General features: G+C 74.6%; 57 protein-coding genes (2 of these 57 running past the window's edge). 33 read left to right on the forward strand and 24 right to left on the reverse strand.

What is annotated here, in order from left to right:
* Both C8D89_RS20090 and C8D89_RS20095 read right to left on the reverse strand, forming a co-directional pair.
* A protein-coding gene (locus C8D89_RS20090) for a glycoside hydrolase family 15 protein (protein WP_243418261.1) crosses the window boundary here: on the reverse strand, positions 1-906 show its 5' portion. The gene continues 876 nt to the left of window position 1, outside the view; the window shows 906 of its 1,782 coding nt (coding positions 1-906); it begins with the start codon at positions 904-906; the stop codon falls past the left edge of the window.
* A 12-nt stretch (positions 907-918) separates the two neighbouring features.
* Positions 919-2,052, reverse strand: coding sequence for an enolase C-terminal domain-like protein (locus tag C8D89_RS20095; RefSeq protein ID WP_243418262.1), 1,134 nt, complete (start codon positions 2,050-2,052; stop codon positions 919-921).
* Between the two features lie 399 nt (positions 2,053-2,451).
* Between C8D89_RS20095 and C8D89_RS20100 the strand changes: the two genes are divergently transcribed.
* From C8D89_RS20100 to C8D89_RS20110, 3 genes are all read left to right on the forward strand, one after another.
* Positions 2,452-3,186: an ANTAR domain-containing protein gene (locus tag C8D89_RS20100; protein WP_165825824.1), complete on the forward strand. Its 735-nt coding sequence runs from the start codon at positions 2,452-2,454 to the stop codon at positions 3,184-3,186.
* Positions 3,187-3,249: 63 nt separating this feature from the next.
* Positions 3,250-5,061: a thiamine pyrophosphate-requiring protein gene (locus tag C8D89_RS20105; protein ID WP_116709906.1), complete on the forward strand. Its 1,812-nt coding sequence runs from the start codon at positions 3,250-3,252 to the stop codon at positions 5,059-5,061.
* Between the two features lie 28 nt (positions 5,062-5,089).
* Entirely contained in the window at positions 5,090-8,200 is a 3,111-nt protein-coding gene (locus tag C8D89_RS20110) for an FAD-binding and (Fe-S)-binding domain-containing protein (RefSeq protein WP_116709907.1), read from the forward strand.
* A gap of 46 nt (positions 8,201-8,246) precedes the next feature.
* Here C8D89_RS20110 and C8D89_RS30815 read toward each other — a convergent pair whose 3' ends face one another.
* Both C8D89_RS30815 and C8D89_RS30820 read right to left on the reverse strand, forming a co-directional pair.
* Complete coding sequence (locus C8D89_RS30815) at positions 8,247-8,714, reverse strand: DMT family transporter (protein WP_116709908.1); 468 nt, start codon at positions 8,712-8,714, stop codon at positions 8,247-8,249.
* Positions 8,642-9,160, reverse strand: coding sequence for a DMT family transporter (locus C8D89_RS30820; protein ID WP_116709909.1), 519 nt, complete (start codon positions 9,158-9,160; stop codon positions 8,642-8,644). The genes C8D89_RS30815 and C8D89_RS30820 overlap by 73 nt, the downstream gene beginning before the upstream one ends.
* A 622-nt stretch (positions 9,161-9,782) precedes the next feature.
* Between C8D89_RS30820 and C8D89_RS20130 the strand changes: the two genes are divergently transcribed.
* The gene (locus C8D89_RS20130; protein WP_116709911.1) at positions 9,783-10,520 is read left to right on the forward strand and encodes a DUF1990 family protein; all 738 of its coding nucleotides are present in this window, start codon (positions 9,783-9,785) and stop codon (positions 10,518-10,520) included.
* Positions 10,521-10,601: 81 nt separating this feature from the next.
* A complete protein-coding gene (locus C8D89_RS20135; protein ID WP_207787332.1) occupies positions 10,602-11,393 on the forward strand; it encodes a hypothetical protein in 792 nt (263 codons plus the stop codon).
* Here the strand turns inward: C8D89_RS20135 and C8D89_RS20140 are convergent.
* Positions 11,374-13,737: an MMPL family transporter gene (locus tag C8D89_RS20140; protein ID WP_116709912.1), complete on the reverse strand. Its 2,364-nt coding sequence runs from the start codon at positions 13,735-13,737 to the stop codon at positions 11,374-11,376. The two genes, C8D89_RS20135 and C8D89_RS20140, sit on opposite strands and share 20 nt — an antisense overlap.
* A 78-nt stretch (positions 13,738-13,815) precedes the next feature.
* Here C8D89_RS20140 and C8D89_RS20145 point away from each other — a divergent pair, with 78 nt between their 5' ends.
* From C8D89_RS20145 to C8D89_RS20155, 3 genes are all read left to right on the forward strand, one after another.
* Complete coding sequence (locus C8D89_RS20145) at positions 13,816-14,250, forward strand: hypothetical protein (protein WP_133251986.1); 435 nt, start codon at positions 13,816-13,818, stop codon at positions 14,248-14,250.
* Between the two features lie 113 nt (positions 14,251-14,363).
* Positions 14,364-14,675: a YrhK family protein gene (locus tag C8D89_RS20150; protein ID WP_116709914.1), complete on the forward strand. Its 312-nt coding sequence runs from the start codon at positions 14,364-14,366 to the stop codon at positions 14,673-14,675.
* 223 nt (positions 14,676-14,898) lie between these two features.
* The gene (locus C8D89_RS20155; RefSeq protein WP_116709915.1) at positions 14,899-15,525 is read left to right on the forward strand and encodes a permease; all 627 of its coding nucleotides are present in this window, start codon (positions 14,899-14,901) and stop codon (positions 15,523-15,525) included.
* A gap of 107 nt (positions 15,526-15,632) precedes the next feature.
* Here the strand turns inward: C8D89_RS20155 and C8D89_RS20160 are convergent, their stop codons facing one another.
* On the reverse strand, positions 15,633-16,475 hold the full coding sequence (locus C8D89_RS20160; protein WP_116709916.1) for a YhjD/YihY/BrkB family envelope integrity protein: 843 nt from the start codon (positions 16,473-16,475) through the stop codon (positions 15,633-15,635).
* Between the two features lie 29 nt (positions 16,476-16,504).
* Positions 16,505-18,577: a transglycosylase domain-containing protein gene (locus tag C8D89_RS20165; protein WP_116709917.1), complete on the reverse strand. Its 2,073-nt coding sequence runs from the start codon at positions 18,575-18,577 to the stop codon at positions 16,505-16,507.
* 70 nt (positions 18,578-18,647) lie between these two features.
* On the opposite strand from C8D89_RS20165, the gene C8D89_RS20170 reads away from it, so the two are divergent.
* The gene (locus tag C8D89_RS20170; protein ID WP_116709918.1) at positions 18,648-19,271 is read left to right on the forward strand and encodes a hypothetical protein; all 624 of its coding nucleotides are present in this window, start codon (positions 18,648-18,650) and stop codon (positions 19,269-19,271) included.
* 206 nt (positions 19,272-19,477) lie between these two features.
* On the opposite strand, the gene C8D89_RS20175 is transcribed toward C8D89_RS20170, so the two are convergent.
* The 5 genes from C8D89_RS20175 to C8D89_RS20195 form a co-directional block, all read right to left on the reverse strand.
* The gene (locus C8D89_RS20175; RefSeq protein ID WP_243418263.1) at positions 19,478-20,848 is read right to left on the reverse strand and encodes a HAMP domain-containing sensor histidine kinase; all 1,371 of its coding nucleotides are present in this window, start codon (positions 20,846-20,848) and stop codon (positions 19,478-19,480) included.
* Entirely contained in the window at positions 20,845-21,534 is a 690-nt protein-coding gene (locus tag C8D89_RS20180; protein WP_116709919.1) for a winged helix-turn-helix domain-containing protein, read from the reverse strand. Before C8D89_RS20180 ends, C8D89_RS20175 begins: the two co-directional genes overlap by 4 nt.
* Before the next feature lie 112 nt (positions 21,535-21,646).
* The gene (locus C8D89_RS20185; protein ID WP_116709920.1) at positions 21,647-21,982 is read right to left on the reverse strand and encodes a hypothetical protein; all 336 of its coding nucleotides are present in this window, start codon (positions 21,980-21,982) and stop codon (positions 21,647-21,649) included.
* 8 nt (positions 21,983-21,990) lie between these two features.
* Positions 21,991-22,200, reverse strand: coding sequence for a hypothetical protein (locus tag C8D89_RS20190; RefSeq protein WP_133251987.1), 210 nt, complete (start codon positions 22,198-22,200; stop codon positions 21,991-21,993).
* An 82-nt stretch (positions 22,201-22,282) separates the two neighbouring features.
* The gene (locus C8D89_RS20195; protein ID WP_133251988.1) at positions 22,283-22,705 is read right to left on the reverse strand and encodes a hypothetical protein; all 423 of its coding nucleotides are present in this window, start codon (positions 22,703-22,705) and stop codon (positions 22,283-22,285) included.
* Positions 22,706-23,058: 353 nt separating this feature from the next.
* On the opposite strand from C8D89_RS20195, the gene nhaA reads away from it, so the two are divergent.
* The gene (gene nhaA / locus C8D89_RS20200) at positions 23,059-24,255 is read left to right on the forward strand and encodes a Na+/H+ antiporter NhaA (RefSeq protein WP_423717229.1); all 1,197 of its coding nucleotides are present in this window, start codon (positions 23,059-23,061) and stop codon (positions 24,253-24,255) included.
* Here nhaA and betT read toward each other — a convergent pair.
* A complete protein-coding gene (gene betT / locus C8D89_RS20205) occupies positions 24,236-26,272 on the reverse strand; it encodes a choline BCCT transporter BetT (RefSeq protein ID WP_243418264.1) in 2,037 nt (678 codons plus the stop codon). The two genes, nhaA and betT, sit on opposite strands and share 20 nt — an antisense overlap.
* A gap of 177 nt (positions 26,273-26,449) precedes the next feature.
* Between betT and C8D89_RS20210 the strand changes: the two genes are divergently transcribed.
* Together C8D89_RS20210 and C8D89_RS20215 are read left to right on the forward strand one after the other, a co-directional pair.
* Positions 26,450-26,980, forward strand: coding sequence for a GNAT family N-acetyltransferase (locus C8D89_RS20210; protein WP_116709924.1), 531 nt, complete (start codon positions 26,450-26,452; stop codon positions 26,978-26,980).
* 88 nt (positions 26,981-27,068) lie between these two features.
* Entirely contained in the window at positions 27,069-28,322 is a 1,254-nt protein-coding gene (locus C8D89_RS20215) for a glycosyltransferase (protein WP_116709925.1), read from the forward strand.
* Between the two features lie 36 nt (positions 28,323-28,358).
* Here the strand turns inward: C8D89_RS20215 and C8D89_RS20220 are convergent, their stop codons facing one another.
* The 4 genes from C8D89_RS20220 to C8D89_RS20235 form a co-directional block, all read right to left on the reverse strand.
* Entirely contained in the window at positions 28,359-28,667 is a 309-nt protein-coding gene (locus tag C8D89_RS20220) for a hypothetical protein (protein ID WP_116709926.1), read from the reverse strand.
* 162 nt (positions 28,668-28,829) lie between these two features.
* Positions 28,830-29,033: a hypothetical protein gene (locus C8D89_RS20225; protein WP_116709927.1), complete on the reverse strand. Its 204-nt coding sequence runs from the start codon at positions 29,031-29,033 to the stop codon at positions 28,830-28,832.
* Between the two features lie 51 nt (positions 29,034-29,084).
* Positions 29,085-29,522 carry a phage holin family protein gene (locus C8D89_RS20230; RefSeq protein WP_116709928.1) on the reverse strand — a complete coding sequence of 146 codons (438 nt, stop codon included), beginning with the start codon at positions 29,520-29,522 and terminating at the stop codon, positions 29,085-29,087.
* 57 nt (positions 29,523-29,579) lie between these two features.
* The gene (locus C8D89_RS20235) at positions 29,580-29,777 is read right to left on the reverse strand and encodes a hypothetical protein (RefSeq protein WP_116709929.1); all 198 of its coding nucleotides are present in this window, start codon (positions 29,775-29,777) and stop codon (positions 29,580-29,582) included.
* 192 nt (positions 29,778-29,969) lie between these two features.
* On the opposite strand from C8D89_RS20235, the gene C8D89_RS20240 reads away from it, so the two are divergent.
* From C8D89_RS20240 to larC, 4 genes are all read left to right on the forward strand, one after another.
* Positions 29,970-31,526 (forward strand): acetolactate synthase large subunit, encoded by a 1,557-nt coding sequence (locus C8D89_RS20240; RefSeq protein WP_116710010.1) that lies wholly within the window; start codon positions 29,970-29,972, stop codon positions 31,524-31,526.
* Between the two features lie 73 nt (positions 31,527-31,599).
* The gene (gene larE, locus C8D89_RS20245; RefSeq protein ID WP_116709930.1) at positions 31,600-32,457 is read left to right on the forward strand and encodes an ATP-dependent sacrificial sulfur transferase LarE; all 858 of its coding nucleotides are present in this window, start codon (positions 31,600-31,602) and stop codon (positions 32,455-32,457) included.
* On the forward strand, positions 32,454-33,116 hold the full coding sequence (gene larB, locus C8D89_RS20250; RefSeq protein WP_116709931.1) for a nickel pincer cofactor biosynthesis protein LarB: 663 nt from the start codon (positions 32,454-32,456) through the stop codon (positions 33,114-33,116). The genes larE and larB overlap by 4 nt, the downstream gene beginning before the upstream one ends.
* Positions 33,109-34,329 carry a nickel pincer cofactor biosynthesis protein LarC gene (gene larC, locus C8D89_RS20255; protein WP_207787334.1) on the forward strand — a complete coding sequence of 407 codons (1,221 nt, stop codon included), beginning with the start codon at positions 33,109-33,111 and terminating at the stop codon, positions 34,327-34,329. The genes larB and larC overlap by 8 nt, the downstream gene beginning before the upstream one ends.
* Here the strand turns inward: larC and C8D89_RS20260 are convergent.
* The gene (locus C8D89_RS20260; RefSeq protein WP_165825825.1) at positions 34,326-34,718 is read right to left on the reverse strand and encodes an OsmC family protein; all 393 of its coding nucleotides are present in this window, start codon (positions 34,716-34,718) and stop codon (positions 34,326-34,328) included. The genes larC and C8D89_RS20260 overlap by 4 nt on opposite strands.
* Positions 34,719-34,803: 85 nt before the next feature.
* Here C8D89_RS20260 and C8D89_RS20265 point away from each other — a divergent pair, with 85 nt between their 5' ends.
* The gene (locus tag C8D89_RS20265; protein WP_116709933.1) at positions 34,804-35,220 is read left to right on the forward strand and encodes a hypothetical protein; all 417 of its coding nucleotides are present in this window, start codon (positions 34,804-34,806) and stop codon (positions 35,218-35,220) included.
* 5 nt (positions 35,221-35,225) lie between these two features.
* On the opposite strand, the gene C8D89_RS20270 is transcribed toward C8D89_RS20265, so the two are convergent.
* The gene (locus C8D89_RS20270; protein ID WP_165825826.1) at positions 35,226-36,206 is read right to left on the reverse strand and encodes an AIR synthase related protein; all 981 of its coding nucleotides are present in this window, start codon (positions 36,204-36,206) and stop codon (positions 35,226-35,228) included.
* Between the two features lie 83 nt (positions 36,207-36,289).
* Here C8D89_RS20270 and C8D89_RS20275 point away from each other — a divergent pair, with 83 nt between their 5' ends.
* Genes C8D89_RS20275 through C8D89_RS20305 form a run of 7 tightly spaced genes read left to right on the forward strand, consistent with a single transcriptional unit; the run spans position 36,290 to position 44,056 of the window.
* Positions 36,290-37,078 carry a phosphosulfolactate synthase gene (locus C8D89_RS20275; protein ID WP_116709935.1) on the forward strand — a complete coding sequence of 263 codons (789 nt, stop codon included), beginning with the start codon at positions 36,290-36,292 and terminating at the stop codon, positions 37,076-37,078.
* The gene (locus C8D89_RS20280) at positions 37,075-38,001 is read left to right on the forward strand and encodes a DUF7714 family protein (protein WP_116709936.1); all 927 of its coding nucleotides are present in this window, start codon (positions 37,075-37,077) and stop codon (positions 37,999-38,001) included. Before C8D89_RS20275 ends, C8D89_RS20280 begins: the two co-directional genes overlap by 4 nt.
* On the forward strand, positions 37,986-39,329 hold the full coding sequence (locus tag C8D89_RS20285; RefSeq protein WP_116709937.1) for a class-II fumarase/aspartase family protein: 1,344 nt from the start codon (positions 37,986-37,988) through the stop codon (positions 39,327-39,329). The genes C8D89_RS20280 and C8D89_RS20285 overlap by 16 nt, the downstream gene beginning before the upstream one ends.
* Entirely contained in the window at positions 39,326-40,294 is a 969-nt protein-coding gene (locus tag C8D89_RS20290) for a 1-aminocyclopropane-1-carboxylate deaminase/D-cysteine desulfhydrase (protein ID WP_165825827.1), read from the forward strand. The genes C8D89_RS20285 and C8D89_RS20290 overlap by 4 nt, the downstream gene beginning before the upstream one ends.
* Complete coding sequence (gene argH / locus C8D89_RS20295) at positions 40,291-41,838, forward strand: argininosuccinate lyase (protein WP_116709939.1); 1,548 nt, start codon at positions 40,291-40,293, stop codon at positions 41,836-41,838. The genes C8D89_RS20290 and argH overlap by 4 nt, the downstream gene beginning before the upstream one ends.
* The gene (locus tag C8D89_RS20300) at positions 41,835-43,259 is read left to right on the forward strand and encodes a YlbE family protein (RefSeq protein WP_243418265.1); all 1,425 of its coding nucleotides are present in this window, start codon (positions 41,835-41,837) and stop codon (positions 43,257-43,259) included. The genes argH and C8D89_RS20300 overlap by 4 nt, the downstream gene beginning before the upstream one ends.
* A 2-nt stretch (positions 43,260-43,261) precedes the next feature.
* On the forward strand, positions 43,262-44,056 hold the full coding sequence (locus C8D89_RS20305) for an oxamate carbamoyltransferase subunit AllH family protein (RefSeq protein WP_165825828.1): 795 nt from the start codon (positions 43,262-43,264) through the stop codon (positions 44,054-44,056).
* On the opposite strand, the gene C8D89_RS20310 is transcribed toward C8D89_RS20305, so the two are convergent.
* Positions 43,972-44,568 (reverse strand): helix-turn-helix domain-containing protein, encoded by a 597-nt coding sequence (locus C8D89_RS20310; protein ID WP_116709940.1) that lies wholly within the window; start codon positions 44,566-44,568, stop codon positions 43,972-43,974. The genes C8D89_RS20305 and C8D89_RS20310 overlap by 85 nt on opposite strands.
* A gap of 55 nt (positions 44,569-44,623) precedes the next feature.
* Here C8D89_RS20310 and C8D89_RS20315 point away from each other — a divergent pair, with 55 nt between their 5' ends.
* From C8D89_RS20315 to C8D89_RS20340, 6 genes are all read left to right on the forward strand, one after another.
* Positions 44,624-46,054 carry an FAD-dependent oxidoreductase gene (locus tag C8D89_RS20315; RefSeq protein WP_243418266.1) on the forward strand — a complete coding sequence of 477 codons (1,431 nt, stop codon included), beginning with the start codon at positions 44,624-44,626 and terminating at the stop codon, positions 46,052-46,054.
* Between the two features lies 1 nt (position 46,055).
* Entirely contained in the window at positions 46,056-46,334 is a 279-nt protein-coding gene (locus C8D89_RS20320; protein ID WP_116709941.1) for a hypothetical protein, read from the forward strand.
* Between the two features lie 68 nt (positions 46,335-46,402).
* On the forward strand, positions 46,403-46,888 hold the full coding sequence (locus tag C8D89_RS20325; protein ID WP_116709942.1) for an MSMEG_0572/Sll0783 family nitrogen starvation response protein: 486 nt from the start codon (positions 46,403-46,405) through the stop codon (positions 46,886-46,888).
* Between the two features lie 73 nt (positions 46,889-46,961).
* The gene (locus C8D89_RS20330; protein ID WP_116709943.1) at positions 46,962-47,645 is read left to right on the forward strand and encodes an SH3-like domain-containing protein; all 684 of its coding nucleotides are present in this window, start codon (positions 46,962-46,964) and stop codon (positions 47,643-47,645) included.
* Entirely contained in the window at positions 47,642-48,238 is a 597-nt protein-coding gene (gene nthA, locus C8D89_RS20335; RefSeq protein ID WP_116709944.1) for a nitrile hydratase subunit alpha, read from the forward strand. The genes C8D89_RS20330 and nthA overlap by 4 nt, the downstream gene beginning before the upstream one ends.
* Positions 48,235-48,630 carry a nitrile hydratase accessory protein gene (locus tag C8D89_RS20340; protein ID WP_116709945.1) on the forward strand — a complete coding sequence of 132 codons (396 nt, stop codon included), beginning with the start codon at positions 48,235-48,237 and terminating at the stop codon, positions 48,628-48,630. Before nthA ends, C8D89_RS20340 begins: the two co-directional genes overlap by 4 nt.
* Here C8D89_RS20340 and C8D89_RS20345 read toward each other — a convergent pair.
* From C8D89_RS20345 to C8D89_RS20355, 3 genes are read right to left on the reverse strand one after another with little or no spacing between them, the layout of a single operon-like run.
* Positions 48,624-49,808, reverse strand: coding sequence for an MSMEG_0565 family glycosyltransferase (locus C8D89_RS20345; RefSeq protein ID WP_165825829.1), 1,185 nt, complete (start codon positions 49,806-49,808; stop codon positions 48,624-48,626). The two genes, C8D89_RS20340 and C8D89_RS20345, sit on opposite strands and share 7 nt — an antisense overlap.
* On the reverse strand, positions 49,805-51,346 hold the full coding sequence (locus tag C8D89_RS20350; protein ID WP_243418267.1) for a protein FdrA: 1,542 nt from the start codon (positions 51,344-51,346) through the stop codon (positions 49,805-49,807). Before C8D89_RS20350 ends, C8D89_RS20345 begins: the two co-directional genes overlap by 4 nt.
* Entirely contained in the window at positions 51,343-52,305 is a 963-nt protein-coding gene (locus C8D89_RS20355) for a carbamate kinase (protein WP_116710016.1), read from the reverse strand. Before C8D89_RS20355 ends, C8D89_RS20350 begins: the two co-directional genes overlap by 4 nt.
* A 92-nt stretch (positions 52,306-52,397) precedes the next feature.
* Between C8D89_RS20355 and C8D89_RS20360 the strand changes: the two genes are divergently transcribed.
* From C8D89_RS20360 to C8D89_RS20370, 3 genes are read left to right on the forward strand one after another with little or no spacing between them, the layout of a single operon-like run.
* Positions 52,398-53,006, forward strand: a complete 609-nt coding sequence (locus C8D89_RS20360; RefSeq protein WP_116709947.1) for a hypothetical protein — start codon at positions 52,398-52,400, stop codon at positions 53,004-53,006.
* Between the two features lie 40 nt (positions 53,007-53,046).
* The gene (locus C8D89_RS20365; RefSeq protein WP_116709948.1) at positions 53,047-54,219 is read left to right on the forward strand and encodes an MSMEG_0568 family radical SAM protein; all 1,173 of its coding nucleotides are present in this window, start codon (positions 53,047-53,049) and stop codon (positions 54,217-54,219) included.
* Positions 54,220-54,229: 10 nt separating this feature from the next.
* On the forward strand, positions 54,230-54,709 hold the full coding sequence (locus C8D89_RS20370) for an MSMEG_0567/Sll0786 family nitrogen starvation N-acetyltransferase (protein WP_243418268.1): 480 nt from the start codon (positions 54,230-54,232) through the stop codon (positions 54,707-54,709).
* Between the two features lie 7 nt (positions 54,710-54,716).
* Here the strand turns inward: C8D89_RS20370 and C8D89_RS20375 are convergent, their stop codons facing one another.
* Positions 54,717-56,751, reverse strand: the 3' portion of a protein-coding gene (locus tag C8D89_RS20375; RefSeq protein ID WP_116710017.1) for an ATP-binding protein. 1,154 nt of this gene lie beyond the right edge of the window; 2,035 of the gene's 3,189 nt are visible here — the last part of the coding sequence; its start codon lies off the right edge, out of view — the gene reads right to left on this strand; it ends in the stop codon at positions 54,717-54,719.

Genomic DNA, 56,751 nt, shown 5'->3' on the forward strand with positions numbered 1-56,751 from the left:
GAGCACCCGGGCGCCGAGGAAGCGGACCGCGTCGCCGAGCAGGTCGTCGACGCCGGCAATCGCGGCGGCCCGACCCGCGAAGCACTGGTCGCGCACCCACACGTAGCGGTAGTCGTAGTCGCCGGCGCCGCCGAGGCGCTCGGGCAGGCTCGTCGTTGCGGCACCGACCATCCCGCCGCCGGAGGCCGTGAGCCCGCGCAACACGCATGCCGCGTGGGCGGCGTCGCGGGGCGCGGCGCCGATGCGGGGCGGCGTGGTCTCGTGCCAGCGGGTCTCGGTGCGCTCCCACGCTCGCTCCGGTTCCGGGGGAGGGCCCACGGGCTCGGCGCGACCGATCTCGAGGACGAGGTCGTGCCGGCTGCCCGGGGGCACGCACAGGTCGAGCTCCAGGCGGGGCGCGCCGTGGACGTCGGACACGGTCGCGCCGGGTGCGCCGCTCCAGCGCAGATGCAGGTCACCGAGGCGACCGGTCCAGCAGCCGTCATCGGCCTGCCCCAGGTCACGCAGCGCGCCGGCGCCGAAGTCTGCCCGGGGGTCGAGGACGACGTGGACCGCGGCAGGGACGTCGTGGGCCAGCACGCGACGCAGGAGTACCAGCCGGTCGACCTCACCGGGGAACGCGAGCGCCTCCCGGCACTCGAGGATTCCGGAGTTCGTGGCCCAGCGGTTGCGCCAGATGAGCGTGGCGTCCTCGTAGTACCCGCCCCACACGAACCGCTCGGTCGGGGTGATCGTGTAGTGCCCCGGTGCGCCCATGAGTGAGGTGAACACCGCGGGCGAGTCCCAGCGCGGGGCGCACATCCACGCGACGTCCCCCCGCGGTCCCACCACGGCTCCCCGCTCGCCGTCCGCGAGCACGGCGTACTCGCGCAGCACGTGGGGTGAGCTCTTCGGGCTATCGGTCACACGGCCCTCCGGTCAGGCCACACGGAACCGCTCCATGTCCGTCGTGCGCAGCTCGAGCCCGTGGCCCGGGCGGGAGCGGTCCGGGCGCAGCCGTCCACCGGGTTCCGGGTGGAGCACCCCGTCGAAGGCCATCCCCTCGATGCGGACGTGGTCGTGGAAGTACTCCAGGTGTCGCAGGTGCCAGATCGCCGTCCCCACGTGGGCACTGATCTGGGGTGCGCAGTGCAGCGAGAGGTCGATGTTGCGCGCGTCGCACAGCGCCGCCACCCGGGTCGTGGCGGTGATCCCGCCGCAGCGGGTGACGTCGGCCTGGAGGCAGTCCACCGCGCCCGCGGCGAGCATGCGGTGAAAGGTGGGCAGGTCGTAGCCGTACTCGCCGGCGGCGATGTCCAGCCCGCCGGGGCCGTGGTCGCGCAGGAGCGCGAGGCCTTCCAGGTCGTCGGAGGTCACGGGCTCCTCCAGCCACCGGACGCCCTGGTCGGCCAGGCGCTGTGCCCAGGCGAGTGCCTGCTTGCGGGTGTAGGCGCCGTTGGCGTCGACGAAGAGCCCGACCGCGGATCCGACGACCTCCCGGGTCAGGGCGAGTCGGTGCGGGTCCGCGTCGGGGTCGCGTCCCACCTTGATCTTCACCTGTGGCAGGCCCGCCGCGAGCCAGCCCTCCAGCTGGGCGCGCAGCTGCTGGTCGTCGTAAGAGGTGAACCCGCCGCTGCCGTAGATCGGGGTGGCGTCGTGCACCGGGCCGAGGACGACCGACAGTGGCAGCCCGAGTACCCGCGCGTGCAGGTCCCAGAGCGCGATGTCGACCGCGGAGATCGCCTCGGCGACCACGCCGGGACGCCCCAGGTTGCGCACGGCGGCGTGCATCGCCGACCACGCCGCCGGCACGGCCAGCACGTCGCGGCCCTCCACGATCCCGGCCAGCGTCGAGCTCACCGTGGTCGCCGCGGGCGGCCCGGCGTAGGTGTAGCCGAGGCCGACGTGCCCGGCCGCGTGCGCCTGCACCACCACGAGCGTGGTGGCGTCCCACTCGAGCGTGCCGTCCGACTCGGGCGCGTCCGTGGGCACCGTGTAGGCCGCGACGTCGATGCCCTCGCACGGCACGGGCCCGCTCGTGGCGGCTGATCCCGGCGCTGCGCTCCTCCCCACGGCGTCCTCCCTCGGGGTGCGGGTCACGGCTGGGAGGTCAACCGGGTCTCAGCGTCGAGGTGGCCGGGCGTGGCCGCAATGCGCGGACGCCCCGCATGTCCCGGAACGCCCGTTTTCTGGACGCAACGCAAGGCGACCGACAGGTCCGGACCGTCCCGGTCGGCCGCCGCCTGCGCAACGCTGGTCGACGACGAGGAGCGCCGCCGTCGAACACACGGCCGGTCGCGCACCGCTCCAGCATGAGAGCTCGAGAGGTAGCCCATGTCCCGTCGACGCCCAGCCGTACACGACCCGGGACGGTCCGACCCCGTGACTCCGGAGCCGCTCGCTCACGACCCGCTCGCCCCGGATCCCCTGACCTGCCTCCTCGATCCCGACCACCCGCACAGGCCACGGATCGTGACGGAGGGCCCGGTCGCCTGGCTCACCGCGCTGCTCGCGGGCGCCGTCTTCGCGATCGACGGGGCCGACGTCGGCAGCGTCGTCGGGCTGAGCAGCGAGGGGGCCCGCACCTGGGCGGCCACGCTCCCGGTGGCGGAGGATCTCGACCGGCGGGGCGTGGAGTGGGGAGAGGGGCCCGGCGCCGACGCACTCCGCGGGCGAACGCCGCCCGGCACCGTGACGGTCACCCCTCTCGACGAGGTCGCGACCCGGCGCTGGCCGCGTTGGTCGGCGCGGGCCCGCTCGGTGGGGATCGCGGCGACGCTGTCGGTGGTCCTGCCCGGAGGGTCGCCCAAGAGGCCCGCGGTGCTGGTGGTGCACGGGCCCGACACGTCATCGTTCGGGGCCTCGTCCGTGAGCGCCGCCCGGGCGTTCGCCGCACCCGTAGCGGTGGCCGTGCAGGCCACCGCGCGCGTCGCAGGCCTGGAGCGGGCGCTCGAGAACCGGGACGTCATCGGTCGCGCCAAGGGTCTGCTGATGGCACGCGGAGGTGTCGACGACGAGGAGGCCTTCGGCCAGCTCGTCGCGGTCTCCCAGCGCCGGAACCTCCGCCTGGCGGAGGTCGCCGCCGAAATCGTCGAGCGTCACTCGGCGCGGCGGCCGGCGCCGCACCCCGCACCGGGTCCGACGCCGGACGCGACCCCGCGTCCGGGACCGCGTCCGGCACCGCCGGCATCACGCCGGGCCGGCTGAACATCGGCCAGGGAGACGGTTGACCCTCCAGCCGCTCCCGTCGCGTCAGAGGAGGGATCGCTCGTGCAGGTCGCCGACTACATCCTGGCCCGGCTGCGGGACTGGGGCATCCACCGGATCTACGGCTATCCCGGGGACGGGATCAACGCGTTCCTCGGCGCTCTGGACCGCGCCGACGGGGACCCGGAGCTGATCCAGCCGCGCCACGAGGAGATGGGCGCGTTCATGGCGACGGCCCACGCCAAGTTCACCGGGGAGATCGGCTGCTGCATGGCCACCTCCGGCGGTGGCACCGTCCACCTGCTCAACGGGCTCTACGACGCGAAGCTCGACCACCAGCCCGTGGTGGCGATCGTCGGGCAGCAGAAGCGCATCTCGTTGGGATCGGCCTACCAGCAGGAGATCGACCCGAACACGCTCTACAAGGACGTCTCGTCGGACTTCCTGCAGACCTGCATGCATCCCGCGCAGGCCCGCCACCTCGTCGACCGCGCCTGCAAGGTCGCGCTCTCGAACCGCACGGTCGCGACCATCATCGTCCCGGACGACGTGGGGGAGGAGGACGCGGTTCCCTCGCCGCCGCGCGAGCACGGGGCCGTCTACTCCAGCATCGGCTGGACCCGTTCGCGCGTGCTCCCGGACGAGGCCGAGCTGCGCAAGGCCGCCGACGTCCTCAACGCCGGGCAGAAGGTCGCCATGGTCGTGGGGCAGGGCGCCCAGACCGCGGCCGACGAGGTGATGGAGGTCGCCGACCTCCTCGGGGCCGGGGTGGCCAAGACCTCGCTCGGGCGCGTCGAGCCATCCGACGACCTACCCTACGTGACGGGTCCGATCGGTCTGCTCGGGTCCACGGCCACCGAGGACATGATCTCCAACTGCGACACGCTGTTCTTCGTCGGCACCAGCTTCCCCTATGCGGAGTGGCTGCCGCAGGAGGGCCAGGCGCGCGGCGTCGAGATCGACATCGATGGCCGCTACATCGGCATCCGCTACCCGATGGAGGCCCACCTCGTCGGTGACGCGGGAGACACCCTGCGCGAGCTCCGACCGCTGCTCGAGCGCAAGACCGATCGGTCGTGGCGGGAGCGGATCGAGAGCCGGGTGGACGAGTGGCACCGGGTCCTCGACGACCGTGCCCACGACGCCGCGGATCCGCTCAACCCCGAGCTGGTGGTCCACGAGCTCTCGCAGCGCCTGCCCGCCGGGGCGATCGTGACGACCGACGCCGGGTCGGTGGCCAACTGGTGGGCGCGCCACCTCGTGCTGCGCCGCGGGATGAAGGCGTCGCTGGCCGGCAACCTGGCGACGATGGGGCCGGGCACCCCCTACGCCATCGCCGCGCGCTTCGCGTTCCCCGACCGCCCCGTCATCGCCGTCATCGGGGACGGGGTGTTCCAGATGAACGGCATGGCCGAGATGATCACGATCAAGCGCTACTGGGACCGTTTCCAGAGCGCGCCGCTGGTGTTCTGCGTGTTCAACAACCAGGACCTCAACCAGGTCACCTGGGAACAACGGGCGATGGCGGGTGATCCGAAGTACCCGGGCTCCCAGTGGATCCCCGACGTCCCCTACGCCGAGTACGCGAGGCTGCTCGGCCTGCGGGGCATCCGCTGCGACAGCCCGGAGGAGATCGGGCGTGCGTGGGACGAGGCGTTGGGCTCGACCGTGCCGTGCGTGCTGGAGGTCGTCGTCGACCCCGAGATCCCGCCGGTGCCACCGCACATCATGAGCGAGCAGGCCAAGAAGGCCGCGACGGCGATGGCCAAGGGTGACCCCGAGGCCGCCGGACTCATGCGCAAGGGCGTCAAGCAGAAGGCCCACGAGTTCACCGAATCCGTGAAGACCCACCTTCCGGGCGGCAGCGACCGCTGACATCCGCACGGCCGAGAGGAGGAGCCGGATGGTCGTCCACCTGCAGGATCCGGTCGTACGGCGACGCCGTGGGGAGGGCGGCGCCCTCGAGGCGGCGTTGCGGGCCCGCGTCGAGGGCGAGGTGCGCTTCGACGCGGGTACCCGCGCGACCTACTCCACCGACGCGTCGAACTACCGAGAGGTACCGATCGGCGTCGTCGTCCCGCGCAGCGTCGACGACGCGGTGGCGGCGATCGCCGTGTGCCACGAGCACGGTGCCCCGGTGCTCTCGCGCGGCGGCGGGACGAACCTCGCCGGCAGTACCACCAACACCGCGGTGGTGATCGACTGGACGAAGTACTGCGACCGCCTGGTCTCGCTCGACGTCGACGCGCGGACGGCCGTGGTGGAGCCGGGGGTCGCGCTCGACCCGCTCAACGACCAGCTGGCCCCGCACGGGCTCAAGGTCGGACCGAAGCCGTCCACCCACGTCAGCTGCTCGCTCGGCGGCATGATCGGCAACAACTCCTGCGGCTCCACGGCGCAGGCCTACGGCAAGATGGTCGACTCGGTCCGGCGGCTCGAGGTGCTCACCCACGACGGCGAGCGGTTCTGGTGCGGCCCGACCGACGAGGAGGAGTACACCCGGATCGTGCGGGCGGGCGACCGCCGGGCGGAGATCTACCGGCGGCTCCGGGAGCTGCGGGACACCTACGCCGACGACATCCGCGCCCGCTTCCCGGACATCCCGCGCCGCGTGTCGGGCTACAACCTCGACTCGCTGCTGCCCGAGAAGGGCTTCGACGTGGCGAAGGCGCTGGTCGGGAGCGAGAGCACGCTGGTGACGGTGCTGCAGGCCGAGATCGACCTCTTCACGACGCGTCAGGGCTCGACGCTCGTCGTCCTGGGCTATCCCGACGTGGTCGCCGCGGCCCGGGACGTCCCTGCGGTCGTGGCGCACGGGCCGGCGGCCCTGGAGGGGGTCGACCAGCGGCTGGTCGAGCTCGAACGACGGGAGTCGCTGAGCCTCGGGGCGATCGCGCAGCTGCCGCAGGGCCAGGCGTGGCTGCTCGCCCAGTTCTCCGGCGACGACCAGGACGCCGCCGACCGAGCGGCGCGGAGCCTGGTCGAGGAGTTCCGGGCGCACGACGACGGCCCGAGCGTCGAGCTCGTCGACGAGCCGGTCAGCGAGGAGCAGCTCTGGGAGGCCCGGGAGGCCGGGTTGGCGGCCACCGCCTACCCCCCGCTCGGGCGGGAGACCCACCCGGGCTGGGAGGACGCGGCGGTGGCGCCCGACCGGCTCGGGGACTACCTGTCCGAGTTCTGCGACCTGCTCGAACGCTACGGCTACGGCTCCTCGGCGATCTACGGGCACTTCGGTCAGGGCTGCGTCCACTGCCGCATCCCCTTCGACCTCGGCACCGCCGGCGGGATCCGTCACTACCGGGAGTTCGTGGAGGAGGCCGCACGGCTCGTCGCGTCCTACGGCGGGTCGCTCTCGGGCGAGCACGGCGACGGCCAGGCCCGCGGCGAGCTGTTGTCGATCATGTTCGGCGACCGGGTCGTCGAGGCGTTCGGCGAGGTCAAGGCCCTGTTCGACCCCCACGACCGGATGAACCCGGGCAAGGTGGTGCACCCGCGGGCCGTCGACGCGGACCTGCGCCAGGGCGTCGACTACCGGCCCTGGCAACCCGAGACGTGGTTCGACTATCCCGACGACGCGGGGAAGTTCTCGAACGCCGCGGCCCGCTGTGTCGGCATCGGCAAGTGCCGTGGCGAGGAGAGCGGGGTCATGTGCCCGAGCTACCGGGCCACCCGCGAGGAGGAGCACTCCACCCGCGGCCGCGCGCGTGTCCTGTTCGAGATGCTGCAGGGTGACGTGATCACCGACGGGTGGCGTTCGGAGGAGGTCCGCGACGCCCTCGACCTCTGCCTCGCCTGCAAGGGCTGCAAGAGCGACTGCCCGGTCAGCGTCGACATGACGACGTACAAGGCCGAGTTCCTCACCCACCACTACGCGCGCCGGCCCTGGCGCCGGCCGCTCGCGCACTGGTCGATGGGGTGGCTGCCGCTGTGGGCCCACCTGGCGACGCTGGGACGGCCGCTGGCCCGCACGGTCAACGCCGTCACCGCGACCCCGGGGCTCGCTCGCGTGGTCAAGACCCTCGGCGGGGTCGCGCCCCAGCGCGAGGTGCCCGCCTTCGCCGAGCAACGCTTCACCGACTGGTTCCGTGGCCGCCCACGGGACGACGGGGCGGGCGAGGCGCCGCAGGGCCGGGTGCTGCTGTGGCCCGACACGTTCACCGACCACTTCCACCCCGCGATCGCCCGCGCCGCGGTGGACGTGCTCGAGGACGCGGGGTTCGAGGTGACGATCCCCGCCACCACCGTGTGCTGCGGCCTGACCTGGATCTCCACCGGCCAGCTGCCGGTCGCCCAGCGGGTGCTGGAGCGGACCCTCGAGGTCCTGCGCCCGCAGCTGCACGACGGCACACCGATCGTGGTCCTCGAGCCCAGCTGCGCCGCGACCTTCCGCTCGGACCTTCCGGAGCTCATGGCCGGTGACGAGGACGCCCACCGGCTGGCGGGACAGACGGTCACGCTCGCCGAGCTGCTGGTGCAGCGGGCGCCGGACTGGCGTCCTGGCACGTCCCTCGGGCGCGACGCCATCGCCCAGCCGCACTGCCACCAGCACGCGATCATGGGCACGAGCGCGGACCGGCAGGTCATGGCGGCGGCCGGGCTCGACGCCGAGATCCTCGACGCCGGTTGCTGCGGGCTCGCCGGCAACTTCGGCTTCGAGGCGGGGCACTACGACGTGTCGATGGCCTGCGCGGAGGACAAGCTGCTGCCGCGGGTGCGCGACACCGCAGACTCGACCCTCGTGCTGGCCGACGGATTCAGCTGCCGGAGCCAGATCGAGCAGTCCGGCGTCGGCCGGACCCCGGTGCACCTCGCCGAGGTGCTCGCCGCGGCCGTGCGGGGCCACCGGCCGGGATCCCGGCCCGACGACGACCTCGCCGAGCGGCCGGCCAGACCGGAGGGTATCGCTCGCGCGGCGATCCTCGCGATCCTCGCGGGCCTCGGCGCGGGGCTCGCGGCCGCGGGCGGGGGCGCCCTGCTCGCCGCTGGGACGGCCGGCCGCCGCCGGACCGCTTGAGGAGCAGCGGCCTGGCGGACGGTGACGGCCTCCTCGAGCGATGTCGTCAGCGGGGTCCCGGTGCGCAGCGTTCACTCGACTCCTCGACGTCCTGAGAGGGGCGCCGGGACTCGCTCGGGCGCTGGGGATGCTCGGCGTGGCGCAGCAGCAGGAGGGCGGCGGCCGCCACCACGACGGCGGCGACGCCGGCGAGGGCCAGCCAGGCGCCGTCGCGGACGTCCTCGCCGAACACCAGGACGCCCCACAGGACCGACGCCAGGGGGTTGACGAGGGTGAAGCCGGGCTGGGAGGCGACGAGGCTGCCGGCCTGCAGGGCCTTCTGCAGCAGGAAGAACGACGTCGGCCCCACCACCACGGCGGCGTAGGTCTGCCAGCTCGTCAGTACCATGTCCAGGCCGCCGTGCCGCCACAGCGCGCCGACCCCCGCGATCAGTGCCGACATCAGCCCGAACGTGGCCCCGGAGCCCAGGCCCAGCAGCGCGGCACGCCAGCGGTGCCACCGCCATCCCAGCACGACGCAGACGAGCGCGACCGCCGTCGTGATCCCCCGGCCAGGAGCCAGGTCGTGAGCGGGACGGTGCCGGCGTCGCCGCCTATGGGGGCCAGCGCGAAGACGAACACCGCGACACCGACGGCCAGCCCGCCGATCGCCACCCACGCTCGCCGGGTGAGCCGCCGGCCGAACGCCAGGGGCCCGCCGATGAGGGTCAACGGCAGCTCCGCGATCATCACCGGCTCGACGAGCGAGATGCGCCCGACGGTCAGCGCCGCGGCCTCCAGCCGGAAGCCGCTGATCATCGCCACGATGCCGGCCCACCAGGCGGGCCGACGGGCGAGGTCGAGCAGCATCCGCATGATTGCGCCGTGCTGGGCTGGCTCGTCCCGGTTCGCCTGGCGCTGGCAGACCGAGGCGGTCGCGTTCATCAACGCGCCCGCCAGCGCCAGAACGATGGCGATCATGCCGGCACCACGGCCTCCTGCGGTTGCGGCGATGCGCAGAGGTAGCCGGCTCGTCGACCGTCCGTCGGCTTCCCGGAACCCCCCCGGTCCGAACCCGGCTCCGCGGACTACCCGTCCCGGACCGCCGCCGCGACGCGGTGGGGCGACTGTCGAGGAGGGACGTATCGGCACCCACGGTCGCGCCGACCCTCGACGGAACCCTTACGCTGCTCCGCACGGTCGACACTCTCTGCCGTCGCGACGATGTCGGGCGAGGGGTTCAGTGACCAGGTCGACGTCTCGAACGAACGGGCCTGCGACATCGCGGGCGCGTCTCCGACGCGCCACGGAGGCGCTGCGGGCGAGCCCCGATGCCGACCACGGGTGGAGCGACCGAGGACGCATCCGAGGTGGCGGCGGCCGTCGCCGAGCACCTCCTAGCGGTCTGCCGCCGGCCGCCGGCCGCCATCATCGTCGAGGCCCGGGAGGGACACCGAAGGCTCACCGAGAAGGCCAGGGGCACGGTCGAGGTCGGCCGGGGCGACGACCTCATGCCCGCCACCTCTCTCGGCCTCGCCGGCGGACGGGTGCCGGGTCGCCGGGACGGTGCCGGGCCGCAGGGGACGGACGCCAGGCTGGACCCATGAACAGCCGCGGCATCGTCCACACCCGCCTGCTCACCCGGCGCGACCACGTGGCCGCCCTCGACCGGCTTGTCGAGCGTCCGGTCAACTTCAGCGTGGACGAGCTCGGCGGCTCCGGCTGGCACCACGACGAGGTCCGCCACGACCTCGGCCGCGAGGGTCCAGGCGAACCCGAACCGGGCGGACGCTGGGAGACGGCCTGCCGGCTCGTGCGCGACTACGAGTTCGCCGCCCCCGAGATCATCAGAGCGGTGTACAGGCGGTCGGCCCCGCTGCTGGGTCGGGACATGCTGCTCGAGGGCCGGTTCCTCTGCCTGCGCTTCCTCATGGGTGTGCGCGTCACCGAGGTCGTGGACACGGTGGGCAGCGACGGCGACGAGCGGGTGTGGGGGTGGGCCTACGACACACTCCAGGGCCACCTCGAGCGCGGGCGGATGATCTACGAGGTGGTCAAGCACCGGACCACGGGCCGGGTGGAATTCGTGCTGCGGGGGCGATCGCAGCCCGCGGACCTCGGCCTGGTCCTCCGCCTGGGCTGGTCGGTGTTCGGGCGGCGCACCCAGCTGAGGTTTTACCGTCGGTGCGGCGAGCAGCTGGCCCGCCTGGTGGCGCAGGCTGCGGCCGGGTCGCCACCGCCGGAGCCGCGGCGCGACGGCGACCTCGTGCTCGCGCCCTCGGGCGTCCGGCCGCACCCGCTGGAGTTCCTCGCCGCCACACGGAACGAGCCCGGCGGCTGACCCCGTCGAGATCCCGACCCGCACCCTCGACCGGTCGGAACCGACCTCGACCGAGGCACGTCCACGAGAGGGGATCCCGCTGTGACGGTCGATCTCGCCGTCGGTCCGAGCGTCCTCGGCGCCCTGCTGATCGCCGTGGTGCTGTGTGCGCTCCACCTGGGCGCGCCGCGAATCCGCACGCTGCCCCTCGTGCCCGAGCGGGCCACCGGTTCGTTCGCCGGCGGCCTCGCGGTGGCGTACGTGTTCCTCCACCTGCTTCCGGAGATCGCCGAGGGCAACGAGGCGCTCGGTGAGGCCCTGTCGGACGTGGTGCGCCCCACCCCCATGGTCGACCTCGCCATCTTCCTGGTCGCCCTGGCCGGCTTCACTGCCTTCTACGGGCTGGAACGCCTCGCCGAACGACACGGGGACCAGGCCGGCCGCGGCCCGCGAGCCGAAGCGGTGCCCGGCTCCTCGGGTGTCTACTGGCTGCACCTCGGCTCGTTCCTGGTCTACAACTTCCTCATCACCTACACGATGGCGCTCCGGTTGCGCACGGGCGTCGCCTTCGCGGTGCTGTTCACCGTCGCCATGGGACTGCACTTCGTGCTCACCGACCGGGGCCTGGCGGAGCACTACCCCGTCCGGTTCCGCCGCAGCGGCCGGGTCGCGCTCGCCGTCGCCCTGCTCGTCGGTTGGGCCGTCTCCGCGCTGTTCGCCCCCTCCAGCGCGCTGCTGGTCGCCCTGCTGACCGCGCTGCTCGGTGGGTCGATCCTGCTCAACGTGTTCAAGGAGGAGCTCCCGTCCGGGCGTCACTCCAGCTTCGCGTGGTTCCTGGTCGGTCTCGTCGTGTACAGCGCGCTGCTGACCATCGTCACCGCCCTGGAGGGCTGACCGCACGGGTGGCGGCACGCGCCGGGGCCGTCCGCAGGCGCCGGCTCGGCCAGGCACTGGCGGGCCCCACCCACCAGATGAGCGCGGGTACCAGGAAGGCGCGGACGAGGAAGGTGTCCAGGAGCACCCCGACCGCCATCGCGAAGGCGAGCTCCTGGAACGGGGCGAGCGGCACGAGCCCCACGAGACCGAAGCTCGCCGCGAGCGTGATGCCGGCGGCGCCTATGGCCCGGGTCGACCGGGGGACCGCGACGGCGAGCGCCTCGGCGAGCGGGCGCGTGCGGGCCGCCTGCCAGACGTCGCCCACCCCGAAGATGTTGTAGTCCGATCCGAGGGAGGCGAGCAGGGCGCCCACCGCGAACGGGACGAAGAAGATCAGCCCTTCCTGGCCCAGCTCACCGAAGACCAGCGAGGTCAGCCCCAGCGAGGAGGCGACCACGAGCACGCTGCAGGCGAGCAGGTAGAGCGGGGCGACGAGGCTGCGCAGGAACAGCACGAGGAGCACCAGCTCGACGACGGCGACGACCACGGCCACCCGGACGAAGTCGGCGCGGGCGCTCTCGACCAGACCGAGGCCGAGGGCCGTGTCGCCGGCGTAGGCGGTGGACGCGCCCTCCAGCCCGGCCTCGGCGAGCAGCGCCGGCATGTCGCGCTGCACCGCCCGCAGGGTGTCGAGCGCCTCGGCGCCCAGCGGGTCGGCGTCGAGCACGAGGAGGAAGCGCGCGGCGTCGCCGTGGGGTCCGAGGAAGAGCGCGTAGCGGTCGGGGACGGCGTCGGGGAGCCGGCCCTGGACCGGTCCCAGGACCCCGGCCACGCCGGGCCGCTCGGCCAGCGCCCGTTGCAGGCTCTCGAGGGAGTCACGGCGGGCGGCGACACCGGTTCCCGTCACGAGGACCTCGGTGGGGGAGAGGACGCCGGGAGCGAACCCGGCCGCAGCACCCTCCCAGGCCACCCGGACCGGGTTGCCCTCCGGCAGCGCGTCCATGGGCGAGACGGATGCGCGCATCCCGGTGACCGGCAGGGCGCACACCACCAGGAGCGCGAGCGCACCCACCGCGGCTGCCGGGGCTGCGCCCCGCCGCCCGGTGATGAAGCGGACGAACCGGCTGCGACCCCGGTCCGGCTCCCACGGCGAGGCCTGCTCGCGGCTCTCCTGCCGGGTCCGCAGGGGTCGTCCGGGCCAGAGCACCGCCCGCCCGAACAACGCCAGCAGTGGCGGCACGGCCAGCACCGAGACCAGGAGGGCGGCCAGCACGGTGAGAGCGAGACCCGGGCCGAACGCCTGGAAGAGCTCGGTACGGGCCACGCTGAGCGCCGCCACCCCGGCGGCGACGGTCACGCCGGCGACGACGACGATCGCGAGGTAGTCCTCGACGGCTCCCCGGGCGGCCGCGCGCCCGTCCTGCCCGGCTCGCAGCCGGCGCGCCGTCCCGGAGAGGAAGAGCACCGCGTAGTCGGTGCTGAGGCCGAGGGCGAGGGCCACCAGCACCGGTTCGAGCTGGGCCGGCGCGCTGATCCCGTAGGTGGCGGCGACCGTCCCCACGACGTGGTCGGCGATCACGTAGGCCGTCCCGGCCGCGACCAACGTGATCACCGGCGCGAGGACCGACCGGAACGCGAGGGCGACGACCAGCGCGACCGCCACCACCGAGGCGACCTCGACGGCGGTCAAGCGCTGCGCCACGATCCGGGCCTGCTCCGACTGGAGCGGGATCGTCCCGCTCACCCCGAGCAGGTGGTCACCGGGATGGTCGATGCGGGCGGCGTAGTCGCGGGCCACCTGCTCCTGCACCCACGTCGGTGCGCGAGGGTCGGTGAAGAGGTAGGTCACGATCGTGGTGGTCGGGCCGGCCGACCTCAGCGCCTCCGCGGTGAGGGTGGTCCCCGACCCCGGCGTGAGCCCCTCGGGCACGCCGCGCGGCAGGCCGTCGAACACCGGGACGGCGAGGAGCAGCGGCGGCGTCGGGCGGCCCCGGTAGGCCGGCTCGGTGACCTCCGCCGCCCGCAGCGTCGCCCGGGCCTGGGCGTAGGGGTCCAGACCGTCCGGGTGGTGCTGCACCACGGCGATGCGGGTCAGCAGGGGGAGACCGAAGATCTCGTACGCCCGGATCTGCGCCTGGACCGCCGGCGCGTCCTCGCTGATGACCTCGGACAACCCTCCGCCCGCGGTGGCGAGCGTCGGGAGCGAGGTCACCGTGGCCCACACGCCGACGCCGACGAGCGCGAGCACCGCCCACCAGCCACGGGTCAGGAGCACGGCGGCGGCGCGCACCGGGAGGGTGCGGCCCCCCGGCGGGTTCCCCTCCGGCGGGGTGCTCGTCGCCGAGCCGGGTGCGGCGCCCACGCCGGGGACGTTGCCACCCCGGCACCGCCGGGTCCATCGGTGCACGCTTCGGCACGCGGCGTGCCACCCTCAAACGTCGTGGGCGGTGACCGGGCGGACGTCAGCCCTGCCGAGGGCGCGGGGCATGACGGGGACGCGGGCGGCGGCGAGGACGGGGCCGGACAGGCAGCCGGCGGCCGCACGCCGAGTTCCAGGCGGCGCTGGCCGTGGGTCGTGCTGGTGCTGCTCGCCCTCGCGGTCGGGGCCGGCGGCGGGTGGGTGGCTCGGGACGTCACGGAACCGGCCGAAGCGCCTCCGACCCTGCCGCCCGTGGTGGCGACGCCGGCGCCGGGCGTGCCGTGCCCCGCGGCCGCGGACGCGGGAGCCGCGATCCGCGCCCAGATCGACCGGGCCGTGGGCGCCCTCCGGGACTTCGACCCGCGGACCCTGCAGGACGTGCTCGACGAGCTGCAGCGGCAGCAGGCCCGGCTGGAGGCGGCGGTGGCCGCCTGCCGCGCCGTCGCGCCGCGGTGAGCGGGCCGTCAGCCGATCGTCAGGCGCCCGCACGCTCGACGCGGGGCCACCTACGGGAACGCCTGGGCGCACGGCCGTGCCGGCGGCCCGAGAGCGAGCGGGAGGACGACATCATGGCGCAGGACACGGAGACGAGGAACGCGGAGCTGACCCTGCACCTCGGGAAGGACGAGCTGGTCATCCGCCGGCGCTACGAAGCGCTGAGCATCGTCAACGACATCCTGATCGGTCTGTGGTTCACCGTCGGGAGCATCCTGTTCTTCTTCGAGTCGACCACCACCACGGGCACGTGGTTCTTCGTGATCGGCAGTGTCGAGCTCCTGATCCGGCCGATGATCCGGATGACACGCATCATCCATCTGGGCCGGCCGCCCGGGGGCGTCGGCGGCGGTGGCACGCCACGGGAGTCCGACCAGGACTTCTGACGCGCGACGGGCGTCCGGGCCGGTCGCAAGGCCGACGCAAGATTGTGGGGACGGGCGGCCGGGGCAGCCATCGGTGACCGGTTGATGGATCAGCCGGGAGTGGGCGTCGAGTACGGACGCGGCGGGGCCCGGAGCCCCGCCGAGCGGTCCGCGGCCCGCCACCGGGGCCCATCACACGGAGCCCCGGACACCACCGAGACCCGTCTCGTGGAGGTACTCCCTCATGACCACCTTCGATCAGTCGCACGGCGCGACGGCGGCGCCCACGCAGGATCGTGCCGCCGTCTCGGAGGAGCGCAGGACCCACTCGGAGGAGCGCACGACCCGCTGGGGCCCGGCGTGGGTCGGCGCCGTGGTCGCGCTGCCCGTCTACGTCGTGCTGCAGATGCTGTTCATCGCGTTCGGGTGGATCGCGCTCGGGGTCGACGGCGCGGGCGCCGGCGTGGCGGCGAGCATCGTCAGCGCCGTGCTGGCCATCATCGCCCTGTTCGTGGGCGGCCTCGCGGGCGGCACGGCCTCGTCCTGGCGCGGGTCGTCGCCCAGCACCGCACTGCAGGGCGCGATGACCTGGGCGCTGAGCGCCGTGGGCCTGCTGCTCCTCGGCCTGCTCGGCGGCGGTGCGCTCGCCGGCAGCCTGGGTGGGCTCACCCAGCTCGTCGTCGCGACCGGCCCGCAGCAGTTCGCCGGTAACCCGGCCGTGATCGCCCAGGCGATCCAGGCCGTCCAGAACGCGGCCGGCTGGTCCGCGCTGTGGCTCGGCGTCGCGTTCGTCGCGGCCGTCCTCGGGACCGGGGTCGGGGCGTCCATGACCAAGGGCACCCGGGAGGCGTCCGGCGGCAACCGCCGCTGAGCTCCTGCTGCGGCCCTCCGGAGACCCTCCTCCTGAGAACCTGGAGCCTCGCTCCGAGGGACGAACGGCGCCCTCGCTGCCCCCGGGCAGCGGGGGCGCCGTCGTCGTCACAGCGGGGTGCGCGGGATGTCCGCGCCGCGGTCGCGGAGCTCGCGGAGTGTCTCGGCGGCGAGGTAGAGCGACAGCGTGAGCAGGTAGAGCCAGACGAGCAGGATCAGCCCACCGCCGAGTGCGCCGAGACCGGCCGCGAGGCGGGCGACGACCGCCACGTAGAGCGGGAACACGGCGCTCGCGGCCACCCAGCACCCGACGGCCCCGGCTGCGGCGATCACGGTCACCCGCCAGGCCCCCCGGCCGATCCGCATCCCCACGCGCAGCACGAGCACCGCCCAGCCGACGAGGGCGAGGAGGACGATCGGCCAGCGCAGGAAGCGCCACACCACGTGGCCGGCGGGCACGTCGAGCACCAGGAGCGGGTCCTGCACCGCGGCCGCCGTGACGGTGGCCCCGCCGAGCAGCAGCAGGACCCCGAGCGCGGCGGCGGCGCGCCAGGTCCGGGGCGGGCGCCCGGCGATCGTGGCGAGGGCGTGCAGCACCGAGCGCAGCGCCCGCACGAGCAGGAGCAGCGCGGCGGCGGTGCCGAGGGTCAGGACGCCCGGGGTGCTGCTGGTCAGCAGCGTCTCGGCGGCGTCGGCGGCCGCGGTGCCCCGTGTCGTGAGCACGACCCGCAGGAGCCGGGTCATCCCGCCGGCGGCGGCCACGTCGGCGTCCGCGCCCAGCGCCGGCCCGGCCGCGCGGACGATCGCGACGACCGTGAGCAGGGCGGGGAAGACGGCCAGGGCCGCGAAGAACGCCGACTCCGCCGCCAGGGCGGGGAGCCGGTGCCGTGAGGCCGCGGCCAGGACCCGCCCCACGCGCGTACGCGGCTGTCGCCGACGGAACAGGGCCATGCCCACCCTTCCCCGGCGGGGCGGCCGGCTCAGTCCTCGTCCTGGTCCCCGTCATCATCGGCGGTGGCCCCGGACCCGCGGTGCAGCGGGGTCATGAGATCGAACCAGGTCTCGGCGGGGGCCGAGCCGCCGGTGAGGTCGCCGTCGGAACAGGTGCGCACCGGGTCAACGCAGACCGGCGCGGGCTCGTCGAGCGAGAAGGCCATGACGGCACCGGCGTAGCGGTCGGTGGCACCGACGAACGCCGCCGACGTCGAGCGCTGGGTGGTGCCGGTCTTGCCGATCATGGACCGGCCCCACCCGGCGTCGTCGGCGGCGTCCTCGGCGGTGCCGTCGACGTGGTCCTCCGACAACCCCTCCCGCAGCTGGCTCGCGACCCCGGGTGACACCGCCCGCTCGCAGGCCGGCGTCGGCGGGGTGACGTCCCGGCCCGCGCGGTCGGTCACCTGCGTCACGAGCGTGGTGGGGCACCAGGTGCCGCCGGCGGTGATCGTGGCGGCGACGTTCGCGAGGTCGAGCGGGCTCGTCGGGTCGGGCCCGAGCGTGAACGACGCCTGCTCGGCGTCGCGCACCCATTCGCTCCGGGGCCGGCCGTCCGGAGCGGGAGCCGCGAGCGTCGCGCGCAGACCGAGGCGGCGGGCCACGTCGACGACGGGATCCACGGAGCCCAGGCGGTCGAGGAGGGCCACGAACGGGGTGTTGGGCGACTCCGCGAGCGCCCGCTGCAGGGTCATCTCGTCGTCGGCCGATCCGAGGTTCTCGACGGTGTAGTCCTCACCCGCGTCGTCGAAGGCGGTCGACGTGTAGCTGTCGGGCACGTCGAGCTCGCTGTCCAGCGTCACCAGCCCCTGCTCGAGCGCCGCGGCCGCCGTGAAGATCTTGTAGACCGATCCGGCGCCGCGCAGGGGAGCGGTCGTGATCGGCAGCAGCGTCTCGCCCGCCGCGGCGTCGGCCCCATGGGTCCGGTTCGCGGCCAGGGCGAGTACCGGCCGGCGGTCGCTCTCCGGCGCCACCACGGCGACCGCCTCCGCAACCCCGCTGTCCTCGTCCACCGCGTCCTCCGCGGCCTCGCGCGCCCGGGCCGTGACCCGCGGATCCAGGGTCGTCCGAATGGTGTAGCCCCCGGCGGCGACGTCGAGCCCGGCGGCCGCGAGGCGGTCGACGACCTCTTGACAGAAGAAGCCCGTGCCCTGACGCGCCGCGGCGCACCCACCGTCGGGCACCGCGGGGTCGGGCACCACCCCCAGCGGGGCCGCGCGCGCGGCCTCCGCCTCCGCGGGGGTGAGCGAACCGACCTCGGTCATCGCGGCCAGGACCTGGTCGCGCCGGGCCCGCGCGGCCTCGGGTTCGTCGATCGGGTCGTAGTTCCCCGGGGCGCGCACCATGCCGGCCAGCAGCGCCGCCTGCGGCACGGTGAGCGCATCGGCGGTGGTGCCGAACCACGTCCGTGCCGCGGCCTCGACGCCGTACGCCCCCCGGCCGAAGTAGACCAGGTCGAGATAGCGGGCGAGGATCGCGTCCTTGCCGAGACGGTCCTCGACCCGCTGCGCCAGGCGGACCTCGGTCAGCTTGCGGCCCAGCGTGTCGGCGGTGGCGGCCCGCCGTTCCTGCGGGGTGTCGGCGAGGACGTACAGCCGCTGGTTCTTGACGTACTGCATGGTGATCGTCGAGGCGCCCTGACCCTCCAACGGCGTGCCCTGTGACGCGTTGCTGGCGACGGCGCGGGCGAGCCCACGCGGGTCGACGCCGTCGTGCTCGTAGAACCGGCGGTCCTCGATGGCCACGATCGCGTCCTTCATCGCGTCGGCGATCCCCTCCGGCCCGACGGGCAGGCGGTAGCGGCGGTAGAGCAGGGCCATCGGCTCACCGGTCGCGTCGGTCATGACCGTGGCGGCCGCGGGCCGCGCGTCGAGGATGTCGGCGCCCGCGGCACCGGCGCTCGTGGTCGCGCGCGTCATCAGGGTCCCGGCGCCGACGGCGATCGGCGCCAGGAAGGCGGCGACGAGCGCGCCCGCCACGGCGGTCGCGGCGAGGGCACGGAGCAGCAGGGGGAGGAGGCCGGCGCCGGAGTGGTCGGAATCCTCGGCGTCGGGTCTGCCCATGTCTCCAACCGACCACGGTTCTGCCCAGAAGGTGCGCCCGCCGGGCTGACGATCGCCTGACGATGGCCCCATGGCGTGTCCGCGCTCGCGCCGGGGTGGGCACGCCTCCACCGTGCGCCGTTACGTCCTGCCCCTGGTCCTGGTGGCCCTCGGTCTGCTCAGCGCCTGCTCGTACGGCGTGGAGGCCGCGCCGCCGCAGCCCCGGCCCCTGGGTCCCGAGAACCCGTCCGGCAACCCGACGCCCGAGACGTGGCTCGCCCAGGTGTGCACCGCACTGACCCCCGCGGTGCGGTCGACGACACCCGTGCCCGAGATTCGCCCCGAGGACCTCCTCGGCTCGCGCCAGCAGATGATCGTCTACCTCGACATGCGGGTCACCGCGTTCGACGCGGCCGCGGACGGGATCAACCGGGCCGGGCCGCCGCCGGTCGAGGCCGGTCAGATGGTGACCGAGCCCGTGGTGCAGATGCTGCGCGCCCGGTCCGAGGAGCTGGCGAGCCTGCGGGAGGAGCTCCGTGCGGTACCCGAGGTCGACGAGGCGACGCTGCTCGACACCCTGCGGAAGGCACGGGGACGGCTGGTGCTCGGCGGGTCGACCGTCTCCCTGCCCGACCTCTCCCTGCCCCCGTCGCTCACCGCGCAGGCCGCGACCGTGCCGTCGTGCCAGGCGCTGGGGATCGGCGCGCCGCGCTGAGCCGGCTCACGACCCGGCGGAGCCCGGTGGCGGGGGCGCGGGCGACGGGGTGGGACCCCGCGGCGCGGGCTCCTGGGTGACCGAGGGCGGCCGCACGACCGGGATGGTCGGTGGTATCGGTTCGGGATCGCTCTCGGGATGGACGCCGCATCCCGTCACCGCGAGCGCGAGACCCACGGCGGCCGCCGCCCGTGTGCTCCGGCGGATCACAACGCCACCTCCGGCAGTGCCACGACGAACCGTGCGCCCCCTCCGGGACGGTCCTCGACCCACACCCGCCCGCCGATCCCGTGGACGTGCTGGGCGACCAGGGCGAGCCCGAGCCCGGTGCCGCCGGTGTAGCTCCCGTCGCGCACCGTACGGACACCGCGGGTGAAGCGCTCGAAGACGCGTTCGCGCAGCTCGACGGGCACCCCCGGGCCGGCGTCGTCGACCTCGATCGCGGCCATCCCGTCGCGGCGCACCACGGCGAGGCGGACCACCCCACCGGCATGGTGGTGGGCGTTCTCGCACAGGTTCGCCAGCACCTGGTCGAGGCGTCGACGGTCCGCGGTGACCAGCGGCGCGGGCTCCGCGACGTCGACGACCGCGTCGGGCACGAGCGACGCGGGCACGTTCTCGACCACCACCGCCAGGTCCACGGGCGCGAGGTCGTGGCCCTCCGGGACCTGGATTCCGCGGGAGATCTCCAGCAGGTCCTCCACCATGCGGTGGAAGCGCTGGACGTCCGCGATGAGCAGGTCCACGGCCCGGCGGGCCGCGTCGGGGAGGTCGTCGCGACGGCGGCGGAGCACCTCGGCGGCGTTGATCATGGTGGTCAACGGGGTGCGGAGCTCGTGGCTGACGTCGCCCGCGAACCGCGCGTCGCGCCGGACCCGTTCCTCGAGGGCGTCGGCGGTGGCGTTGAAGCGCTCCGCGAGCGGCGCGAGGTCGGCCTCGCGCCGCACCGGGAGGCGGGCGGAGAGGTCGCCCTCGGCCATCCGACCCGCAGCGCCGGTGAGTTCGGACAGAGGCTGCAGCGCCCGCCGCGCGGTCCACCACCCGAGCAGGGTGCCGAGCAACCCGGCGAACACCGTCCCCGTGACCAGGACGCCGGACAGGAAGCGCAGGGTCCGATCCAGCTCGGTGAGCGGCGCGAGTCGGACGAACAGGTCGCCGTCGGGCGTCACGGGGACGGCGACCGCGAGCACGGGGAGGCCGTCGATCTCCAGACGCTGGCGGGCCGGTGCTGCGGCGAGCAGGGCGGGGGGCACGTCGTCGACGTCGACCTCGCGGCCCGCGGTGATCCACCGTCCTCCGCTGCGCAGGAGCACGCTCGTCTCCGGCCGCCCGGTCAGCCCCACGAGGAGGGTGGGGAGCTCGTCCGACGTCCGCCGCAGGTTCTCGGCGACGAGCCGGGCGTCGACCACGGCCTGGTTCGTCGCCCCGCGTTCGCGCTGGTCGAGCATGTAGCCGGACGCGAGCTGCCAGGTGGTGACGGACAGGAGCGCCGCGACGGCGGTGGTGACGAGACCGAAGGCGAGCGCGACCCGCCAGCGCAGCGTCACCGACTCCCAACGGCGGCGCAGGCTGCTCACGGTCCGGTGCGATACCCCGAACCGCGGACGGTCAACACCAGGCGCGGGTCGTCGGGGTCGGGCTCGATCTTGCGCCGGAGCCGACGGATGTGGACGTCGAGCAGGCGGGTGTCGCCGAAGTAGTCGTAGCCCCAGACGCGTTGCAGCAGCTGCTCGCGGGTGACGACGTCACCCCGGGCCGACGCCAGCTCCACCAGCAGGCGGAACTCGGTGTGGGTGAGGTGCAGCGGCCGCCCGTCGCGCTCGACCTCCTCGCGTCCGGTGTTGATGACCAGGTCGCCCAACCGCACCTCGGGCGTCGCCGGCGCGTCGTCCGCCGGGGCGGGGCGGCGACGGCGCAACAGGGCGCGGATCCGGGCGCTCAGCTCCCCGGCCACGAGGGGCTTGGTGACGTAGTCGTCCGCGCCGGCCTCGAGCCCGGCGATGACGTCGGCGGTGTCGGAGCGGGCGGTGGCGATGATGATCGGGAGGTCGCCCCGGGACCGCAGCGTCGAGCACACCTCGATCCCGTCGATCCCCGGCAGCATCAGGTCGAGCAGCACCACGTCGAGGTCGGGATCGACGACCTCGAGCGCCTCCTCGCCGGTGGCGGTCTCGACGACGTCGTAGCCCTCGTCGGCCAGCGCGAGCCCCAGGGCCTGACGAATACGCTCGTCGTCCTCGACGAGCAGGACACGCGTGCCCATCTCAGGCCTCCCGCCGGCTCGGTGAGATGACGCTACCCGGACCCGTCGCGGGGAGCGGTCCGATGGAGCAGCGTCGACGTCCTCGTCAGAAGATCGTCAGGTCCGGGTCGTCTCAGTCGGGGTGCCCCGCGCGGTCGAGGGCGCGCATCGCCAGCCCGGCGTGGAAGGCGAACTCGTCGGACAACAGGGTCGCGCGGTGCGCGTCGTGCGCGAGACGGGACGCGTGGACCCGGGCCGCCGGATCGTCGTGCCGCGCCGACAGCTCCGCCGCCAGCAGGCCGGTCAGCACCCGCACGTCCTCGATCAGGGCCTTGCGCCGGGCCGGCAGCGGGGCGTCGGGTGCCGCGGTCACCTCGCCGCCGAGGTGGTCGCGGGCCACGAGCGCCCGCGCGGCGGCCTCCTGGGCGCTCACCCCGGTGTGCGGACAGACGATCTCCGAGAAGTCCACCCGTGCGCTCAGGCCTCGCGTCCGGCCGTCCGTCGCCGCTCACGACTCCTGCCGAGCAGCAGCGGGAGGACGGTGAAGGTGAACGCGACGAGCCCGAGGATCAGCATCAGCCAGTCGGGGTCGTCGGTCTCGACGAGGGCGGCGAGACCGATCGAGACGATCAGGAGGGAAGCGAGCGCGGCGACCGACAGGCTCGCACTCCGCACGGTTTCCGACATGACCTCGACGATAGGAATCGGCGGCGTCGACGGGGGGCGCGCTCGGCGTTCGTCAGACCATCGTCAGGTGCGTCTCCGCCGGTCACGGTGTCGTGGTGCCCGCGGTGCACACGACGTCGCGCCCCGGGACGTCGCCGGTGTTCTCGACCAGGATGCGGCCGTTGAGCGCGATGCGGCAGGTGACCCGCGAGTTCGGCGGCAGGTCGACCACGGAGACCGACATCTTCGGTGACACCGTCCCGGGCGCGGGCAGGCGGGCGCTGAAGGGCAGGCCGGTGAACGTGCGCGCGCTCGTGCTCAGGAGGTCCCCGACGAGGACGTAGGACCCGAACGCAGCCCCGTCCGTCCCCTCCGCCGAGAACTCGACCATGTCGAGCGGCTCCGTGGGCGCCGACGGTCCGGCGCACCCGCTGAGCGACAGCACCGCCGCCGCCACCGGAGCGAGGGCGATCATCCCTCGGTGACGGGGCCGCGTCCCCGGCGACGTCCCCTGCGACGTGTCCACGGTCCCTCCCGGCGCTCGACGGCGGGCCGCCACCCCGGTACCGCGCCCCGCGCCGCCGTAGTGCCCGGTCCACGTGCACACGCGCCGATCACCGCGACTTCGTCAGCGGAACGTCAGGTGTGCACCAGCAGAGCGTTCTCAGGGTCCCGTCAGCTCGGACCGATAACGTCGCCCGCGGTGTGCCGGGAAGTCTGGTCGGCGTGGTCCTGTCCCCGAACGAGAGGTCACCTGTGGCCGCCACGCCCTCTGCTCGCGATGCGTCACGCCCGCACACCACCACGTCCCGCGGGACCGACCCGAGCGGCGCGGGACGCCCCTCATCGGAGGATCGTCGCTCGAGGCTGCGTCGCTTCCTGTCCGGTGACGCCGCCGGTGGCGTGGCCCTCGTCCTCGCCGCCCTCGTCGCCCTCGTCTGGGCCAACAGCCCGTGGCAGGCGTCCTACGGGTCCTTCTGGGGCTTCGAGCTGATGCTCGGTATCGACGCGTTCTCCGTCACCGAGGACCTGCAGCACTGGGTCAACGACGGCCTCATGGTGATCTTCTTCTTCGTCGTCGGCCTCGAGATCAAGCGCGAGTTGGTGCGCGGCGAGCTGCGCGATCCGCGGGCGTCGGCGCTGCCGGCGGTCGCCGCGGTCGGTGGGGTGCTGGTGCCCGCGCTGCTCTTCCTGGCCTTCACCGCGGGGACCGAGGGCGCCGCGGGGTGGGGCATCCCGATGGCGACCGACATCGCGTTCGCGGTCGGGGTCCTGGCGCTGCTGGGTTCGCGGGTGCCCGCGGGGGCCAAGCTCCTGTTGCTGACGGTCGCCATCGTCGACGACATCATCGCCATCACCGTGATCGCGATCTTCTACAGCGACTCGATCTCGGCTCTGTGGCTGGCCGCCGCCGTCCTCGGTCTCGGCCTGGTGGTGCTGATGCGACGGCTGGGGATCACGGCGATCTGGGCCTACGTGCCGGTCGGGCTCGTCGTCTGGCTCTGCACGCTGGAGTCCGGGGTGCACGCCACCATCGCCGGCGTCGCCCTGGCCCTGCTGACCCCGGCCGGGCGGGTCGGCGGACGCCCGGTGCTCGACACCCTGGAGCACCGCCTGTCCCCGATCTCGGCGTTCGCCGTGGTGCCGCTGTTCGCGATCGCCAACGCCGGCGTGGTCCTCGCCGGCGACACGCTGCAGGCCGCGGCGACGAGCCCGGTCGCCCTGGGCATCGCGGTCGGGCTCGTCGTCGGCAAGGTCGTCGGGGTGTCGGGGGGTATCGCGCTGATGGTGCGCACCGGTTGGGGACACCTGCCCGAGGGGGTCACCACCCGGCACGCCGTCGGCGTCGCGGCGCTGGCGGGCATCGGCTTCACCGTGTCCCTGTTCATCGCCGAGCTCGCCTACGCCGACCCGGCACTCGTCGAGACCGCCAAGATCGGCATCTTCGCCGGGTCGCTCCTGGCCGGGCTGGTCGGCGCCGCCGTCCTGGGCCTACGGCGACGCCGCCGGGGTGGTGGCGCGGACGGGCCGTCCGCCGGTCCGGGACCCGGAGCGGTCAGCGGTTCGCCTGCATGAGGCGGACGTACTCCAGGTGGCGTTCGTACTGGTCGAGGATGTCGTCGATCAGCTGCCCGTGCGTGTAGCCCATGACGTCGTAGTCCTGACCACCGTCCTGGAGGTGCACCTCGAGCCGGGTGTAGGTGAGGTCGCCCTCCGGGACGGCCCTGCCGTAGACGGGCACCGGGACCTGGTGCGGCCGGAGCTGGTAGGAGAACGGGTGTTCACCGTCGGCGTCGGCGGCCAGCTCGACGACCCTCGTGCCGTCCTCGTCCCGGCCGTCGCGGGTCTCGGCCTCCACCCCCCGCTCGCGCAGGTGGGTGGCCACCTCCTCCACGGCCGGGACCGCCGTCTCGTCGAGGAACTCCTGCGCGCGCTCCGGGCCGGGGAACGACAACGCCCGGTCCAACCGTTGGCGCCACCCCTCGTGGTGGGGGTGGCCGTTGCCGGCCGCACGGCCGGAGATCGAGGATCGCATCGCCCACTCCTGGCTGGCCGCCAGCAGGGCCTCCACCCGCAGTGCCTTCCACAGGCCGTACATCACCAGGATGATCACGAAGGCGAACGGCAGGCCCATGATGATCGTCGCGTTCTGGAGCGCGGGCACGCCGCCGACGGCCAGCATCCCCACGGTCAGGAGACCGGTGGCCACGGCCCAGAAGATGCGCACCCACCGCGCGCCGTCGGTCTGCGGCGTCGGGAGGTGGGAGCTCAGGTTGGCCATCACCAGCGCGGCCGAGTCCGCGGACGTCACGTAGAACAGCAGGCCGACGAAGGTGGCGAGGCCGGCGATGAACGGGACCCACGGGTACTGGGCGAGGAGCTGATAGAAGCCGGCCGCGTTGTTCTCCATGGTGACTTCGCCGAACGCCACGTCGCCGTTGCGGATGACCTCGATCGCGCTGTTGCCGAAGATCGAGATCCACATGACAATGTACGTGAACGGGATGATCAACGTCCCCGCCACGAACTGGCGGATGGTGCGGCCCCGGGAGATGCGGGCGAGGAACAGCCCGACGAACGACGCCCAGGCGATCCACCACGCCCAGAAGAAGAGCGTCCACGCGCTGAGCCAGTCGACGGGCTGGTCGAAGGCGAAGGTCTCGAGCGTCAGACCCGGGAAGGAGCTGACGAAGTCGCCGACGTTCTGGACGAGCGCGTTGAGCAGGAACACGGTGTTGCCCGTGACGAGCAGGAAGAGGGCCAGCCCGATCGCGAGGAGCACGTTGAGCTGGCTCAGCAGCTTGATGCCGCGGTCGACGCCCGTGACCGCCGACGCCGTGGCGATGATGACCGCGAGGGCCACCAGCCCGATCTGGGCCCCCGTCCCCTCCGGAATCCCGAAGAGGAAGGTGAGCCCGTAGTTGAGCAGCACCACGCCGATCCCGAGCGACGCCGCGACACCGAAGATGGTCCCGAGCACGGCGGCGAGGTCGACGGCGGTGCCGATCCCGCCGTGGATCCGCTTGCCGACGATGGGGTAGAGCGCCGACCGGATCGCCAGGGGGAGGTTGCGGCGGTAGGCGAAGTAGGCCAGCGCCATGCCCATCAGCGCGTAGAGCCCCCACCCGCTGATGCCGTAGTGGAACAGCGTCCACACGGTGGCCTCCTCGGCGGCCTGCAGCGTGCCGCCCTCGCCGCGCGGCGGGGTGAGGTACTGCGTCACCGGCTCCACGACGGCGAAGAACATGAGGTCGGTGCCGATCCCTGCGGCGAACAGCATCGAGGCCCATGCGAAGGTGCTGAACTCGGGGCGCGAGTGCTCGGGCCCGAGCCTGGTCCGTCCGAGACGCGACGCTCCCACGACGATCACGAACACCAGGACCAGCGTGGTCAGCAGGATGTAGAACCAGCCGAACCACTGCGAGGTCCAGCTCACCACCGCACCGATGGTGTCGGCGGCGGACGTGGGCGCGATGATGGCCCAGACCGCGATGGCGAGGGTCACCGCACCGGATCCGAAGAACACCACGGGCTTGATCCGCGCGCCGCTCTCCGGCCTCGCCGTCGGCGCGCTGTCCCGGACCTCGGTCACCGTGTCCCCTCTCGTCGCGGCGTCGTCCACGCCTGGAGCCCGTGCGGAGTAGCTTTGCACGTCCTGGGACCGGCGCGAAGAGATCGTTCGCAACATCGCGCGCACAGCAGGCGCGCATCCGTGTCACATCCCGGCTCTCGATCACCCCCTCGTCACCGTGCGTGAGAAGCTGCGGATGTGGTCGAGGTCCGAGACGCCAGGCCGGACGACGCCCGCGGCATCGCCGCCGTGAACGTCCGGTCCTGGCGCGCCGCCTATCGGGACCTCGTGCCCGACGAGGTCCTGGCGGGGCTGTCGGTGCCGGACCGGGAACGGTTCTGGGCGAGCGCGCTCGACACACGGCCGACAAACACCCACATCCTCGTCGCGACCGTCGCCGGCACCGTCGTCGGCTTCGCCGCGACCGGCCCGCCCCTCGTCGGAGAGGACCGTGCGGACCCGACCCTCGGCGACCTCTACGCCCTCTACCTCGACCCCGACCGCTGGCGCCGCGGCATCGGCACCCGCCTCCACGCCGCCGCCCTGGACCGGCTCCGGTCGTGCGGCTACACCCGCGCCGGCCTCTGGGTCCTCGCCACCAACGACCGCGCCCTGCGCTTCTACGAGCGTCACGGATGGATCGACACCGGACGTGACCAGGTCGACCAGGGGCCCGGCGGCGCGCCGCTCCACGAGCGGCGGCTCCAGCGCGATCTCACCGGCGAGTAGGGTCGCTCGCGGTGCGCCGGGAAGTCTGGTCGGCTCTCGTCGTCCCGTTTCCGGGTCCCGGCCCGGGTGAGTCGATCGGGGGCCTCCCGTGCGGATCCTCATCACGACGTTCGGCACCCGTGGCGACGTCCAGCCCTACGTCGCGTTCGCCGGCGCGTTGCGCGCCCGGGGCCACGACGTCACCCTCGCCGTCCCCGAGGGCTTCCGCGACCTGGTCGAGGGCGTCGGTGTCGGCCTGTACCCCGCGGGCTCGCGGATGCTCACGATGGTGCGGGACGTCATGCCCGAGCTCAGCGGACCCCGCGACGCGCTGCGGACGCTGGGCATCATGCGCGCGGCGATGCGCGAACACCTCGAGGACCAGTGGGCCGCGGCGCGGGCGACCGCACCCGACCTGGTCGTCCACCACCCGAAGTGCCTGGCCGGGCCGTCGCTCGCGGAGGCGCTCGGCGTGCCCGGGGTGCTGTCCCTCCCGCTCCCGTTCTACGCACCCACCCGCGCGTTCCCGATCCCGTTCCTGGGCGGCCTGCCGCTGCCGGGGTGGGCCAACCGCGCGTCGTACGCGTTCACGCGGATGGCCACCGTCCTGTACAGCGGCATGATCAACGACCTTCGGCGGGAGATGGGCCTGGGGCGGATCGGGCGGTTCGCCGACCCGCTGCGCGGACCCGACGGGTCGCCGGTCACCGTGCTCCACCCCTACAGCCGCCACGTCGTCCCGGTCCCCGCCGACTACCCGCCCTCGGTGCACGTCACCGGCTACTGGTTCCTCGGGCGCGACGCCGCGTGGCGGCCGGAGGACCGGCTCGTCGACTTCCTGTCCGCGGGCGCCCCGCCGGTCTACGTCGGGTTCGGGTCGATGGGGTTCGGCAGGGGCGCCGACGAGCGGCGCGACGCCGTGCTGCGGGCGCTCGAGGCAAATCGCCTGCGCGGGGTCGTCGCCACCGGGTGGGGCGGGCTCACGGCGGGGGAGTCGCCGTCGGAGGACGTGCTGGTGGTCGACGCCGTGCCGCACGACTGGCTGTTCGACCGGGTCGCCGCCGTCGTCCACCACGGCGGTGCCGGGACGACGGCGGCCGGGTTGCGGGCCGGCAAACCGACCCTGATCTGCCCGTTCCTCGGCGACCAGCCGTTCTGGGGCGCCCGCGTGCGCGCGGTGGGCGCGGGACCCGCCCCGCTCCCCGCCAGGGCGCTCGCGACCGGGTTGACCGCACGTCTCGGGGACCTCGTCCGGACCGAGGAGTACGAGCGCGCCGCTTCCCGTCTGGGGGAGGCGATCCGCGGCGAGGACGGGCCGGGCCGGGGCGTCGAGGTCCTCGAGGGCCTCGTCCCGGTGGCGTAGCCGTCAGCGTGCCGTCAGCGTGCCGTCAGCGTGCCGTCAGCGCCGCCCTCGGCGTGCGCCCCACCAGGTCGCGGCCAGCGGGCCGGCGAGCACGATCAGCGCCAGGACGGCGCCCACCCACACCGAGGGCATGAGCACGATCGCCAGCACGGAGACCACGACGACCTGGATGACGACGACCCGCGTCCGCGGGCCGGGGTCGCGCCGGGGCCGGGCGCCCGCAGGGGCGTCCCGTGGCGGGGCGGAGCCGTCGCGGGCGAGATCGGCCGCGAGCCGGGCGAACACCGCCCGCTCCCGCTCGTCGAGGGGCGGAGCCGGTTCGGGACGGAACGGCTCGGTCGCCATCGTGCACCACCTCGCGGGTCGCGGACGCTCCTCGTCACCGCCGACCAGACTTCCCGGCACACCGGGTCCGAGTGTGCCGGATCACGCTGAGAGGGTGCTGAGGAGAGGCGCAGACGACCGCGAGCGCGCGCCGGCCGAGGTCCGCGACGGCGGACCCGGAGGTCACAGCAGGGCGAGCGCGATGATCAGCGCGACTCCCGCGATGACGAGGACGATCGCGATGACGGCACCGGGTGACCACCCTGAACCATCGGCCAGGCCCTTCTCGTCCCGCCGGGTGCGGGGGCCCTGCCGGTGCGGGTGCCGGCTGCGGTCGTGCTCCGCGGCCCGTTCGTCCGGAGGACCGTCGTCGGGTGCACTGCTCATCCCGCAGCGTTCCCGGTGGGCGAGGCGTCGCAACCCCGACGCCGTCGCGCCTCAGCGTGGCCGCGGCACGGTGGCGTCGGCGGCGCCGCGCCGGACCTGCGCGGCCGTCTCCTCGACCACCGCGCCGGTCTCCGCCACGGTCTCGGCGGGGAAGGGCACGGGCAGCGTCCGCAGCTGCTGGAGGCCCGCCATCCCGGCCGCGGCGGCCCCGCCGCCGTAGACGACGGTGGCCAGGAGCGCGGCGCCCGACGGGGGGAGCCACCGTTCGAGCAGGCGCAGGCTGGCGCGGTACGCCGAGGCGGAGGCGGCGAGCCCGAGCACCCCGGCGCCGCCCAGCAACCCGAGGGCCGGGGCCGTGGCCTTGAGCTTGTCCCACGTCTCCCGCTGCGCGCTCGCGATCTCGCCGCGGACGAGGATCCGCGTCTGCTCCGAGAGGTCCGTCAACGCCCCGGCGATCCCGGCCTGGGGTGACTGCTGCTGTTCGGTCATGCGAGGGCCTACCCGGCGGGCCGGTCCGGGCGAACCGCTGCGGCGGGGTCCCGGCGCCTACTCGCCGACCGACGCGCGCTTCAGCACGCTGGCGGCGCCCTCCAGGTAGGCCTCGCGGTAGGCCGGAGGAATCCACGCCGCGGTCTGGAAGACCGTCAACGTCGCGTCGTCGGGGGCGCCGTCCGGCTCCGAGCCGGCGCGGGCGCGCGCGTCCCGTTCGCCCTGGGCCCGTGCGTCGTCCGAGGTGACCGCCATGACGGCAGACTGCACGCCTCGCACCCGGTAATCCACCTCATCGCGAGCACCGGCCGTCACACGACTGTGGCAGCAAGCGGTTGCGGGCCCCCGCTTCCATCAGCGGGGGAGGAGCGTGTGGAGTGATCCCATGACGATGTCGTGGTGCTCCCCGCCCGCTCCGCTCGCCGCGCCGCTGTCCGGGCCCGCCGCGTGAGGGGCGCGGAGGCCCTGGTCGGCTCGCTGGTCGGGGCGGGCGTCGACGTGTGCTTCATGAACCCCGGCACCTCGGAGATGCACTTCGTGCAGGCGCTGGACGCGGTCCCGGAGATGCGCGGCGTGCTGGCCCTGTTCGAGGGGGTCGCGACCGGCGCCGCCGACGCCTACGCCCGCGTCGCCGGGCGGCCCGCGGCCGTGCTGCTGCACCTCGGGCCGGGACTGGGCAACGGGATCGCGAACCTGCACAACGCCCGGCGGGCCGGGACCCCGCTGCTGTGCGTCGTCGGGGCGCACGCCACCGACCACGTGCGCCACGACGCGCCGCTCGAGTCCGACATCTCCGCGCTGGCGCGGACGGTGTCGGGCTGGGTGCACGTCTGCGGCGACGTGCGCGACGTCGCCGACGACGCGGTCCGCGCGGTGGCGGCCACCTCGGAGCGCGGCGGGCAGCTCGCGACCCTGGTCCTGCCGGCGGACGTGTCGTGGTCCGAGGGCGCCGCTCCCGCCCCCGCGCTGCCGGCCGCGGCACCGTTCCCGCCGGCGCCGTCCCGGGTGGCCGCCGCCGCGGCGGCGGTGCGCGAGCCCGGCGCGGTGATCCTGCTGGGTGGGCCGGCCCTGACCGCCGAGGCGATGGACGCCGCGGGTCGGGTCGCCGCCGCGACCGGGTCCCGGCTGCTGGTGGAGACGTTCCCGCGCCGCTGGGACACCGGCGCCGGGCGCCCCCGGGTGGACAAGCTGGCCTACTTCGCCGAGGAGGCGCTCGCGCAGCTCGAGGGGGCGTCGTCGCTGGTGCTGGCCGGGGCCCGGTCACCGGTGTCGTTCTTCGGCTATCCCGGGGTCCCGGGTGACCTCGTGCCCGAGGGCGCCGCGGTGGTCGGTCTGGCCGACGCGGCGTCGGACGCAGCCGGCGCGCTGGAGGCGCTGGCGGCCGAGGTGGCGCCGGACGCGACGGCGGAGCCGGCACCGTGGGACGCGCCGACCCCCGCCCCCGGGCGGCTGGACGTGCGGTCGCTGTGCGCAGCGGTGGCGGCGACACTGCCCGAGGACGCGATCGTGGTCGACGAGTCGCTGACGGCCGCGGCCGTGCTCGCCCCGGCCCTGCAGACGGCGGCGCCGCACACGCAGCTCGCGCTGACCGGCGGGGCGATCGGGCAGGGACCGCCCGCGGCGCTGGGCGCGGCGGTCGCGGCCCCGAAGCGCCCGGTCGTCGCGGTACAGGCGGACGGCAGCGCGCTGTACACGCTGCAGGCGCTGTGGACCCAGGCCCGCGAACAGCTCGACGTGACGACCGTGCTGATCAACAACTCCGCGTACGCGATCCTGCGGGTCGAGCTGGCCCGCACCGGCGCGGGGGAGGCGGCCCACTCGGGACGCGCCGGGCGGATGCTCACGCTGACCGACCCCACACCGGACTTCGTGTCCCTGGCGACCGGGTACGGCGTGCCGGCCCGGCGGGTGGAGACGACCGAGGACCTGCTCGCAGCGCTGAAGTGGGCGCAGGGCGAGCCGGGCCCACACCTCATCGAGGCGATCGTCCCGGCGTTGGGGTAGGCGGCCGACGTTCCCCCGCGCGTGGCAGCGCGCGCCACTTGATGGCGGCACGGGCGGCGCCCATGCTGCGACCGTGTTTCCCTCCGACGGCGGGCACGCCGCCCCAACACCGCACACCTCGCGGCCCGAGGACGACCTCACAGCGCTGGAGGCCGTCCTGACCGAGGTGTCCGGCGCCGTGGTCGCCTTCTCGGGCGGGGTCGACTCCTCGGTCGTGGCCGCCGTCGCCGCCCGGGCTCTGGGGGAGCGTGCGCTCGCGATCACGGCCGTATCGCCCGCGGTGGCGACGGGCGAGGTCGACGCGGCGGTCGCGGTGGCGACCGGCATTCCTGTCGCGCACCGCCTCGTGACGACCACCGAGCTCGACCGGGAGGGCTACCGCCGCAACGACCGCTATCGCTGCTACCACTGCAAGACCGACCTCTACGAGCGTCTGACGGCCACGGCGCGCCAGGCGGGCGACTGGACGGTGCTGTCGGGCGCCAACACCGACGATCTCGGCGACTGGCGGCCGGGACTGATCGCGGCGGCCGAGCACGGGGTCCGGCACCCGCTCGTCGAGGTGGGCTTGGGCAAGGCCCGCGTCCGCGCCGTCGCCCGGCTCCTCGGGCTCCCCAGCGCCGCGAAACCCGCGTCGCCCTGCCTGGCCTCGCGGATCCCTTACGGGACCCTGGTCTCGCCCCCGGCCCTGGCGCGGGTCGACCGGGCCGAGGCCGCCCTGCACGCACGCGGGTACGCCGTCCTGCGCGTGCGCCACCACGGCGACATGGGCCGTGTCCAGATCGCGGGCGAGGAGCTCGGTCGCCTCGACGCGCCCGGGGAGCGTGAGGCCGTCGTCGCCGCCGTGCGCGCCGCGGGCTACCGCGAGGTCGAGATCGACCCCCACCCGTTCCGGTCCGGCTCGCTGAACCTGGAGATCACACCCGCGTGAGCGAGACGCCCGACGCTCTGCCGGACGCCGACCGCCGCACGCGCACCGGGATCCCCGAGATCGTGTTCGCGGAGGGCAAGCCGCCCGAGCGCACCCTCGATCTCCTCGCCGACCTGCGCCGCCTCGACCCGGCCGGCCCGGCGCTGGCGACGCGCTGCTCCGCGCCGGTCCTCGACGGCGCACCGGACGCCTTCCACGGCGAGGAGGTGGCGGTCGACCGCGTGGGCCGGACGGTGACGGTCGGGCCCGTTCCGCCGCCGCGCGGCGACGTCGTCGTGGTGACCGCGGGCACCACCGACCTGCCCGTCGCGCGGGAGTGCACGGCGACCCTGGCCGCGCTGGGGGTCGGAGCACGCACCGTCGCGGACGTGGGCGTGGCCGGACTGCACCGCCTGCTGTCGCGGCTCGAGGACGTACGCCGCGCCGACGTCGTGGTCGTCGTCGCGGGAATGGACGGCGCGCTGCCCGGCGTCGTCGCGGGGCTCGTGGCCGCGCCGGTGATCGGGGTGCCCACCAGCGTCGGCTACGGGGTCGCGGCCGGGGGCCGGGCGGCGCTGGCGACGATGCTCGCCGCCTGCAGCCCCGGCCTGGTCGTGGTGAACATCGACAACGGTGTGGGCGCCGCGGCCCACGCCGCGAAGGTGCTGCGCCGTGCCTGACACCGCCTACGTCGACGCCACCGCGGGCGCCGCCGGCGACATGCTCCTCGGCGCCCTGCTCGACGCCGGTGCGGACCTCGAACGGGTCCGCGACGCCGTCGACTCCCTGGGCATTCCGGGGCTGGGGCTCGACGTGGTCCGGGAGCGTCGCGGCGGGTTCGGCTGCCTGCGCGCCGTCGTCACGAGCCCGGAGGCTCCGGACCGGGAACGCCGACTTCCCGACGTCCTCGACCACGTCCGGCAGGCGCGCCTCGACCCCGCGGCGCGCCGGCTCGCGCAGGACGTCTTCACGCTCCTCGCACGGGCCGAAGCCGCCGTCCACGGCGTCGTCCCGGAGGAGGTGCACTTCCACGAGGTGGGCGCGTTCGACGCACTGGCCGACGTCGTCGGCGTCGCCGCCGCGGCGGCATCGCTCGGGCTGCTCGAGGAGGGCGCCGCGACGTGGTGCTCGCCGCTCGCCGTGGGCCACGGGACGGTCCGCAGCGCTCACGGCCGGCTGCCGGTTCCCGCCCCTGCGGTGCTGCGCATCGCCGCGGACGCCGGCCTCGAGATCACCGGCGGCGACCTCGAGGGCGAGCGCACCACACCCACCGGGGCGGCGCTGCTGGCCGCGCTCGCCACCCCCGGCCCACTGCCCGCCCAGCGGGTCACTGCGGTCGGCGTCGGCGGGGGCCGGCGCGACCCGGCCGACCGGCCCAACGTCACCCGCGTCGTCCTGGGCCACGCGGCCGGGGCGCCGGGCCGACGGGGGCACGACGAAGTGCTGGTGGTCGAGGCGACCGTCGACGACCTCGACCCGCGGCTGTGGCCCTCGGTGCTGGCCGCCGTCCGCGTGGCCGGCGCGTGGGACTGCTGGACCACGCCGGTGGTCGGCCGCCACGGACGGCCCGGCCAGGTGCTCTCGGCGCTCTGCGCCGAGACCGTGCGCGAGGCCGTCGTCGAGGCGGTCTTCCGGCACACCAGCACCTTCGGCGTGCGCTGGTCGCGCTGGGAGCGCGCCACCGCCCGCCGCCGCGCGGTCCGCGTGGAGGTCGGGCCCCCGGGGTCGGCCCAGGAGGTGACGGTGAAGGTGGCCGACGACCCCGACGCGCCTGGCGGCCTGCCCGTCGCCACGCCCGAGCTGTCCGAGGCCGAGGCGGCGGCGAGCGCCCTCGGTTGGCCGGTGCGGACGGTGGTCGAGGCGGCGCTGGCGGCCTACCGCCGGGGCCGCTAGGAGGTCCTGATCTCGATCTCGGGGCCGCGGCGCAGTGTGTTGGTGACGTAGCAGACCCGCTCGGCCGCGGCAACGAGCCGATCGAGCTCCTCGCCACGGGGCGCCTCGGCGTGCACGGTCACCCGCACGGTGGCGAAACGCGGCCCGTCGTAGGTGCCGGTCGCGTCGACCTGGACCCCTCGCAGCTCGATCCCGCGCTTGGTCGCGCTGTGCGAGAGCGCCAGGGTGAAGCACGAGGAGATCGCGGCGAGGAAGAGCTCCGTCGGCTGGGGGCCCTGGTCGGTGCCGCCGGCGGAGGCCGGCTCGTCGACGGTGATCGCGAAGCCGCCGGCGTCGACCGTGCACCGCATGGCCTCCTTCCACACGGCCGAGACGGTGCGCTCAGCCACGGGGGCTGCCCTGCAACACCGCTGCAACAGCATCGACGAGGGTGGTGGGCATCACGTTTCGGACGACGAGATGGGAGACGGGCCGATGAGCGTCGACAGCACGGTGCACCCGGTGGTCGTGCCGCTGACCGGCCGCTCGCCCGCGGCGCACGTCGGCGCCGAGCGGTGCCGGCCCGAGCCGCGCACCCGGGCCCATCACGACCGCCTCCTGCGTGTGGAGGACGACCCCGACGAAGTCGTCGAGCTCCTCGAGCTGGCCGTCACGTGGAGCGAGCTCGACTACTCCGAGGTCGAGGTGGTGCCGCCGGAGGCGTGGATCGACTTCGCGGTCGTCCACCGGTGGCGCCATCCCGAGCGGGTGCTTCGGCTGTTCTCGCTGGCCGCGGACGTCGCGCTGCGCGGCCCGCACGTCCTCCCGGTCCCCGGCCCGTCGCCCTGTTCGGTGACGGAGGCGGCCCGGCTCGGGCTCGCGGACGCGGACCTGCTCGCGAGTGAGCTCTGAGCCCCTCATCGCCCGCTCCGGGGCAGGCGTGTCACCGCGCGGCGGGTCAGGTCGTAGGCGGTCGCCGCGGCGTCGCCCCGGCGCAGGCCGATGCGCCCGGTGTCGTCGATGCGTCCCACGACGGCGGCCGCGAGCTCGCGGTCGCGGAACGCCGTGAGGACCTCCTCCTCGCGTCCTGTGGGGACGGCCAGCAGGAACCCGAAGCTCGGGAAGCACGTCAGCCATGTCGCCGTCGCCACGCCCGGCGGGGCCGGCAGGACGTCGAGGTCCACCTCGACACCGAACGTGCCCCACTCGAGCAGCATGGCGAGCGAGCCGACCAGGCCCGCCATGCTGATGTCCTTGGCCGCGACGCAGGCGCCGGAGCGCGCCAGCGCCGGGAGCACCCGGACGTCGTCCGCGCACCGCTCGCCGCGTCTCTCGAAGGCGGGGAAGAACGGGAAATCGGTGCGCATCGCGCCGTCGGTGGCCGCGGCGACGACCAGGCCCTGCCCGGGCTCGATCCGCGTCATCGACAGCGGGGTGCCGACCTCGCCCAGCGCGAACGCCGAGATCGACGGGTCGCCGTCGTGGCGGGTCAGGTGACCGCCGACGATCGGGAGGCGGTAGAGCCGGCAGGCGTGGCGCATCCCCTCGAGGGCGGCCCGGGCGGTCGCCTCGGACGCCACCACCGTGTCGACGATGCCGAGGGGCAGCGCGCCCATCGCCACGACGTCGTTGACGTTGGCGAGAACGGCGGCGAAGCCCGCGCCCCACGGGTCATGGGCGACGAACGGGGGCCACAGCGCCTCCCCGCAGGCCACCACCGACCCCGTCGACGTCGCGACGACGGCGCCGTCGTCGCCGGGCCCGCTGGTCCAGTCGGTGTCCCCGAGGACGTCGCCGACGAGGCCGATGTCCGCCTTGGCCAGCAGCCCGGGGTGCGCGGCGACCACCCGGACGATCTCCTCGAGCTCGCTCTCCGCCCGCGTTCCCGGTCCGGCCACGACCGCTCCTGCCACCTCGGCACCTCCTCGACGTCGTCTCGCATCGTAGGTGTACATCTACTATCTGATCTACCATCGAGGCCATGGCTCCTGCGAGCTTCCTGACACTGCCCGCCCGGGCGCCCAAACCCCGCTCGGTCGGGCTCACCCACGTCCTCGACCCCGGTGCGACGTCCGCGCGGGCGGCGGATCTCCTGGGCGGGGGCGCCCCGTACGTCGACATCTGGAAGACCGGGTGGGGCACCGCCTATGTCGACGGGCGTGTCGGGGAGAAGCTCGCGGTGCTCGCGGACCACGACGTGGCGTCGTGCCTCGGGGGGACGCTGCTCGAGATCGCCTGGGCCCAGGGCGCGGCGGAGGCCTGCCTGGCGTGGGCCGACGCGGCGGGCTTCACCCACGTCGAGGTGTCGCGAGGCACCGTGCCGATGTCGCTCGACGCGAAGCACGAGCTGGTCCGGCGCGCCGCCGACCGGTTCGTGGTGCTCACCGAGGTGGGGGCGAAGGACCCGCACCAGCAGCGCTCGCTCGGGCAGTGGAGCGACGAGGCCGGCCGCGACCGTGCGGCCGGGGCGGCGCTCGTGGTGGCCGAGGGCCGGCAGAGCGGCACCGTCGGGATCTACGACGGCGAGGGGTCGGTCCGCGAGGCCGTGGTGGACGCGGTGGTGGACGCGGTGGGGCTCGACGGCGTCGTGTTCGAGGCTCCGCGGGCCGGGCAGCAGGCGTGGTTCATCCGCCGCTTCGGGCCGGGCGTGAACCTCGGGAACGTCGCGCTCGAGGAGATCCTGTCGGTGGAGACGCTGCGGCTGGGCCTGCGCTCGGACACCGCCCACGTCAGCGTCCCCGACGCGATCACCCCGGAGCCCGTCCGGTGACCCGCCCCGCCAACCGGATCCCCGGGCGCTACCGCGGTGTCGCCGTGGCCCGGTACGACGGGCCGCTGGACGAGGAGTCGTTGCGCGCGCACTTCCTCGGGCGGGAGGCGTACTGGAAGACGCGGTTCCTGGTGGTACGGCCGCACGACGACGCGGACGCCCGTGTGGCGCTGCTCGCGGTGGGTCGGGACCCGGGCGAGGCGCTGTTCAGCCCGATCACCGCGGTCGACCTGCTCGCCGGCCCCGACCAGTGCGTGGGCGTGCACCGCCCGGAGGTCGACACCGCCATCCCGTCGGCGCTCGTCGCCGTGGCCGCCGAGGTCCCGGGCGCCCGCGCCGTGGTGGTGCAGGGTCGCTACGAGCACGTCAACTTCGTCGTCGACCCCGACCCGCTGCGGGTGGTGGTGCGCGAGGTCGTGCCGCCCCATCCGGCGAAGCTCGTCGACCAGGCCCGACGCATCGTCGACGTGACCGAGGGCCTGCGGCCGCTGCGCCTGGAGAGCGAGGTCGTGGACCTCGCCGACCTCGCCCGGCGCCGGCCCGCGGAGCACTACCTGCTGCCCTGCCGTGGTGGGGGCAGCGAGATCCCGGGTGTGCGGATGTCCTACCTCGACGAGCGGCCGGAGCCGGCCGACTGGACTCTCATCGGCTGCGAGCGCTCCCGCCGGATCCACCACTGGTTCTACGGCCGCGACGCGCCGCAGGTGGACTTCTGCCCCAAGGTCGACCCGGCCGCCGCCGGCCCGGGTGCGCTGCTGACCAAGTGCTGCCTGCAGCAGGAGGAGCTCGACGAGGGCGTCGCCATCGGGCCGGACGGCGAGACGACGTGGGTCGCGGTGCCGTGGGGCGCCTCGCTCGAGCACGTGCGCGAGGCGCTCGGCCGCCTCGCCGAGCGGGGGGTGCCGCCGTGGTCACCCGCCTGACCGACTCCCCGGTCTACGCCCACCTCTGGTCGACCCCGGAGCTCGAGGAGGTGTTCGGCGAGACCGCGCGTTGGCAGGCCTGGCTCGACGTCCTCGTCGCGCTGGCCCGCGTGCAGGCGCGCCACGGACTCGTGCCACCCGAGGCCGCCGAGCAGATCGCCGCGTCGGCGCGGACCGAGCACCTCGACATGGACCGGGTCGCCGCCGGGACGCGCGTGACCTCGCACTCGACGCTCGGGCTGATCCGCGAACTGCAGCGGGTCCTGCCGGAGTCCGCCCGCGAGCACGTCTACGTCGGCGCGACGGTGCAGGACGTCAGCGACACCTGGTTCGGGCTGGTCATGCGCGACGTCGGCGACCTCGTCCGGCGCGACGTGCGGGCGCTGGAGGCCACGGTGCTGGGGCTGGCGGAGGCCCACCGCGACACGCCCATGGCCGGGCGCACCCACGGCCAGCCCGGCGCTCCGATCACCTTCGGCTTCAAGGCGGCCTCCTGGGCCGACGAGCTACGCCGCCACCTCGACCGGCTCGACGAGGGACGCCCGCGCTGGGCGGTCGGGCAGCTGGCCGGCGCGGTGGGGGCGCTGGCGTTCCACGACACCGACGTCGACCCGCTCGACCTGCGCCGGGACTTCTGCACGGAACTCGGGCTGGGCGACCCGGGCGCATCCTGGCTCACCAGCCGTGACCGCGTCGCCGAGTTCGGGCAGGTCCTGGCCCTCGTCGGCGGGACGCTGGCCCGCATCGGCGGCGAGATCTACGAGCTCGCCCGCCCCGAGATCGGCGAGCTCGCCGAACCCACCACGGCGACCGCGGTCGGCAGCATCACCATGCCGCACAAGCGCAATCCCGAGGTGAGCGAGCACCTCGATACCCTCGCCCGACTCGCGCGGGCCGCCGCCGGCGTGCTGCTCGAGGGGACCGTGGTCAGCCACGAGCGCGACGGCCGGGGCTGGAAGGCCGAGTGGGTCGCCCTGCCCGAGATCTGCCTGCTGACCGGCACCGCACTGGGGCTGGCCCGCACCCTGCTCGACGGGCTCGAGGTGCACGCCGACGCGATGGTGGCCAACCTCGACCGCTTCGGCGACCGGCTGACCTCGGAGCGCGTGCTCGCGGGGCTGTCCGGACGTCTCGGCAAGCACGCCGCCCAGGATCTGCTGCAGGGCGTGCTGGCTTCCGGCGAGGGCGTCGTCGACGCACTCGTGACCCGCGGGGTCGCGTCGGCCGACGAGGTGCGCGGGTGGATGACCCGGGACGCCGGGACGACCGCCGCCCGGATGGTCGACGACGTGGTGAGCAGGGCCCGCGGCCGGGAGCCCGGACCGTGATCCCGCCACGCCTGCAGCTCGGAGTGCTCCCGACGCCGCTGGTGCCCGCGCCGCGGTTGGCCGGCGCGCTCGGGTGCGACGAGCTGTGGATCAAGCGCGACGACCTCGCGGGGTTCGGCGTGGCCGGCAACAAGACGCGCCCGCTGGAGCACCTGCTCGGCGACGCGCTCGCCCGCGACGCCGACGTGCTGATCACCGGGGGCGGCCCGGACTCGAACTTCGTGGCCGCCGCGGCGATGGCGGCCCGCGTCGCCGGCCTGGCGTGCGAGCTGGTCGTGTGGGGTGCCGGCGCCCTCGGCCCGACCCCGAACCTGACCCTCGCCGCCGCCGCGGGCGCGGACATCGTGCCACTGGGCGACGATCGCCGGGAGCGCGTCGATCTCGTCGTCGCCGAGCGCGCCGCCGCGCTGCGGGCCGCCGGGCGCCGGCCCGTCGCCGTCCCGCGCGGGGGCTCGACGGCCGTCGGCGCGGTCGGCTTCGCCCGCGCGGCCACCGAGCTGCTCACGCAGGGTCCGGCTCCCGCGTACGTCGTCCTCCCGCTGGGCTCCGGCGGCAGCACTGCGGGCCTGCTCGCCGGGCTGACCGCAGCCGGCGTCGACACCACCGTCATCGCCGTGTCGGTCAGCCGCCCGCCCGCGGAGATTACCGAGAAGGTGCTGGGCCTGGCCCGGGAGAGCGCCGCGCTGATGGGGGCCGCCCCGCCCCGGCCCGACCGTCTGGAGGTCGTCGACCACCGCGGGCCCGGCTTCGGCGTCGCTGCGCCGGACGACCGCGCGGCGGCCGCGACGGTCCTGCACACCGAGGGGCTCCTGCTCGACGACACGTACGGCGCCAAGGCGTTCGCCGTCGCCCTCGCCCGGCTCCGGGACGGCCTGCCCGGCCCCGTCGTCCTCTGGCACACCGGGGGCGTGGCCTCCGCCCTGGCGCACCTCGCCGACCACCCCGCCCCGACAGGAGCCCCATGACCGTCCGTCGCCGCGAGGAGGGCCCGCCGCGCGCCGCCGCGGCCCCCGAGCTCGTCGACTCCGGGTTCACACTGGAGAACGCCGACGCCCCGTTCCTGCACCGTGGGCTCAACCTGGCCGACATCGGCCACGTGCTCGACCTCGCGCGGCGCGGGCTGGTGCCCGACGACGCCCGCCGCACCCTGCTGGGCCTGCTCCTCGAGGCCGATGCCACGCCTCCCGAGGAGTTCCCGTACGACCCGGAGCTGGGCGAGCCCTACAACTCGCGCGAGGCCTACTTCGTCTCGCGGGTCGGCGACATCGCGGGCTGGCTGCACGCCGGCCGCCCGCGCCGCGAGGCCGTGCGGATCGCGCTGCGGCTGCACGTGCGCCGGCAGATCACGGAGCTCGTCGCAGAGACCGCCCGGTTCGGATCCGCCGCGGTCGCCCGCGCCGAGGAGCACGCCGAGACGGTGATGCCGGACCAGACCTACCTCCAGCACGCGCAGCCCTCGACGTTCGCCCACTACCTGCTCTCGTTCGTCTACTCCGCGCTGCGCGACGGCCGCCGGCTGCTCGACGAGCTCGACTGGGTCGATGCGAGTCCCGGCGGCGCGGGTTGCGTCAACGGCACCCGGCTGCTGTCGGACCGGGAGTTCATCGCGCAGGCCCTGGGCTTCGGCGACGTCATCGAGCACACCCGCGACGCCATGTGGCAGGTCGACGGGCTCATCGCGGTGCTCGCGACCTCGTCGAGCCTGCTGACCAACCTGTGCAAGCTGGCCGAGGACCTCGAGATCTGGTCGTCCAGCGAGTTCGACTTCGTCGACCTCGACGACGGCTACACGCGCGCCAGCGTGCTCATGCCGCAGAAGCGCAACCCCTACGCCCTGTCGATCATCCGCGGGGCCTCCGGCGTGCTCATCGGCCGGCTGTCGGGCTTCCTCGCGGTCACCAAGAGCCCGTCGGCGCGCAGCGACAACCTCATCTACGCCTACGGGGAGGTGCCCCGCGCCCTGGACCTCGCCCTGCGCATCGTCCGGCTCTCCACCGGGGTGGTCCGCACGCTGCGGGTCAACGGCGAGCGGCTCGCCGAGGAGGTGCGCGACGGCTACACCCAGGCCACCGACCTCGCGGAGCACCTCGTGCAGGTCTGCGACGTCGACTACCGCACCGCCTACCTCATCGTCGGGCGCACGGTGCGGGCCGCGAGCCGCGACGGCGTGCCCGGCATCGCCATCACCGGCGAGATGATCGACCGGGCGGCCGTGGAGCACTGCGGCAGGCCGCTCGGGGTAGCCGGCCGCGACCTGTCCGCGGTGCTCGACCCGTGGCGGATCGTGCTCTCGCGCAGCGCCCGTGGTGGTGCATCGCCCGAGGCCCTCGCCCGGATGACGACGCGCCTGCGCACCGAGATCACCGACCTCGCGGCGGCGGCCGCCGATCGCCTCGCGGGCCACGACGCCGCCGAGACCGCCTTGCTGACCACGGCCCGCCGGGACGCGACGACCCCGCCCGGACCGACGGAGCCCGTGATCCCCACCGACCGCGGAGGAGCCCCGTGAACACACCCGACACCCTCCCGTCCGTCGTCCTGCCCGAGGCGGTGGAGGTCGTCAACGTCGGCCTGCCGATGTTCGCCGACGCCGTGCGCGCGCAGGGCCGGCCCGTCGAGCACGTCGACTGGCGACCCCCGGCCGGCGGGCGCCCGGACGCGATCAGGGCGCTGACCCGCCTGCACGCCGAGCGCGGCGCCACCATCGACGCGGCCAATGCCGAGGTCCTGCGCCGGCTCGACACCGGCGTGCCGTTCCTCGTCGGGGTCGCGCCGGCGAGCGAGGTCGTGCCCGGCGTCGCGGGCCGGGTGCTCCTGCACTGCGGGCCGGCCATCCCCTGGGACCGGGTCGCCGACCCCCTGCGCCGCTCGATGCGCGCGGCCGCCGTCGCCGAGGGCTGGGCGGCCGACACCGCCGCTGCCGACGCGCTCCTCGCCGCCGGCGAGGTGCGCCTGGAACCGGCCAACCTCCACGACACCGTCGTTCCGATGGCCAGCGCGATCGGCCCGTCCGCCCCGGTCCTCGTCGTCGAGATGGCGACCCCGGACGGCGTCGTGCGCACCTTCGCGCCGATCAACCAGGGCCCCGGCGAGACCGCCTGGTTCGGCCGCGACACCCCGGCGGCCGTCGAACGTCTGCTGCTGCTGCGTGACGTGGCCGGGCCCGCCGTCGCCGCGGTGCTCGAGCGGACGGGCCCGCTCGATGTCCTCGCCGTCGCCGCGCAGGGCATCACGATGGGCGACGACCTCCACATGCGCACCCAGGCCGCGACCAACCTGCTGGTCCGCACCTGGCTGCCGCAGATCGCGGCCCTGCCCGACCACCTGCGGGAGCGCTTCGCCGCGTTCCTCGGCGGCAACCACCTGTTCTTCCTCACCCTCGCGATGGCGTCCGCCCGGGCGCTGACCGCATGGGCCGGGCGCGTCGAGGGGTCGAGCATCGTCACGACGATGTCGCGCAACGGCACGACGTTCGGCGTACGTCTCGCCGGGTCCGAACGCTGGCACGTCACGGACGCGCCGTCGGTCGGCGAGGCGCTGTACTACTCCGGCCACGGGCCGGACGACGCCGCGCCCGACATCGGCGACAGCGCGGTGCTCGAGCTCGTCGGCCTGGGCGGGCCGGCCGCGGCCAACTCGCCCGCGGTGGCCGCGTTCCTCGGTGGCACGATGGCCGACGCCGCCCGTGCCACCGAGGTCTTCCGCCGCATCTGCGGCGGGGCCAGCAGCCGCTTCACCCTGCCCGCCCTCGGCTTCAGCGGCACTCCGGTCGGCGTCGACGTCCGCTCGGTGGTGGAGCTGGGCGTCACCCCGAAGGTCACCACCGGCATCCTCGCCGCGCACTCGGGTGTGGGACAGGTCGGCGCCGGGGTGGCCACCGCGCCCCTCGACTGCTTCGTCGCGGCCCTGCTCGAGCTCGCGGGGGAGTAGCCGTGGTGCCCGTCGTCGACGTGGGGGAGGGGGCGCACGCCGTCCTCGCCCGTCCGAGCCGGGGACGGGTGGTCGCCGTGTACCGACGGGCCGCCTACCTGCACCTCGACGGCGGGATCGTCGCGCTCACCGACACCTCCGCCCCCGCCGGGCCGCGGCACGTCCGGTGCACCGTCCTGCCCCGGCTGCGGGAGGGGTTCCCGGTGGCGAGCGACGGGGTGCGGCTCACCGGCGGGGAATGGGCGCTGCGCGTCGACGGTCCCGTGTGGCGCGGTGAGCTACCCGACCCGGACGCGCTCGCGTGGGCCCGCGAGGTGCATCCGGAGGCGGACGGCGTCGCCGTGGAGCCGGCGGTGGCGGCCCTCGTCCGGGCGGGCCGGATCGAGGACCTCGCGGCGGCCGTCGGCGGGCGCGGGCCCGGGCTGACGCCCGCGGGCGATGACCTGCTCGCCGGCGTCCTGGTCGTCGCGCGGCTGTGGTGGGGCGCCGGGTCGCGTCTCGACGCGGTGGCGGGGGCCGTGTCGACCACGGAGATCGCGCGGGCATTCCTCGTCGAGGCCGCGCGGGGACGCTGCATCGCGCCGGCGCACGACTGGCTCGTGGCGGTCGCCGCGGGCCGGGCCGACGACGCCCTGCGCGCGTCACGGCGGCTGCGGGCGACCGGAGCGAGCTCGGGCGCCCACCTGGCCGCCGGGCTGGGGCTGGCGGTGTCTCAGCTCCCGCGTACTGCGAGCCAGACGGCCCGGGCGGGGCCGGACCCCGTGGCGTGCCACCGAGCCGGGCGGTCGCCCGGATAGTGCAGCGTGTCGCCGGCCGCCACGACGTGGCGCTCGCCCGCGAGCTCGAACGTCAGCTCCCCGGAGAGGACGTGCACGAGGACCTCGCCGCTGCGGGGCCCGTCGTCGGCCCCGGCACCACCCTCGTCGATCTCGGTGATCGTGCCCTGCAACCGGAAGCGCGCGGCCGGGCCGGTGATGCCGGCCCGGTGGACCCCCGGCTCCCCGGACGGGAGCTCCGGGCGGGCGCCGGCAGGTACGACGCTCGCGACGGGTTCGGCGGCCCCGTTGTCCACGAAGTGGCCGATCGGGCGCTCCAGGGCCTCGGCGAGCTTCAGCAGCGTGGTGATCGTGGGGACCATGTCGCCGCGCTCGACCTTGTGCACCGAGGCGGCCGAGACGTCCGCGCGGCGGGCCAGCTGCTGCAGGGACAGACCCGCCTGCTGGCGCAGGTCACGCACCTTGGGCCCGATCGCGTCGACGACCGACGCCCAGCCGGGGGCCGGCGGGGGAACCGGGTCGGGCTCCGCCATGGGGCCTCCTTGACACGCTAGGTGCGGTTAGTATCGTAAATGACCATCACCTATGGTGGTCATCCCGGAGCGGCCCGGTGGGTCCGGTGTCACGTCGGCCCGCGCCGCCGCATCGTACGAGTCCGACGAGGGGTTCCGTGTGCCGCACAAGACCGTGATCATCGGCGGCGGGGCCGCCGGTCTGGGCGCCGCCGGCGGGGTCAAGGCCGCTCGTCCGGACGCCGAGGTGGTCGTCTACACCGAGTACGAGGACGTCGCCTACAGCCCCTGCGGCATCCCGTACGTGCACGGCAAGGAGATCTCGGACTTCGACAAGCTGTTCCTCGCGAGCAAGGAGCAGTACGTCGAGGCCGGCATCGACGTGCACTACGAGACCACGGTGGCCAAGGTCGACACGGCGGCGCGGAAGGTGCACGTCGACGGCGAGGGTGCCGTCGCCTACGACACGCTGATCTTCGCGACCGGCTTCGAGTACGCCGACCCGGGCGTCCCGGGCAGCGACCTCGACGGGCTCTACTACGTCAAGAACATCCGCCGGGCCATGGAGTGGGACCGCGTCCTCGACTCGGTGAAGAAGGCCGTGGTCGTCGAGGCGACGCCGCTCGGGGTCGAGATGACCACCTCGCTGGCGCACCGCGGGATCGAGACGCACCTCGTCGACCCGCACTCCTGGCCGCTCGGGGAGATGGCCGACCCGGACATCATGGCGCCGGTCGAGGAGTCATGGCGCGAGCTCGGCGTCACCAGCCATTTCAACACCGAGTTGCGCGGTTTCGTCGGGCAGGGCCACGTCACCGCGGTGTCCACCTCCGACGGGGAGATCCCCTGCGACCTCGTCGTGGTGGCCACGCACAAGGTGGCCAACGCGCGGCTCGCCGCGGACGCGGGCCTGAAGATCGGAACGACCGGCGGGGTCATCGTCGACGAGCGGATGCAGACGTCGGTGCCCGGCGTCTACGCCGCCGGCGACTGCACCGAGATTCCGCACGGCCTGACCCGCGTGCCGCTGCAGGGGCTCACCGGCAGTCACGCCTACGCCCAGGGCAAGACGGCCGGCACCAACGCCGGCGGCGGCGATCGGAAGTACAAGGCGGTCTACGTCCCCTGGGGCACCCCCGCCGGCAAGTGGATCATCGGCGGGGCCTCGTTCGGCGAGACCACCGCGACGGCGCTCGGGATCCCGTACGTGCTCGGTCAGGCCCAGGGCATCTCCCGCGCCCGCTACTACCCGGACGTCAAGCCGGTGAAGGTGAAGCTCCTCGCCGAGCCCGGGTCGCTGCGGCTCATCGGCGCCCAGATCGTCGGGGGTGAAGGCATCAAGGAACGCGCCGACTTCCTCGCGATGGCCGTCAAGCACGGTTTCACGTTCCACGACCTCGCCACGATGGAGAACGTCTACTCCCCGGCCATCGGTGCCCTCAACGAGCCGATCGTCGTGGCCGCCACGAACGGGCTCGACGAGCTCCGTAAGGCGGGGAAGCTCTGAGATGGCGACCCGACGCCGGCCCTCGTTCTCCCGCTGGCTGCGGGAGAACTCCGAGCACTACCTGATGATCGACGCCCACGAGCGGCTCGCCCGGCGCTACTCCGGCACGCGCCCGCCGTCGCGCCCGCACGGGATCGCGGAGCTCTTCTGGCGGCGCGTCTTCGCGCCGGTCTACCGGGCGCTGCCGTGGCCGCTGCGCCACCGCGTGATGCGGGCGATGCCCGGGAGCCATCGGCAGGCCTGGTCACCGCCACCCGAGCCGCGGGAACCGGCCGTGTGAGGACACCGGTGGGCGCCCGCCCGCCGGAGCAAGAAGTGTCAACCGAACGAGGGAAGAGGTGGCCGACGGTGGCTCAGATCGTGGGCGAGCGCGTCAGCAAGGGCGACGCGATCGTCGACTACGAGGAGAAGGTCTTCGACGACATCCAGGCCGAGCAGGGCGAGAAGGCGTACATCTTCATGCACACCGTGCCCTTCGAGGGTTCGGTCGGGCTGGTCAACATGCTCACGGCCACCCGGGTCAACCGGAAGGGCTTCGACACGAGCATCGTGCTGTTCGGCCCCGGCTCGCTGATGGCGTCGGCCACCCGCGGTTACCCGAAGGTGGGCGACGAGGCGTTCCCGGGCGGGCTGGGCTACAACAACCAGCTCCAGACGTTCATGAACGAGGGCGGTCACGTCTACGCGTGTCGCTTCTCGGCGGCCATGCTGTACGGGATGCGCGAGGTGGACATGCTCGAGGGCGTCAAGCCCATCAACCCCCTCGACGTCCTCGACGCCCAGCTCACCGCGCGCCGCGAGGGCGCGCTCGTGATGCAGACCTGGACCGTCTGACGCGGTGCTGTCGGGCGGCCGGCGACGAGGCCGGCCGCCCGAGGACCGCCTCCGTACCGAGAGGAGGACCGGCATGGACTCGATCGCGGACATGGGCGGGACCCAGGCATGGGGACCCGCCCAGGTCCCCACCGATGAGCCACCCTTCGCCGAGCCCTGGGAGGGGCGCAGCTTCGCCCTGACCGTCCTGACCATGGGACGCATCTCGGGCCGCAACCTGGACGCGTTCCGGCACGCCCTGGGCCGGCTGCACCCGATCGACTACCTCGTCGACGGCTACTACGGCCGGTGGCTCAACGCCGCCGAGCTGATGCTCACGGACAGCAGAATCCTGGCTCCGGGAGCCGTCGACGCCCGTGCACGCCGCAACCGGGGCGAGGACGTCACGGAGCCGCCGTTCCCCGAGCCGTCCCGCCCCGACTACAAGCCCACCGCGGCGGGGTCGCTGCGCGAGATCGACCGCGACCCGGTGTTCGCGGCCGGCGACGCGGTGCGGACGAAGGACATGCACCCCGAGGGACCGACCAAGCTGTCGGGCTACCTGCGCCGACGGTCGGGCACCGTCACCGCGATCCGGCCGCCGCACGTGCTCCCCGACACCCACGCGGTCTTCGAGGGCGAGAACCCCCAGCACGTCTACACCGTCGGCTTCTCCTCCACGGAGCTGTGGGGCCCGGACGCCGAGCCGTTCACCGTGCACGCGGATCTCTTCGAGAGCTATCTCGCCAAGATTCCTGAGAGTGAGGCCGACCAGTGAGCAAGGCCGCCCCCGCCGACCGCCTCTCCCCGGCCCTGCGCACCGAGGCGCTCGAACAGCTCCTCGTCGAGCGGGAGCTGGTCGACCCGGCGGTGATGGACAAGTTCATCAAGACCTACGAGCAGGACGTGGGCCCGCTGAACGGCGCGAAGGTCGTCGCCCGCGCCTGGACCGACCCCGGGTATCGCGCGTGGCTGCTGCGCGACGGGACCGCGGCGATCAAGGACATGGGCTACGGCGGGCCGCAGGGCGAGCACATGGTGGTGCTCGAGCAGAGCGACGAGGTCCACCACGTCGTCGTGTGCACCCTGTGCTCCTGCTACCCGTGGCCTGTGCTCGGCCTACCGCCGAGCTGGTACAAGGACCCGGCGTACCGGGCGGGGATGGTGCGCACGCCGCGCCGGGTGCTGCGGGAGATGGGCCTCGAGGTGCCCGAGGGCAAGCGGATCGAGGTCTGGGACTCCAGCGCCGAGGTGCGCTACCTGGTGCTGCCGCAGCGTCCCCCCGCCACCGAGGACCTCGACGCCGAGGCGCTCGCGGCCCTCGTCACCCGGGACGCGATGGTCGGGGTCGCGGAGGTGGCCGCGCCGTGAGCGCGACCTCGTGCCCGCCCGGGCCGGTCCTCGAGATCGAGGGTGTGGCCGCGCCGCCGCGTGCCAACGGGGAGCTCGTGTTCGCCGAGCCCTGGGAGAGCCGCGCCTTCGGGATGGCGGTGACCCTCGCCGAGGCCGGCCTGTTCACCTGGGACGAGTTCCGCGACAGCCTCGTCGCGCGCATCGCCGCCTGGGAGGCCGACCACGCGTCCGGCGAGGAGTACCGCTACTACCGCTGCTGGCTCGCGGCCCTCGAGGACCGCGTGGTGGCCGCGGGCCTGCTGCATGACGCGGCGGTGGCCGAGCGGTCCGCCCGCCTCGCCGAGCGTCCCGCGGGCCACGACCACCCCGACGACCACGGGCACGGTCACGGTCACGGTCACGGTCACTGACGGAGCGCTCCGCGAGGGGCCTCCCGCACCTCGTCGTAGATCGCGGCGTGGCGCTGCGCGCTCCGGGACCAGCGGAACCGGCGGGCCGTCGTGCGGCCGCCCTCGACCAGCCGGCGGCGCAGCGCGGTGTCGGCGTACATCTCCCGCATCGACGCGGCCAGCGCCGCGCTGTCGCCGGACCGCGGCAGCAGCGCGTCGTGGTGGTCGAGCAGGTACTCGCGGAACACCGGCAGGTCCCCCGCCAGCACTGGAAGGTCGGCCGCCATCGCCTCCAGCACGGCGAGGCCCCAGCCCTCCTTCACGGAGGGGAAGCACAGCGCGTCGGCGCTGCGGTACCACGCGCCGAGATCGGCCTCGGACAGCGTGCCCAGCAGCACGACGTCCTTGCCGAGCGCCAGGCCGAGTCCCGGCAGCGCGTCGAGCGCGGCCTCGCGATAAGGCGCGTAGTCCTGGAAGGAGTGCCCGCCGACCACGGCGAGCATCGGCGGGCGGCGCATCGTGCGGACCAGCTCGCCCAGGGCCTCGAATGCGTGGTGGGTGCCCTTGCGGGGTTCCACCCCGCCGACGGCGAGGAAGAGGAATCGGTCACCCTCGTCCGACGAGGCGCCGATCGAGGCCCGCAGCGCGGCGCGGCGTGCGGCCGTGACCGGCGGGAAGCGGTCGGGGTCGACACCGTTCGGCACGACGGTGGCCTCGGTGGCGTAGTGGTCGTGCAGGATCCGCTTCCAGTGCTCGCTGACGACGAGCACCCGGTCCGGCTCGATGATCGCCTCGCGCTGGCAGGTGATCAGCGCCCGGGTGGTGAAGTCGTCGACGTGGTGCACGGTGCGCACCACCGGCACCGGGACGTCCGCGTCGCGCACGCGTGCTGCGGCCCGGGCGGCGATGCAGTCCTGGGCGTGCAGGACGTCGTCCGGTTCGGTGATCGCACCGAGCGCCGCGGTCAGCGCGTCGATCGACTCGAACACCCGGTCGGTGAGCGTCCCCGTCTTCGCCGGCGCCGGCAGCACCGTGTGCGGTACGGCGGTGGGCCGGAAGAGGCCGACCGCGGGATCGCCCTGGGTGAGGACGTGGACCGGGTGACCGAGCGCGTGCAGCGCCTCGGCCAGCGCGAGCGTGTGCACCATGCCGCCCCGGGGCGACGTGGAGTGGGTGACGAGGACGACCCGGCCCTTCACAGCGCGACCTCCGCGAGCGCAGGCTCGCGGCGGGCGATCGCCGCGGCGGCCAGCGACGCGCGGGCCGCGGTCTCGGTCACCACGCATCCGGCGTCGCGGAACGCCCTGCGCTGGCGCTCCAGGCCCTGGGGGTCCTGCTCGGTGCCCAGGACGTAGACGACCACGCGGGGCCCGCCGTCGGCGGTGATCTCCGCGCACACGGGCGCGAGCTCGGAGGCCGGGTCGGGGTGCGATCCGAAGCCGAGGACGACGTCGAGCACGATCGCGGCGACCTCGGGGTCGCGTCCCTGCTCGCGGAGGTGCTCGAGGCGCGCCTCGGGGTCGATCATGGGGTGTGGTCGACCGCGGGTGTACTCCTCCTCCCCGAGGTCCAGGCAGAGGTGCGCCGACGCCGGGGCCGGGAGCCCGAGCTCCTTGTCGACCGGGGTGTTCGAGTACACCGCGCCGAGCACGCGGCCCAGCACGACGAGCGACTCGTAGCAGAGGGTCCCGCCGGAGAAGAGGCCGCGCACGAGTGTCCGCTCGGCGTCGAGTCGGCCGATCGCGTCCTCGACCTGCGGGCGCAGGCCGCCGGTGACGTCGGGGCGAGGGAGGCCCAGGCGGTCGAGCGTCGCGAGGACCCCCGCCTCCAGCGTGGTCACCGTGTCCGGGCCCGGCTCCTCCAGCCCGACGAGGGCGGCCACGAGCGGCGTGCCGTCCGCCTCTGCGGTCACGGTGGCCGCGACCCGCGGGTCCGGCGGCTTGGAGACCAGCAGGATCGCCTCGGTCGCCGGGTCGGCCGCGAGCGCGCGCACGGCCGCGCGGCCCATCGTGCCGCCCACGTCGGCTCCGAGGTCGCGGCCACCGAGGCCGACCACGTGCGTCACGCCGACGCCGGCGCGGTCGAGCAGCGCGGCGGCCTCCTGCGCGCCGGTACCCGCGGCGGCGACCACCGCGACCGCCCCGCGGCGCTCCTGCAGGGGAGCGACGACGTTGGCGAAGCCCAGGCAGGTCCGGCCCAGCATCGCGGTGCCCGCGCCCGGCCCCATGACGAGCAGGCCCAGCGCCTCGGCGCGCGTCTTCAGCTCGACCTCGGTGGCGACGGGGACGTTGTCGCTGAACAGCAGCACGTGCAGGCCGGCGCTCAGGGCCTTGTGGGTCTCCAGGGCCGCGTGCTCGCCGGGCACGGAGATCACCGCGACGTTGGTGCCGGGGTGCCGGGCGAGGGCCTCCTCCTGCGTCCGGGCCGGGCCCTGTCCGGTGTCGGGCTCGGCCTCGGCGCTGCGGGAGGCGAACATGGCCTCCCGGCCCGCCTCCTCGGCGGCGTCGACGGCCCCCTCGCTGGCCGCCCGCACCGCCAGGACGAGGTCACCGGGCCCGGCGTCGGCGAGCTCGGCGCGGTCGAAGCCCTCCTCCGCGAGCGTCTCGACGTTGGCGGGTGTGGCCATCGCGGCGGTCGCCCAGTCCACGCCCTCGACCGCGCGCATCGCCCGGGTCCCCGAGAGCTGGACGACCGAGTCCAGGTAGGTGTCCTTGACGATCCGGACCCTGGTGGTCACGCGCGCACCCCCACGATCCTCGTGCCGGTGGCGTCGTCGGGGTGCGTGCCGGCCGCGTCGAGGGAGGGCCCGGCCCGGTCGGCGGTGGTGATCACGGCGGTACGCCCGCCCTCCTTGATGAAGCGGATCGCGGCCCGGATCTTCGGGCCCATGCTGCCGTCGGGGAACTGGCCGTCGTTCAGGTGCTTCGTCGCCTCGTCGACGGTCATCTCGTCGATCGCGCGCTGCTCCGGCGTGCCGAAGTCGAGGTGGACCTTGGCGGTGTCGGTGACCAGCACGAGGGCGTCGGCGTTGACCGAGGCCGCGAGCCGCTGCGCGGTGAAGTCCTTGTCGATGACCGCGTCGATGCCCTCGAGGCCGCGGTCGCCGGCCATGACCGGAATCCCGCCGCCGCCGGCCGCGACCACGATCATGTGCTGGTCGATGAGCGCGCGGATCGCGTCGACCTCGACGATCCCGACCGGCTTCGGCGAGGCCACCACGCGCCGGAAGCCGCGGTCGCCGTCCTTGGTGATCTGCCAGTTGCGGGCGGCGGCGAGGCGGCGTGCCTGGTCCTCGGTGAAGAAGGGCCCGACCGGCTTGGTGGGGCGGTCGAAGGCCGGGTCGGCCGGGTCGACCATCACGTGGGTCACCACCGACACCACGCCGGGCAGGCGGCCCCGGCCCTCGGCGAGCAGGGCCAGGCCGAGCAGGCTCCCGAGCTGGCCCTGGGTCATGGAGTTGACGCAGAACAGCGGCAGGGCAGGGACGATCGACGCGGCCTCGTCCTGCTGGATCGCGAGGTTGCCGACCTGGGGTCCGTTGCCGTGGACGAGGACGACGTTCCAGCCCGCGTCGCGCAGGGCACAGACCGCGGCCGCCATGGCGCGGGCGTTGCGCGCCTGCTCCTCGTAGGTCCCCGACTGCCCGTTGCGGGTGATGGCGTTGCCGCCGAGCGCGACCACTGCGGTCCTGGGCACGAGCTCCTCCTCCGCGGGCGACCGGGGCGCCACCCACGTCTACTATAGTAGATGATCAGCACCCATCCGCGTACGCACGTCGGAGGTTCCGCATGGAGTGGGACGCCGCCCGGACCCGGTGGCGCTCGGCAGCCGACCGGCTGTGGTCGGTCGCGCTGATCGACGAGGAGGGCTACCGGCGAGCGGCCGGCGGTGTCGGCGCGGTGCTCGGCGCGCTGCGAGGGGCCGTCGCGACGCGGGCCGATCTGCTCGCGGTGGACGGCGCACCGGAGCGCGTCCTCGCCGGGCTCGGCGGGCAGAAGGTCGAGGCGTCCCCGCTGGTCGTCGCGGCGGCGTGCGCGGTGCGCGCCGACGAGATCGACGCCGAGCGGGACCGGGCGTCGCGGGTCGCCCTGCTGGCGGCGGCCCGCGTGGAGGGCCGCTCCTGGGCGGTCCTCGCCGACGGCGTCACCCGCTCGATGTCGGTGCACGTACCCACCGGGGTCGCCCTGGTGGAGGTCGAGGACCCGTACCGCCACCCCGCGCCGTACGGGCTCCGCGAGGTGGTCCTCGCGACCGACACCGGTGACCCGGTGGACGGGCACGGCGGCGCGGAGGACTGGTTCGCCGACCGGGCCGAGCGGGACGCCGCCCTGGAGCGCCGCCGGGCCGAGATCGCGTCCCTTGACGCCGGACGACCCATGGTTTCCGATGAGGGATGAACGTTTCCTGTAGTCAACAAGGGGCGAGGGTGGATCACGGATGACGGGCGTCCTGGGCCATGAGACGGCGCCGCACGACGAGCAGGGGGGCACCCCCGCTCCCGCCGCCGTCGCCGCCCTGATCGTCGAGCTGCAGAGCGTGGGCCTGCGCGTCGACGCCGATGTCGAGACACGCACCGGCGGAGCCGGACCGACCGACGCGGGCATGTTGTGGATCGAGGGCGTCCCGGTCACGGTCCCCGTCCGCACCGAGGAGGCCCGCCGCTCGCCCTACGTGCTGCGCCCCGAGGACGACGGCGGCCGGGCCATCTACCGCGACGGCCGCCGGCTTGCCGCCGTCGCGGGCTCGCGCCGTCCCCGCTACTACGACCGGACGACCGCGGACGGCATCCCGTACTGGAAGATCGCCCTGTTGCACCTGGACTCGATGGCGAGCACCGTCGTCCAGACCTGCAACTACTGGAACACCGCCGACCAGTGCCGGTTCTGCGGCATCGGCGTCTCCCTCGCCGCGGGCAGCACGATCGTCAAGAAGACCCCCGAGCAGCTCGCCGAGGTGTCGGTCGCGGCGAAGGAGCTCGACGGCGCCGTCGACGCCACCCTGACCACCGGCAGCTCCACCGCACCCGATCGCGGCGCCCGTTACGTCGCGCGGTGCGGGCGCGCGGTCAAGGACGCCTCCGAGCTGCCGGTGGAGATCCAGTTCGAGCCGCCGCGCGACCTGTCGATCCTCGACGAGGTGCACGACATCGGCGGCGCGGACGCGGTCGGCATCCACGTCGAGACCTTCGATCCGCAGGTCCTGGCCCACGTGGCCCCCGGCAAGGCGCGCACGGGCATCGAGACGTACTTCCGCACCTGGGAGCGCGCGGTCGAGCTGTGGGGCCCCGGCCGGGTGTCCACGTACGTCATCCTCGGCATGGGCGAGGACCCCGAGCTGACGGTGCAGGCGTGCCGGCGTGCCGTGGACATCGGCGTCTATCCGTTCGTCGTGCCGTTGCGCCCGGTCGCGGGAAGCCTCATGGAGGACTGGGCACCGCCGCCCGGGCCGTACAGCAACCGGATCTACTGGCAGGTCGCGGCCTACATGAGCCAGCGCGGCATGAGCGCCGCCGATGCGGTCGCCGGGTGCGCGCGGTGCCAGGCGTGTTCGGCCATCAACACCGTCCAGCCGCTGCTGCAGATCGGCCGGCGGCCGGATGCGACGGTGTGAGGAGCGACCGGTGACCCAGGTCCGGCTCGCGCCCGCCGTCAGGGCGGACTGCCGCCTCGTGGCGGACGCCGGGGAGGCCGAGGAACACCACCGCATCCGGCACGCCGTGTTCGTGGTCGAGCAGGAGGTCTTCGCGAGCAGCGACCTCGACGCCCACGACGCGCGACCCGACGTGCTGCACGCGGTCGCGTGGGTCGACGGCCGAGCGGCGGGCGTGGTGCGCCTCTTCCCCCTGGACCCGGCGACGGGCGATTGGCAGGGGGACCGCCTCGCGGTGCTCCCGGCGTTCCGCGCCGTGCGGGTGGGCGCGCCGCTCGTGCGCTTCGCGGTGGCCACGGCGGCCGCGCGGGGTGGGACGCGGATGGTCGCCCACGTCCAACAGGACAACCGTCGCTTCTTCGAGCGGCTGGGGTGGACCGCGCGAGCGTCGGAGATCTACGTCGGGCGTCCGCACGTCGTCATGGACATCGAGCTCGCTCCGCCCGGCTGACTCCGGCTCAGTGCAGGGTCGGGGCCGGGACGGCCAGCCGCCCCTTGGCCACGAAGACGGTGCGAAGCTCGGACGGCAGGCCCGCAGCGATGCGCTCGCGGGCCGCGACCCGGTCCCCCGGGGCGCCGCTCTGCGCGACGACGAGGTCCGAACGGGTGCGCGCGGCGGCGCCTGCGGCCTCCCGGTCACGCCCCAGGTGGCGCAGAGCGAGGGCCTCGTACTTCGCCGACCGGTAGGTCCGGGCCTGGTCGAGGAGGGCGTCGGCGCGGCCGGGGTCCCAGCGCGCCTGCATCTCGAGCAGCCGCATCGCCGCCCGCGGCCGGAAGGGCAGCGGCCGGTCCAGGAGCGGCGCGGCGGCCTCGACGAGGGCGCCGGCGTCGTCCTCGCGGCCCGCCAGGAGATCGCAGTCGGCGAGGGCGAGCAGGGCGTGGAGCCCCTGCTCGAGCTCGAGTGCCCCGCCGCCCTGGCGAGCCAGGTCGACGGCCAGTTCGGCGTGCTCGCGGGCCCGCCCGAGGTCGCCCAGTTCCTGCCACAGCCAGGACGTCGTGGTCTCGATCCCGGCGCGGTAGTAGCCCACGCCCGCGTCGTCGATCAGGCGGCGGGCACGGTCGAGCGAGCGCAGGGCCCCCGCGAGGTCGCCGACGTCCCCGCGGGCCAACCCGCAGAAGAACAGGCTCTGCAGCAGCGTGCGGAACTCGCCGGTGCGCGTGCACAGCGCCACCGCCCGCTCCAGCACCGCGCGGGCCTCGGCGAACCGGTCCATGTGCTGCAGGAGCGCGCCCCGGTAGGCCATGGCGACCGCGCTCGTCGCGTCGTCGGCGTCCACGGCGAGCACCTGCTGGTAGGCGTGGGTCGCGCCCGTGTAGTCGCCGTCCCAGTGCCGGACCCGGCCGAGGAGCAGCAAGGAGCTGCGCCGCGCGCCGGGTGCGGCGACGGCGGATTCGGCGAGATGGCCCGCCCGCTCGGCGAGGTCGACGGCGCCGAGCGCGTCCCGGGCCCAGAGTGCGGCCCACCCCAGCCCCTCCAGGGCGCGCGCCTCGAGCTCCTCGTCGCCGAGCTCCCGGGCGATCGTGAGCGCCCCGTCGTGGTCGTCACACGCGTCCTCGTGGCGCCCGAGGTCGCAGCGGACCCCGCCGCGCCGCAGCAGCGCCGCGGCCTCGAGTGCCCGGTCGCCCGCGCGGTGGGCCTCCTCGACCCCGGCGGTGAGGAGCTTCTCGGCCTCCGCGTGCGCGAAGACGAGGTGTGCCGCATCCGCCGCAGCCAGCCACGAACGGGCGGCCTCGGCGTGGTCCCCGGCGGCGGCGTGGTGCACGGCGGCGGCCTCGGGCCGGCCGGCGAGGAGGGCGGCGACCCGCCGGTGCCGGCTCACCCGGACCGGGAGGGGCGCCGACTCGTAGGCGATCCGCCGGACGATGTCGTTGGCGAAGCGGTAGCTCCCCCCGTCGGTGACGAGGAAACCGGCCCGAGCGGCGCGCCCGGCGCGGTGGGCGCACTCCTCCACACCCAGTTCGGTGAGTGCGGCGACGTCGTCCAGCCCGAACGACGTCCCCAGCACCGCGGCCTGGGCGAGCAGGAGCGTGACGTCCTCCGCCGTCGCCGCGAGCCGCCGCGACAGCGCCTCTTGCAGCGAGGTGGGGATGGCCGGCACCGTGCCGTTGCCGTCGGTGACGCTCTCGGGATGTCGGAGCAGCTCGCTGACCAGCAACGGCGACCCCCCGGTCCACGACGCGAACCGCTCGAGGTCCTGCTCCCGGCCCGCGCGGGCGAGCAGGGTACGCAGGGCGTCGCGGGAGAGGGCCCCCAGCTCGAGGTGGGTGGCCACGTCGCGCAGGGGCGCCGTGGCACCAGGGGTCTCCGAGGTCCGCTCGGTCGCGAGGATCAGCACCCGTCGCGTCGCCAGCCGCGTGGCCAGGAAGTGCAGGGCCTCGACCGTCCGCTCCCCGGCGTGCTCGAGGTCCTCGATCGCGAGCAGGAGCGGACGCGTCGCGGCGACCTCGCCGAAGAGCTCGGCCATCGCCTCGAGGGTCCGCCGCCGGCGGAGC

The sequence above is a fragment of the Actinomycetospora cinnamomea genome, assembly GCF_003096675.1.
Taxonomy (GTDB): Bacteria; Actinomycetota; Actinomycetes; order Mycobacteriales; family Pseudonocardiaceae; genus Actinomycetospora; species Actinomycetospora cinnamomea.

Coding starts and splice junctions, on each gene's coding strand:
- C8D89_RS20110 (WP_116709907.1), top strand. CDS start 5,090: ATGGTCGTCCACCTGCAGGATCCGGTCGTACGGCGACGCCGTGGGGAG.
- C8D89_RS30820 (WP_116709909.1), bottom strand. CDS start 9,160: ATGATCGCCATCGTTCTGGCGCTGGCGGGCGCGTTGATGAACGCGACC.
- C8D89_RS20130 (WP_116709911.1), top strand. CDS start 9,783: ATGAACAGCCGCGGCATCGTCCACACCCGCCTGCTCACCCGGCGCGAC.
- C8D89_RS20150 (WP_116709914.1), top strand. CDS start 14,364: ATGGCGCAGGACACGGAGACGAGGAACGCGGAGCTGACCCTGCACCTC.
- C8D89_RS20155 (WP_116709915.1), top strand. CDS start 14,899: ATGACCACCTTCGATCAGTCGCACGGCGCGACGGCGGCGCCCACGCAG.
- C8D89_RS20160 (WP_116709916.1), bottom strand. CDS start 16,475: ATGGCCCTGTTCCGTCGGCGACAGCCGCGTACGCGCGTGGGGCGGGTC.
- C8D89_RS20165 (WP_116709917.1), bottom strand. CDS start 18,577: ATGGGCAGACCCGACGCCGAGGATTCCGACCACTCCGGCGCCGGCCTC.
- C8D89_RS20170 (WP_116709918.1), top strand. CDS start 18,648: ATGGCGTGTCCGCGCTCGCGCCGGGGTGGGCACGCCTCCACCGTGCGC.
- C8D89_RS20180 (WP_116709919.1), bottom strand. CDS start 21,534: ATGGGCACGCGTGTCCTGCTCGTCGAGGACGACGAGCGTATTCGTCAG.
- C8D89_RS20190 (WP_133251987.1), bottom strand. CDS start 22,200: ATGTCGGAAACCGTGCGGAGTGCGAGCCTGTCGGTCGCCGCGCTCGCT.
- C8D89_RS20220 (WP_116709926.1), bottom strand. CDS start 28,667: ATGGCGACCGAGCCGTTCCGTCCCGAACCGGCTCCGCCCCTCGACGAG.
- C8D89_RS20225 (WP_116709927.1), bottom strand. CDS start 29,033: ATGAGCAGTGCACCCGACGACGGTCCTCCGGACGAACGGGCCGCGGAG.
- C8D89_RS20230 (WP_116709928.1), bottom strand. CDS start 29,522: ATGACCGAACAGCAGCAGTCACCCCAGGCCGGGATCGCCGGGGCGTTG.
- C8D89_RS20235 (WP_116709929.1), bottom strand. CDS start 29,777: ATGGCGGTCACCTCGGACGACGCACGGGCCCAGGGCGAACGGGACGCG.
- C8D89_RS20265 (WP_116709933.1), top strand. CDS start 34,804: ATGAGCGTCGACAGCACGGTGCACCCGGTGGTCGTGCCGCTGACCGGC.
- C8D89_RS20275 (WP_116709935.1), top strand. CDS start 36,290: ATGGCTCCTGCGAGCTTCCTGACACTGCCCGCCCGGGCGCCCAAACCC.
- argH (WP_116709939.1), top strand. CDS start 40,291: ATGACCGTCCGTCGCCGCGAGGAGGGCCCGCCGCGCGCCGCCGCGGCC.
- C8D89_RS20310 (WP_116709940.1), bottom strand. CDS start 44,568: ATGGCGGAGCCCGACCCGGTTCCCCCGCCGGCCCCCGGCTGGGCGTCG.
- C8D89_RS20320 (WP_116709941.1), top strand. CDS start 46,056: ATGGCGACCCGACGCCGGCCCTCGTTCTCCCGCTGGCTGCGGGAGAAC.
- C8D89_RS20330 (WP_116709943.1), top strand. CDS start 46,962: ATGGACTCGATCGCGGACATGGGCGGGACCCAGGCATGGGGACCCGCC.
- C8D89_RS20360 (WP_116709947.1), top strand. CDS start 52,398: ATGGAGTGGGACGCCGCCCGGACCCGGTGGCGCTCGGCAGCCGACCGG.
- C8D89_RS20365 (WP_116709948.1), top strand. CDS start 53,047: ATGACGGGCGTCCTGGGCCATGAGACGGCGCCGCACGACGAGCAGGGG.